Source organism: Ideonella azotifigens (assembly GCF_021043325.1).
Classification (GTDB): domain Bacteria; phylum Pseudomonadota; class Gammaproteobacteria; order Burkholderiales; family Burkholderiaceae_C; genus Ideonella; species Ideonella azotifigens.
Window position 1 is genome coordinate 221,822 of sequence record NZ_JAJNKD010000003.1, and the last position, 54,494, is coordinate 276,315.

Consider the following 54,494-nt stretch of genomic DNA (forward strand, 5'->3'; position numbering starts at 1 on the left):
CGACGCCGCGCCCGCCTCGCCGCGTGCCGCCACGCTGCACGACGTCGCGCGCTCGGCAGGCGTCTCGCTGATCACCGCGTCTCGCGCGCTGGGCAACCCGGACCTGGTGTCCGAGAAGACCATCGCGAAGGTGCGTCAGGCCGTCGAGGCGACAGGCTACATCCCGAACCTGCTGGCTGGCGGTCTGAAGTCACGCCGCAGCATGACGGTGGCGGCGCTGGTGCCAGCCATCTCGGTCGCGCAGTTCCTGCCCACGGTGCAGACGCTCACCGAAACCCTGGCCGCTGCCGGCTATCAACTGATCCTCGGCCAGAGCGGCTACGACCATGCACGCGAAGAAGCGCTGGTGAACACATTGGCCAGCCGCCGGCCAGACGGCATCGTCTTCGCCGGGCTGGTGCATTCGCCCAAGGCGCGCGAGCAACTGCGCCGGCTCGGCACGCCGGTGGTCGAGATCTGGGACCTGAGCGAGCGGCCGGTGGACATGATGGTCGGCTTCTCACACCTCAAGGTGGGTGCCGCGGTCGCCGGCTATTTCCTGGCCAAGGGCTGGCAGCAGGTCGGCATTGCGACCGGTGACGATCAACGCGCCTCGGTCCGGCGCGAAGGCTTTCTCTCCGTCATCGGGCGCGAGGTGCCCACGGTGGTGGTGCCGGCGCCCAGCAGCCTGGCGCTGGGCCGGCGCGCTTTGGGTGAACTGCTGCAAAAGTCGCCTGGCGTGCGCGCCATCTACTGCAGCTCCGATCAGCTTGCGCAAGGCGTGCTGACCGAAGCCGCGGTGCGCGGCCTGCGCGTGCCGCAGGACCTGGCCGTCTGCGGTTTTGGGGACGCGGACTTCGCCGCGCACATGGCGCCTTCGCTGACCACCGTGCAGGTCGACGGCCCCGCCATCGGCCGCCAGGCCGCCGAGTTGCTGCTGGCCCGCTGCCGCGGCGAAACCCCGGCCCAGCCGGTGATCGACGTCGGCTTTTGCATCGTCGAGCGCGAGTCCACCGGCGGCGCGTGAGCCATGGGTGGCGCAGGTGACGCCGCGCTGTCCCTCAGTCCTGTGACGTGGCACTGCTCGGGGTGGCGCTGTGGGCGGCATTCCGCTGTAATCCGCGCAGCCTGAAGTTCTGGCTGTGGCGTGGCTTCCCGGAGGAGCGTGCATGACCGAATCACAGAGCGAACTGCTGGTGCTCAGCGGACCGAAAGAAGCCATCACGGCCTTTCACCGTGAGGTCGCCGCGCAGCCCGGCAGCGAAAGCGCGTTGACCGAGCGCAAGAACTTCGACGGCAACTCCCAGACCTGGCTGGCGATCGCCAATGTCGCGGTGCTGGCGCTGCCGCACATCCTGGGCTTCATCAAGGACCTGGTGACGCGGCGCCAGGTCAAGAAGATCAAGATCGGCGACGTCGAGATCGAGAACCCGAGCGCAGAGGACATCGAGCGGCTGCGCAAGTCGATCGACAAGTCCCTGGAAGCCCGCAGCAACTCGGCGGCCTGAGCATGGCCAGCGCCGCTCGGCGGGCCCAGGCCGAGGCGGTGCTGGCCATTGAGCTGGGGCCGCGAGCCCGCTTCTTCCTGCACCAGCCGGCGCCCGGTTCGCCGATGGGCCTGGTGCTGGACCTGGTCGAGCGCCGGCTGGGCGCCGGGAGCTTCGACCTGTACTGGCTGGACCTCGGCTCGCCCGAGCTGTTTTCGCTGCCGGGCCTCAGCCCTTGCCCGGTCGTCTACAGCCGGCGCCACCTCTCGCTCTCGGCCTGTGTCAGGCGCGTGTTCTCGGAGCCCTCGCTGCAGCAAGTGGCCGACGAATGCGCCGAGCAACTGGCCCTGAAGCTGATGGCCGAGTTCGCGCTGCGCCGTGGCCATGTCGACTTCGCGGTCCACGCCTTCCTGAAATCCATCGTTGGCAAAGGCATCTGGCTGGACGATGGCGACCAAACCCTGGTGCTGGAACAGGAGCGCAAGGGCGAGGCCTACATGGCCGTGTGGTTCTACGGCCTGCTGCACGAGCTGGGCCATGTGGAGGCGGCGCGCCGCCAGCAAAGCGGCCAGCGCCTGCTGTTCTCCGACACGCGCGCGCTCGGTTTTATCGACGTGGCCCTGGCCCAGGCCGTGCACTACCCGGCCGGCCTGAAAAACGAGATTCGCCAGCTCGCGCTGGCCGAGCGCGGCAGCTCGATGGTCGGCCTGGACCAGCTGCAGTGCGAAGCCTCGGCCGACATGTTTGCCGCCGAGTTGCTGCTGGCGGCCACGCAAGCCGTGATGCAACAGGACCGAGGCGATTCGCCCGACACCGGGCGCTACCTGCAGGAACTGGTGCTGCTGACCCAGGTGGTGGCGCTGATGGACCGTTGCCGAGGCACGGCCACCGTTGCCTGCCACGCCGGCGCGGACCTTCGTACCATGGCCTCTGCGCAGCTCTTGCTGCCACCGGTGGCCAACGCGGCCCGCGCTGCGATGGTGGCAAGCTTCCTCAAGCTGCTGCTGGCCAGGTGGGCCTGGGGCGACGGCTTCAGCGAGGCGCAGCTGGCCACGGCCGGCGTGTTGGTGGACGCGGCCTACGCGCAGTTCGCGCCCAGGGTCGACCGGGTCGAAGCAGGCCTGTCCAACGCCATGCGTTTTGCATTGCGCCTGGTGCCGTGGCCGAGCCTGGCCGAACAGCTGCAGGCGCTGCGGTCGGAGCTGGCCATGCCGCTGTGCCTGGACGAGACACAACGCTTCTGTGACCTGGCCGATCAGCTGGGGGCCGAAGGCGAACCGCTGGCGGCGCTGCGCACCATGGTGGCCAACGCCGCGCGGACGCACCATTGAATCTGCCGGTGCGGCTGCGCGGCATTCGCAGCTAAATTCCAGCCTTCGCTGTTGACCGCTCTCGCTCCACCATGCTTTTGCGTTTCATGCCACAGGCCTTGCTCGCCGCCGCCTGCCTGAGTTGTGTGCTGCCCGTGCCGGCGGCCGAGCTGGTCGACCCGTTGAGTTTGGATCGCATCCATGCGGACCCGCCGCTGCAGGGCCGGCTGCCGCGCGAGGCCACGCTGTCGCCTGGCGGCCGCTGGGCGGCCTGGCTGCAGCCGTCCCAGGCCGACGGCGAGGTCAAGGAGTTGTGGGGCCAGCCGCTGCCGGCCGGTGGACCACGCCGGCTGTTGGCCATGGCCGATCTGCTGGGGGGTGCGAAGGTGCACCTGACCGAAGCCGAGAAGATGGCGCTGCAGCGGCGGCGCATCGGCGGCAGCGGCATCCTCGAATACCGCTGGTGCGGCAACAGCGACCAGCGCCTGCTGGTGCCCTTGTCCGGCGGACTGTACCTGGCCGAACTGCAGGCGGACGGCCTGCCACGCACGCGCTTGCTGGCGCAGGCGAAAACGGACACTCGGGGCGACGAACCGGTGCGGGACCCGCAGTGCGACAAGGCCGGCCGCCAAGTCGCCTTTGTGCAGGCGGGCGATCTGTGGGTGCAGCCGCTGAGCGCTGGCCCGGCGCGCCGGCTTACGCACAGCGCCAGCGCCACCCGCAGCACCGGCCTGGCCGAGTTCATCGCCGAGGAGGAGCTGGACCGGCACGAAGGTTTCTGGTGGGCGCCGGACGGCCGCGCGCTGTTGGCCATCGAGGTCGACGAAAGCCCGGTGCCGATCAAGGTGCGCGCGCAGATCGCCGCCGACCACACCAGCTTCGCCGAGCAGCGCTACCCCGGCGCCGGCCAGCCGAACGCCAAGGTCCGTGCGCTGAGGATTGAAATCTCGAACGGCAAGGCCACACCTTTGCGCCTGCCGCCCGAGGCCGAGTACATCGCCCGCGCCGGCTGGTTCGACGACGGCACGCCGTGGCTGCAGTGGCTCACGCGCGAGCAGACCCGGCTGGACCTGGTCGAGTTCGACCGGCGCAGCGCCGCACCGCACACGCTGGCCTCCGAACGCGACTCGGCCTGGGTCGAGACCCATGATGACCTGGCCGAGCTGAGCGGCCGCCTGCTGGGCGGCAAGCCTGCGCTGGTCTGGTCCAGCGAGCGCAGCGGCCGGCGCCAACTCTGGTTGCTGGACCGCCGCGGCGGCGAGCCGCAAGCGCTGACGCAGCAGCCCGAGGCGGTGAGCCACGTGGTCTGCGCCGCCGGCCAGCGGGTGGTGTTCGCCGGTGCCACCGAGCGGGGCCGGGCGCGGGAGCTGTTCGTGGCCGACGGCGAAGGCCAGGTTCGCATGCTGTCGCCTGGCGAGCCGCGGCGCTGGCGCGACGCCAAGGCCGATGACGACTGCCGCCAGCTTTTGGTGACCGAGTCGCGCTGGGGCCAGCCGCCGAAACTGTCGGCCGTGTCGCTGGACATGGATGCGGCACCGCAGCCCATCGCGGGCACGCCGCCCGAGCCGCTGCTCGCGCAGATCGTGCCCGAGGTGCAGGTGCTGGACATCGTGGCGGCAGACGGCAAGACGCCGCTGAACGCCTTCTACCTGCCGCCGCTGAAGGCCGGTGCCGCGCCGGGCGCGCTGCACCCGGTCATCGTGCGCGCCTACGGTGGCCCCACCGGCGCGGAAGTGCGCTGGGCGTGGGAAGGCCAGCTGCCGCAGCTGGCCTACTGGCAGCGCCTGGGTTTTGGCGTGATGACGGTGGACACGCGCGGCATGGCCAACCGCGACCGCGACTTCACCCATGCGCATTACCGCGCCTTCGGCCAGGTCGAGGTGGCCGACCTGTTCGCCGCAGTGCGCCAGCTGCCGCAGCAGGTGCCTGGCGTCGACCCGGCGCGCATCGGCTTCACCGGCTGGTCCTACGGCGGCTTCCTGTCGGTCCGCGCGATGCTGGACGCAGACACCCCATTTGCGGCCGCCTTCGCTGGCGCACCGCCCGCCGACTGGACGCTCTACGACACCGCCTACACCGAGCGCTACCTGGGCACCGACCCGCTGGGTCGAGACGCAGCCTTCTACGTCCAGGCCAGCCTGGTCGGCCGCGCGAAGCTGCTGGCCAAGCCGCTGATGCTGGCCCATGGCACGGCCGACGACAACGTGCTGTTCGAGAACAGCCTGCGCCTGATCGAGGCGCTGCAGGCCGAAGGCAAGCTGTTCGAGACGGTGATCTACCCCGGCAAGGCGCACGGCATCGACGGCCGCAAATCCAAGCTGCACCTGGCCAGGACCGAGACGGACTTTTTCGTCCGGCAGCTCAGGCCTTAAGCGTCCCGGCGGACCCCGGCCAGCAGCATCGCGTTGAGCGCGCTGGCCGTCGCGCCGATGTCCTGGTCGGCCGAGGTGCCGGCCAGCAGCCCGTCCACGTGCAGCGAGGCCAGGCCGTGGGTGAGGGACCAACCGGCCAGCGCCACCTGCTGCACGTTGGCGCCCTTGCGCAGCAGGCCGGCCGCCTCGCAGTCGGCCACGGCCCTGTGCAAGACACCCAGCGCCGCATGGCCGGCCTGCATCAGCGCCGGGTGCGAGGCCTTGTCGCACTCCGGGCCGAACATCAGCCGGTAGGTGCGCGGGTGCGCTGCGGCGAACTGCACATAGGCCAGGCCGGTTGCCGCCAGCGCGGCCAGCGGTTCAGCAGCGGCCAGCCGCGCCGCGTCGGTGCGCCGTGCCAGCTCGCCAAAACCTTCGGCCAGCACGGCAGCCAGCAAGGCCTCGCGGTCTGCGAAATGCCGGTACGGTGCCGCGACGCTGACGCCCGCGGCCTGCGCCGCCGCACGCAGCGTCAGCCGCCCACCGCCACCGGCCTCGACCAGCCGCGTGGCCGCGACGACCAGCGCGCGCGCCAGGTCGCCGTGGTGGTAACCGGCCTTGGGCTGGTGCGGCAGCTGGACGCCTGCATCGGTCTGGGTGCGGGCTTTGGCGGGCATGTTGACGAGATTAACACTGGACTCTAAGCTGCGCCCCAGTTGAAGTTAACACTGATAACTTCTCTGCGCCGCTCAATTCACCTGGAGGCTGATCATGCCCGCGACTTCCCTGCGATCTGCTGCGGTGCCACCCGCATTGAACGTCCCGGCCGTGGGGGCCGAGGCCGGCGCTGCCACGGTGCTCGGCGCGCGGCTGCTGCTGGTCGGCGCGCTGGGCCTCGTGGCCACTTGCCTGGGCTACGTGCTGGCCGGTCCGCTGGCCGCGCTGCCCGGGGGCGCGCCTGGCATGGCGGCCGGGTTTGCGGCCACGCCGGCGGCTGCGGGCTGGATGCGCGTTGCCGGCCTGGCGGGCATGCCCAGCGATGTGCTGCTGGCCGTCGGCGGGCTGCTGCTGGCGGCGCACGAGTACCGGCGAGGGGCTGCGCTGGCAACTGCCGGCTGGCTGGCGCTGGGCGTGGCCAGCGCGCTGTTCATCGTGGTTGACGCGATGGTGGCACTGGTGCTGCCCGCCGCGGCGCTGCAGGCCGGGGCGGACGGCTACGCGGCGCTGCGGCTGCTGTTCGACGCCTTGTTCACGATTGGCGCCTGGACAGCCGCACTTGGCGCCCTGGCCGCGGCCTGGCAGCGCGGCGGCCCGCTGTGGCGCCATGGCTGGGCCGGCTGGCTGCTGCGCGCGGCCGGCTTGCTCGGGTTGGTGGCCAGCACCGGCCACCTGGCGGGCTTGCCCGGCATCGCGGCCTTGATCGGCCCGGGCATTGCGGTGCTGGCGGTGGCGCTGATCGGCGCGGCGCTGGAGTTTGGGCGAGCAGACGCCTGAAGCTCAGCGTGCGGTCTTCGCGGTGTAGATGTTCGCGCCGGCGGTCTGCCGGAAACGCTGCACCATCGCAGCCTGGGCCTCGTCCTTCCAGTACGGGTGGGCCAGGTCGATCACCATGACCTGCATCGGCAGCTCGACCTGCTCGCGCAGCGTGTGCCACCAGTCGGCTGCGCCGGGCTGGCCCATGACGCTGGAGCGTTCGACCACCAGCACCAGCAGCGCCCATCCAGGGGCCGCGGGGCTGGTCTTGCGCAGCAGCCAGGCGCGCCCGGCTGCGGGTTCGCTGCGCAGCAGTTCCAGCGTCGGGCGCAGCACGCGCGGGCTGAGCTGCGCGGCGGCCAGCAGCGGCTGGTCGTCGAAGTCGTGCAGCGCGGTTTCGGCGGCCTCGGCTTCTTCGCCCAGCTCGCGCAGGCGGGGTCGCAGCTTCTTCAGGCCCTCGAAGTCCTCGCGCTGTGCCAGCACCTGCTCCAGCCGCTGCGCGGCCGGCAGCCGCCAGCGTGGCTCGGCGGTGCCGGCATGCAGGTGAAGGCTGCTGCTTTGCTCGTAGGCCAGGCTGTTCATCAGCTTCAGGGCTTCGGCGAGCGCGGGCGGCGGCTCGGGCTGGCGGGCCTGCGGCTGCACCGGGCCGGCGCCGTCCAGCAGCGCCATGGCCAACAGCAGACGGGCTTCACCGGGCGGTGGCTGGGTGTCGGCGGCCAGCGCGTCGCGCAGGATGGGCTGGGCCCTGGCAGCGTCGTGCACCTGCCAGGCGGTGCGGGCCCACAGCATGTGGTCGGCCAGCGGCAGGCGTTGTTTTGCATGGGCCTCGGACAGCTCGGCCAGCAGGCGCTCGCGCTGGCGGTGGCGGCGGTGGAAGCCTTGCCAGGTCGGCGTGGCCTCGTCGCGCCACTGGGCGTCCAGCGTCTGGATCAGCTTGGGCAACACGCTGCCTAGCAACTGCTCGGCGGCACTCTGGGCCGGTGGCGCGGGCAGCGCCGGCTGGACCTTGGCGAGTTCCAGGCGCTCGCGAAGGCTGGGGTGGGTGTCGCTGGCGTCCGGCAGGGCCTTGAGCGCCTCGCGCAGCCAGCGTGGCGCTTCGTCGTGGCGCAGGCCGTCCTTCAGCAGGATGCGCATGTCGCGCATCGGCGTGGCCTTGGGTTCAGGCTCGCGCTCGGCGGCGGCCCACAGCCGAGGCCAGAAGTGTTCGCTGAGGTAACGCGCCTGCACCGCGATGCTGACCAGGCTCAGCGCTGCCTGTTGCGGGCCGACGGCCTGGTGGGCCAGCCGGTCCGCCTCGACCTCCTGCTGGCGTGAGAGCACAAAGGCGCGTGCATTGAAGCGCGGGAAGAAGTGCTGGAAAAACAGGTTCAGCACCCAGTCCGCCAGCGAGGCGCCCACGCGCGAACGCTCACGCGAGACCGCCAGCAGCCACCAACTGCGGCGGGTTCGGTAGATCCACGCGCCGAGCTTGCCGTGGTCGCCGCGCAGGTGGCCGAACTCGTGCGCCAGCACGGCAGCCAGTTGCTTGAGGTCCAGCGCCATCAGCAGCGGCAGGCCGAGGATCAGCGTGTTGCGGTGCCAGCCCAGCACGCCCAGCCGCGGCTGCTGCACGATGGCGGCGTTGAGCTGGCTGTCGATCAGCACCTGGTCCAGCCGCGGGCCGCCGCAGCGCTTGCGCAGCCTGGCAATCAGCTTGAACAGGGCCGGTGCCTCGGCGGCGGTCAGCACCAGGCCGGGCGGCGCCTGCTGGCGCATCCACAGCGCGCCGGCAATCGACAGCAGCAGCGAGCCGCAGCCGGCGGCCAGCAGCAGGCGCCAGGGTTTGAACCAGCCGTGCGAGCCGTGGGACCCGCCGAACAGGCCGCCCAGCGCCAGCCACAGGCCGCCGATGGCCAGTGCCAGCATGCCCAGGATCATCGCCTGGCCGAGCCCGGCCATGAGTGCGGTGTCGCGCGTGAAGCGGCGCGGGTCGTCGCGGCAGGCGAGTTCGTGCAGCGACACCAGGCGGCGGAAATCGGCTTCGTCCAAGCGGGGCTCCTGAGCAGGGCAGGCCATCTCTCGGTGGCCCGGGCCGCGCCATTTTGACCGCGCTTTTTCCCGGCAGCGCCGTGCCCTGCTGGGCATGGGCACGCCGTCTGCCCGGCAGGCACCAGCACCACTGTTGACGGAGACCCCGATGAGGATGCTCGGCCAGAGAACCTACGCCACCGTGGCGCTTCCGCCCGGCTTGCGGGCGCACGTGCCACCCGAGCCGACGCTGCCGCCGCAGCCGAACCAGCCGCCGGAGCCCGCGCCAACGCCGATCGGCGACCCGCCGCCTTATGGCGTGCCGCCGATCGCGCCGCCGCCACCCATGCCCAGCCCACCCAGCCCGCCGCCGATGGTCGCGAGGGACAGGCGCTCCGCAGTTCGCGCCTGCGACGGCACAAGCTGCGGCACGAATTGCCGTGCCGGAGAGCCGCTGGATCGGGCAGAGCACGCGGCGTTCCATGGCCTGTCGCGGCGCATGGTGCTGATGGCGATTGCACTGTCCGGCTGCGACCCGAAGCAGCCGAAGACCGACCCCAGCGGCACCGCGAGCACCGCTTCACGGTCGCCCCATGGGTGACCTAGTGGTGGCAGCGCCCTGAAATGCCGGGCCCGCGCGTTCAGCTGGCTTTTGGGACGCCGCCTGGCTGTGCATCGGCCTCGGTCAGTCCCGCTTGTTCGGCCGGTGCAGTGGGTGCCGCTTCGACTTGCTGCTGGCGCGGCGGGTTCGCGGCAGGGCTGCCCATGGTCTCGCCGTCTTCCGTCTGGCGGTGCCGCATGCTGTTGTCGAAACCGTAGCCACCGCCGCCGGTCTGCTGCGGTGCACCAGGCGTGGGGGAGTTGCGTTGGGTCATGCGAAGCTTCCTCGTGTGGATGGCAAATGCCGTGAAGGCTTTGTCTTTGGCAAGGCGCATGCCCCGCAGCAGGTCCTACCGGGCGGGTGAGGCCGGTGCCGGCCAGACGCGGTAGGTCCAGTCCGTCAGCCGCTGCAGGCGTGTGGTCTCGGCGCCCATCTGCGTGGCCTTCCACAGCGCGTACTGCAGGAACTGCTCAGGCGACGCGCGGCCGTAGGCATCGGTGGTCTCGGCGTACTGGCCGTTGCCCATCGCGGCCAGCGGCGTGCGGCCCTTGTCCACGCAGAAGGCGAAGCCTGCTGTGGGTTCGGGCTCGCCCAGCTCGGTGTTGGCGGGGTCGCAGCGGCGCCAGGCCGCGGGGTCGGTGCTGGCATACAAGGTGTTGAACTGCGAGATCGCGCCGTTGAGCAGCTTCAGCGAAAGGCCGGGCTGGTAGCGGTCCAGCGGCGCGTAGGGCGAGCCGGCGGTGCCCATGGTGGCGGTGGCGCGGTCCATGAAGTTGCTGGGCGCCAGGTGCTTCATGGCCTGGGCCCGGCTGTAGCGGCCGCGGTTGTTGATCAGGCTGCCGGTGTCGCTGGCCACGTAGAGCGGGATCGCGTTGTTGACGAACTGCGCGCTCTTGATGCGGGCCTGCAGCAGGCGCACGGTGCTGGCGTTGCCGAGTTCCTGCTGCGCTGGTGTGGCGCCGCCCAGCGTGCCGGTCAGCAGCTCGTCGAAGCCGGTCAGGTAGGGCCAGTCCATCGAGAAGTTCACCCAGTCGCTTTGCGCGCCGGGGTTGATGGACATCTGCATCTGGTACCAGGCGTTGGTGCGGTAGTAGGAGCCGATCACGTTATGGGTTTCCCAGGCGTGGATCAGGTCGCGCGTGACCTTGCCGGTGGCGTCGGTGTCGGCCTGGTAGAGCATGTGCGGCGCCAGGAAAAACACGCTCACGGTGTTGAACGGCCAGCCGCGCACCTCGCCGCGGCCCTTCCAGGTGTTGGCGTTGGCGTCGTAGTCGCCAATGAACCACTTCTGCTTGCCTTCCAGCCCGTAGCCGGTGGCCCAGTGCCACTGCTGCACGGCATTCCACTGCAGCAGGCTCATCATGGCGCGTTCGATGAAGGCGTTGGTCGTGGCCGCTTCGGGTTCGCTCGCGGTGGTGGCGCTGGCGGCCAGCGCGGCCAGGCGGCTGGCGCCGACCTGCGCGCCATACTGGCCGCTGCTGGCTACGTGGTTGCCGCGGCCGCCGCCCAGGAAGCCGTAGGCGATCCAGCCCGAGTTCGCGAACAGCTGCTGGATCTCGTTGCGCTGGGCCGGCGTCAGGTGGCTCCAGTCGCCGTACTTGCCGTTGGGGTTCAGGTGGCCCTGCAGCCAGCTTTCGATCTTCGCGGCATTGCCGTTCGGGTCCTGCCAGCTGCTTTGCGAGAACTGCGCGCCCTTGGCGAAGGAGCCGGCGGGGCTGAAGCCCTCGGGCCACACGTCCAGCGGGTGGGCGGCGGGCAGCCAGGCGTTCCAGTCCGGGTACTGCAGCGGCACGGCCATTTCGCGGGTGTTCATCGTGGCGCTGGCGTCCATCACCTTGTCCACGTCGGCCTGCGTGAGGCTCAGGGGCTGGCCGTCGATGGGTTTGCCGAACACGGCCTGCAAGGCCTGGGTGGTCGTGTCCAGCGCAGCGCCCAGGCCGGCGCCCGCGGCCCATTCGGTGATGGGCCGGCTGTCCAGCCCGGCACCGGGCTGGTAGGGCGGGTTCCACGGTGCCGCCTGGGCCACGTGGGGCACGGCCTGCTGGCTGTAGCGCAGGTAGGCCGCGATCTGCTGGCCCTGCAGCTTGCTCAGGCCGTGGAAGCGGCTGCGCTGCACGATGGCGTTGTCCGAGTAGTTGAAATACTGCAGGTCGCGGCCGGTGGGCGCGTGGCAGGAGGCGCAGGCTGCCTGTAGCTTGCGCGGCACGATGGAGGACTTGGCCAGCACGCCGGAGGCATGCCAGAGGGTGTCGCCCGCGGCCACGTCTTCGCTCCAGGTCTTGCCGGCGTCCTTCTGCTTCTTGATGTTGGCGAACTGCACCGCATTGGTGGCCAGGTTGCGGCCCTGGGCGTCCTGCAGCTGCAGTGCAATCACGCGGTAGCCGTTGGACTCGCCATCGGTGCCGTTGAAGCGGAACTGGATCAGGTTGCCGCTGGCGGCGGCCACCAGCCTGGCCTTGGTGCTGGCGTCCAGCACCAGGCCGATGCGCGCGGTGTAGAGGCCGCCGCGGGCCAGTCCGCCTTGCAGTCGTTCGGCATCGGCCAGTTGCACGTTGGCATCGGTGATGTCCACCCAGGGAATATCGGCGCCGGCATCGGCGCTGGTGCCGCCCAGCACCCGCAGGCTGGCCTTGACGCGGGCGGGGGCCTGCGTGGTGGCCTCGAACTCCGGCGGGCCGAAGAAGCCGCAGCGGTGGCAGCTGAACCACAGCCGGTCGACCTGGGCCAACTGGCTGGCGTCCACGTTCAAGACGGCTTGCACGATGGTGGGCTTGCTGGGCAGGCCGGCGCCCAGCACCTCCAGCGGCAATTGCAGCGTGGCGCCTGTGGCCGTCGCGTGCGTTGCCGCGTCTGCGCCGGTGGCCGATGTGACCAAGCTTGCGGCCAGGCCGAGGGCCAGCCAGACGCTGGCGATGGCGGCGCGAATGTGGCCGCTTGGTTGATTTGTCACGAGGTGCTTCCAGGCTGCGACGCCGGGGCCGGCTATGCGGGAACGCCTCGCCAGCCGGCGTCGATACCGGCGGCACCATACGTGTCTTCAGGCCCTCTGCGGAAGCCCCGATGAGGTGGTTCTATGCTCCACCTTCTGGCCTGAGAAAGTCCACCTGCACGGGTGTCGACCAGCGGCGCATGTTCTGCTACAGCCAGCCATCAACCAGCCACCTGCCTAACCTTGCGCGCCTTCGTGGCGCGTGTCGTGGCCGGTAGCGTCATCGACGCGGCGCACGCCGTAGGCGTTGTCATCTTCGGGCACCACGTGGCGGCTGTCCCAGGGCTCGGTGCCACGGGACATGCAGAGCCGGCCCTCGGTGTGGGCCTGCTCGTTGCACGCTGTGCAGGGCTCCTGCCGCATCAGGGTGGCCTGTGCTGCCTCCGGCAGCTCGTCCGGCTGGACGAGCAAGGTGGCATCGAACGGGGTCGGGGCAATGGGTGGCGAAATGGCCTGGGTGGCGGGGCGCTGGCTCATGAGATGGCTCCTGTCGAATCGGGAGGCGCGGCACGCATCGGGCAGCCGAGGGCGGCGACGCCGACTCCCGGGGCAAGTCGCATGCCCCGGCGGCCCCACTGCGCCGCCAAGGCATGCTGACTCTACGCCGGTCGCTGCCGCCTGGGCAGGTGGCGCATGCCCGGTGGCGGGTTGTTCAGTACGCGCCGCGTTTGGACTCCAGGGCCTCGCCTTTTTCGGCGTCCCGGCGCTGTTCCTTGCCCAGCGGCGGGGTCAGCCGGTCCGGATCCTGGCTGGACAGCGGCACGCCCTGCGGCTGGCCCTTGTCGCTGGCCGGCTTCCGGGTGCGTTCATCCAGCCATTCGCGCGGGCTTTCGCTGTCGGGCAGCGTGGTGGTGGCCGGGTCCGGGCCGACCGAGGTGCTGGTGCCGGGGCCGCCGGCACCGGCGTGGTCCGAGCCGCCAGAGGCCTGGCAGCGGAAGTGCAAGCGGTTCATGCCGGTGCCTCCTTCAATGCGAGGCCATCAGCTCGGCCTTGCGCGCGGCCAACTGTGCGCCGACGGCCTTGGTGTCCATGCCAGCCTTCTTGACCTTGGGGAACAGTTCGTCTTGCTCTTCCTTGACGTGGTGGTCGATCAACTCGCCCAGCACCTTGACCTTGGCGTCGTACAGATCGTCGTCCGGCTTGCCGGCCTCGATCTGGGCGATCAGGTCCTTGGCGCTGGCGTGTTCGACGGTGGCTTCGTCGACCAGATCGCCTTCGGGCAGCACTTCCCGGGCGGCAGGATAGAAGATCTCTTCTTCGATCTGGGCGTGCACCGTCAGCATCTCGCAGATGGTCAGCGCGACGCTGCTGCGATCCCCGGCTGGAGCTTCGGCCTTGGCCAGCTTCTCGTAGTCCTTGAACAGCTTCTTGACCTCGGCGTGGTCAGCGCGCAGCAGCGTGATCGCGTCAGGCGCGCGGCCAGTGGTCTTGCTGGTGTCGGGCGTACGCGACTTGGCGGGGCTGGCAGTGTGGCTGGCGGTGGTGCGCATGGGAAGAGCTCCAGTTGGCGGAACTCGCATCGCGGTTCCTGGGTTGATGAGAGTGCCCTCAGACCTGCCGCTGAGCGTCAGGCCCCCCAGGGGGTGGGGAAACTTGGGACGGGCCCGGCGTTTCCTCATGAGGCAATGAGGCCACTCTAGGGCGCATTGCCATGCCATGGCGCCATTGGGGCCACGGTTGCGACACCGGCTGACGCGCGCGCTTCGCCTGGGCCTACAGGGCGCCGCCTGCGGGGCCGGAAGATGGCGCTGCACACGAACGGAGCGATCGATGAACCAGGCAAGCTTGATGGCGATGTTCAGCTTCTCGATGTCGCCGCTGGAGCTGGTGATCCGCGGCAGCGCGATGTACGTTTTCCTGTTCCTGATCTTCCGCTTCGTGCTGCGGCGCGACGTGGGCTCGATCGCGATTTCCGATGTGCTGCTGCTGGTGCTGATCGCCGACGCCTCGCAGAACGCGATGGCCGGCGACTACAAGACAGTGGCCGACGGCATGGTGCTGGTGGGCACCATCGTCGGTTGGAACTGGGTGCTGGACTGGGCGGCCTGGCACTTCGAGCCGGTGCACCGCTTGTTGCAGGCACCGCCGCTGCCGCTGGTGCGCCACGGCCGGGTGCTGCATCGCAACCTGCGCAAGGAGTTCCTGACGCTGGACGACCTGATGATGGAACTGCGCAAGCAGGCGGTGTCGGACCTGGCCGAGGTGAAGCACGCCCAGATGGAGGGCGATGGCCAGATCACGGTGATCAAGCGCGAGGGCGGCGCGCCGGCCGAGGCTCGGTAGCGGGCGATTGGCGGCGCTGCTGCCCGTCGCCAGCGCCGTCCAGCAGTGCGGCTGCACTGCGCTGCAGCAGCTCGCGCAGCCAGCGCAGCGCAGGGTCGCCATCGTGGCGGGCGTGCCAGACGCAGGACAGCGTGTAGTCGGGCAGCTTCAGCGGCGGCGCTGCCGCCTGCAGCCCGAAGCGCTGGCGCCAGCCCGGCACCAGCAGCTCCGGCACCGTGGCCACCGCCGGCAGGCGGGCCAGCAGCCCTGGCAGCGAGCCGAAGTGCGGGGTGGCATACAGCACCCTGCGCTGCGCGCCGAGGGCCGCCAGTGCGGTGTCGACCTGGCCCTCGAAATCCCCCTGGTAGGAGATGAACAGGTGCGGCAGCCGCAGGAAGTGCGCCCGTGTCAGCCGGCCCGAGGGTGGCAACTTCACCTGATCGGGGTGGTAGACGCAGCGGTAGTTGCGCGTGCCCAGTGCTGCCATGCGCTGCCAGGCCGGGCCAGGGTCGAACACCGACAGGCCCAGGTCCATCTCGCCGGCTTCCAGCATGCGGCTGGCGCGGGAGCGGTCCGACGCGCGCACCGCCAGCCGCACGCCCGGCGCCTGCTGCGCCACCTCGGCCAGCACGCCGGGCATCAGCCAGGCCTCCATCCAGTCGGGCATGCCCAGGCGGAAACTGCGCTCGCCGCGCGAAGGGTCGAAGCCGCCGGACTCGGTCAAGGCGCCACGCACGCTTTCCAGCGCCGGCGCCAGCTGGTCGGCCAGCGCCAGCGCGCGGGGCGTGGGCACCATGCCTTGCGCTGTGCGCACCAGCAGCTCGTCACCGGTCAGCTCGCGCAGCCTGGCCAGCGCGCCGCTGACCGCCGGCTGGCCGAGGAACAGCTTGGCCGCGGCGCGCGACACGCTGCGCTCGCGCACCAGCACCAGGAAGCTGACCAGCAGGTTCAGGTCCACGCCCCTGAAATCGCGCTCGATGATGTGGCTCATGATTCCAATCGATTTGCCTGATGCGTCGGTGCCGGGAATTATGACGACCAGGCCAGCACCTTTGCGGGCACTTCAGGAGCGAAACATCATGGGCAAGAAAAAAGTGTTGATCGTCGGGGCCAACGGCACCGTGGGCCAGGCCGTGGCGCAGGCGGGCGAGGGTCTCTGGGAACTGGTCACGGCCGGCCGCAGCAGCGGAGCGCATCGCGTGGACCTGACGCAGGGCCGCAGCATCCATGCGCTGTTCGAAGCGGTGGGGCGGGTCGACGCGATCATCGCCACCGCGGGCAAGGTGCACTTCGGCCCGTTGGCCGAAATGAGCGCCGAGCAGTTCAGCATCGGCCTGCAGGACAAGCTGCTGGGCCAGGTCAACCTGGCGCTGATCGGCCAGCACCATCTGAACGACGGCGGCTCCATCACCTTGACCAGCGGCATCCTGTCGGAAGCGCCGATCCGCCTGGGCGCCAACGCCACCACAGTCAATACTGCTGTCGAAGGCTTTGTGCGCGCGGCAGCCTGCGAGCTGCAGCGCGGCCTGCGCGTCAACGTGGTCAGCCCCACGGTGCTGACCGAATCGCTGGGCGCCTATGGGGCGTTTTTCCAGGGCTTCGAGCCGGTGTCCGCGGCGCGTGCGGCCCAGGCTTACCTGCGCAGCGTCGAGGGCGTGCAGACCGGGCAGGTGTTCAAGGTCTGGTAACTCAGCGCTTGCGCACGGCGGCCTCGATGGCCGCGCCGACCTCGGCGGTGCTGGCCTTGCCGCCCAGGTCGGGTGTGCGAGGGCCGTCGCGCAGCGTGGCCTCGATGGCACGCAGGATCGCGTCGTGTGCCTCTTGATGGCCGAGGAACTGCAGCATCATGGCGCCGGACCAGATCATGGCCACCGGGTTGGCAATGCCCTTGCCGAAGATGTCCGGCGCCGAGCCGTGCACCGGCTCGAACAGCGACGGGAACTTGCGCTCCGGGTTCAGGTTGCCCGAAGGCGCCAGGCCGATGGTGCCGGTGCAGGCCGGGCCCAGGTCCGAGAGGATGTCGCCGAACAGGTTGCTGGCCACCACCACATCGAAACGGTCCGGCTGCAGCACGAAGCGGGCGCAGAGGATGTCGATGTGCTGCTTGTCCATGGCCAGCTCGGGGTAGCCGGCGTGCATCGCATCGGCCCTGCCATCCCACCACGGCATGCTGATGGCAATGCCATTGCTTTTGGTGGCCACGGTGATCTTCTTGCGCGGGCGCGATTGCGCCAGCTCGAAGGCGTACTTCATCACCCTGTCGGTGCCGTGGCGCGAGAAGACCGATTCCTGGATCACGATCTCGCGCTCGGTGCCCTCGTAGAGCTTGCCGCCGAGGTTGGTGTACTCGCCCTCGGTGTTCTCGCGTACCACGAAGAAGTCGATGTCGCCTGGCTTGCGGCCCGCGAGCGGGCAGGGCACGCCCTCGAACAGGCGCACCGGCCGCAGGTTGATGTACTGGTCGAACTCGCGGCGGAACTTCAACAGCGAGCCCCACAGCGAAATGTGGTCCGGCACCGTGGCCGGCCAGCCCACGGCGCCAAAGTACACCGCGTCCATGCCCTGCAACTGTTGCTTCCAGTCGTCCGGCATCATCTGGCCGGTCTTCAGGTAATGGTCGCAGCTGGCCCATTCGATGGGCGTGATGTCCAGCGCAATGCCGAAGCGTTCGGCCGCGGCGTGCAGCACGCGCAGGCCTTCGGGCATGACTTCCTGGCCGATGCCGTCACCGGGAATGGATGCGATCTTGAGCGGTTTCATGGCGGACTCCTGGTTGGGCGCTGGGTGTGCGTTGGCGCATGTCAGGGTTGGCATCCTAGGGGACCTGGGGCTTTCTACAATCGGAGCCCTTGTGAATCCGCCATGCACACATCGTGAACAATGATCCGCTCGCCGAAGACCTGCGCGTTTTCAACGCGGTGGTGCGCAAGGCCAGCTTCTCCGGCGCTGCCGAGGAGCTGGGCGTTTCGCCGTCCTACGTCACCAAGCGCATCCAGATCCTGGAGGCCACGCTGGGCACCCCGCTGTTCCACCGCACCACGCGCCGGGTGGTGGTGACCGAGGCCGGCGAGCGCATCTGCCACTGGTCGCAGAAGATCCTGGACGACCTGGATCATCTGGTCGAGGAGATTGGCGTGACGCGGCAGGCGCCTCGTGGCACCTTGCGCGTGTGCAGCAGCTTCGGTTTCGGCCGGCGGGTGGTGGCGCCTGCGCTGTCGGCCCTGGTCGAGCAGCATCCGGCGCTGAAGGTGCGCTTCGAGGTGTTCGACCGGCTGGTCGACGTGGCCAGCGAAGGCTTTGACCTGGACGTGCGCGTGGGTGACGAGATCGCCCCGCACCTCATTGCCAAGCGGCTGGCAGCCAACCATCGCGTGCTGTGCGCCTCGCCAGCCTACCTGGCGCGCTGCGGCACGCCGCGCACGCTGGACGAGCTGGCCACGCACGACTGCCTGATCATCAAGGAACGCGACCACCCGTTTGGCGTCTGGCGCCTGCGCCACGGCCGCAAGGAAAGCACCATCAAGGTTCGCGGCCCGCTCTCGTCCAACAACGGCGAGATGGTGGTGCAGTGGGCCGTGGACGGCCGCGGCATTGCGCTGCGCTCGCTGTGGGATGTCGGCCCGCTGATCACCGAAGGCAAGCTGGTGCAGGTCCTGCCGGACCACAGTCAGGCGGCCGATGTGTGGGCCGTCTACCCTTCGCGGCTGGACACCTCGGCCAAGGTGCGCGTGTGCGTGGAATTCCTCCAGGCGCACCTTGCCTGCCGGCTTCAGCCGCCCCCGTTGGCGCGCTGAAACAGCGCGGCCGTTCAACGCTCACCAGCCGCCGCGCATGTGGGCCACCACCGGACGTGGCAGCGAGGCCACCCAGTGCCTGTAGATGTGCCGGGCCGAGGCGTGCAACTGCGGCAGGCAGGTTTTCAGCTGGCGCAAGATCTCTTCGCGCGATTGCGCGGCAGGCCCGGCCGCGTGGGCCAGCTCCAGGGCCGACTCGTGGCACCACTCGCGCACGATGGCCTCGGTGACCTCGAAGTGGCACTGGAAGGCCAGGTGCTTGCCCATGCCGAAGGCCTTGTTCAGGCAGTGTCGGCCAAACAGCAGGCGCTGCGCACCGGCGGGAATCTCGAAGGTGTCGTAGTGCCAGTTGAAGGCGACGACCGGCTGCTCGCCAAACAGCCGGCGGCCGGCGGGCGTGACCTGCAGGTGGTTCCAGCCGATGTTGGCCCAGGCGTTGGTGCTGACGCGCGCGCCCATGGCCTTGGCGATCATCTGCCCGCCGAAGCAGTGGCCCAGCAGCGGAATGTCGGCGCGCAGCGCGGCCTGGGCCAGCGCGAGTTCGTCGTGGATCCAGGGCAGCGGCTCGTTGACGCTGCGATTGCTGCCCAGCATCACGATGCCGCTGAAGTCCCGCGGGTCGCGCGGCAGGCTGTCGCCTTGCTCGGGGCAGATCAGGCGGTGTTCGATGCCGACCTCTTCGAGGTAGTCCAGCAGGAAGCCGGGGCGTTGGGTCTTGTCGTGTTGCAGCAGGGCGACCGGTTTCATACAAGGGCGCGGCTTGGCGCGCAGTGGTGACGATGAAGCCACTCTAGACAGCGCGACCTCAGCCCGGCATCAAGAGACGGGCTCTCGTCATCAAGCCCGCATCAAACCCGCATCAAGCGCCCGCGTTTGATTTCGGCTTGATGCCGGCCGCCGCTTTCTTGATCCCGGCTTGAAGTGCTGCTTGCTGCAATGCCGGCATGAGCGTTCTCTCGCCCTGTGTTCCGTCCCTGCCGCGCAGTGCGCGCCAGGACTCGCCCGCTGCCGAGCCCTGGCTGGCCTGCGAGGACATCCTGCTGGACGTGGCGGCGCCGGACGGCGCTGCGGCGCTGCAGGTGCTGGCACGGCTGCTGTCGCGCCGGCTGGTCTGTCCGCAGGAAGCCGTGCTGCGCCGCCTGGTGCAACGCGAGGCGCTGGCTTCCACCGCACTGGGGCATGGCCTGGCGCTGCCGCATGCCCAGCTGGCCGGCCTGGCTGCGCCGGTGGGCGCCTGCGTGGGGCTGCGCTCGCCGGTGAGCTTTGGCGAGCCGGATGGTCAGCCGGTGCGCTGGTTGATCGCGTTGCTGCTGCCGGTGCGCGAGCCGCAGGCGCAGCTGATCCGCCTGGCCGGGCTTGCGAGCCGCTGTGGCGAGGGCGTGTTCCGCCTGGCGCTGGCGCGCAGTCGCACGCCAGCCGAGGTGTGGAAGCTGTTGACGCTGCCGGCCTGACCGGGCGCCGCAAAGGGCGTCTTGATACTTTCTTGATACCCGGCTGCCGAGTCTTGGCACCGTCTTGATGCCCCGATTTTTACGATGAGCGCATGTTTCAAGGAGGGCGTCCCATGGATGTCGTTTACATCGCGCTGAGCGTCGTGTGCTGGCTGTTGCTGGTGGGCATGGCGCAGGGTTGCGCAAAGCTGGGAGGGACCGAGAAATGAGCGGTCTGGTCATCTTGAGTGGCATCGTCGCGGCAGGCCTGCTGGTCTACCTGGTGGCGGTCTTGCTGCAGCCGGAGAAGTTTTCATGAATGCACATGGCTGGACTTTGCTGGCCGTCTACAGCGTTGTGCTGTGGCTGCTGGCCATGCCGATGGGGCGCTACATCGCCGCGGTGATGGAAGGGCGGCTGCGCTGGGCGGGCCGCATCGAGGCCGGGCTGTGCCGGCTCTGCGGCGTCAAGCCCGAGGCGGAGATGGGCTGGCTGCAGTACGCGCTGGCGCTGTTGCTGTTCAACGGCCTGGGCGTGCTGGCGGTGTATGCGCTGCAGCGGCTGCAGCTGTGGCTGCCGCTGAACCCGCAGGGCATGGCCAACGTGTCGCCCGACTCGTCTTTCAACACCGCGATCAGCTTCGCCACCAACACCAACTGGCAGGGCTACGTGGGCGAAACCACGATGAGCTACCTGACCCAGATGCTGGGCCTGGCGGTGCAGAACTTCTTCTCCGCGGCCACCGGCATCGTGGTGGTGATCGCCTTGATCCGCGGCTTCGCACGGCACTCGGCCAAGGCCATCGGCAACCTGTGGGTGGACCTGACGCGGGCCACGCTGTGGCTGCTGCTGCCGCTGTGCATGGTCTATGCGGTGTTCCTGGCGCAGCAAGGCGTGGTGCAGAACTTCGATGCCTACCCGGTGGTGCACACCCTCGAGACGCAGCACTACGAAACGCCGAAGCTGGATGCCGAAGGCCAGCCCATCAAGGGCGCTGACGGCCAGCCGGTGACGGAGCCGCAGCAGACCCGCGAGCAGACGCTGGCGATGGGCCCGATCGCCTCGCAGGAGGCAATCAAGATGCTGGGCACCAATGGTGGCGGCTTCCTGAACGCCAACTCGGCGCACCCGTACGAGAACCCGACGCCGCTGACCAACTTCGTGCAGATGCTGTCGATCTTCCTGATCCCGGCCGGGCTGTGCTTTGCGTTCGGCCGCATGGTGCAGGACAGGCGCCAGGGCTGGACGGTGGCGGCTGCAATGGGCGTGCTGTTCCTGGTCGGCGCGGTGGCCGCGATGAGCTTCGAGCAGCAGGGCAACCCGCTGCTGGCGCCGCTGGGCGTGGACCAGGGCATGAGCCTGGCCCAGGCCGGCGGCAACATGGAAGGCAAGGAGACGCGCTTCGGCATTGCCGACACCGCCTTGTTCGCCACCATCACCACCGACGCCTCCTGTGGCGCGATCAACGGCTGGCACGACTCGTTCACGCCGCTGGGCGGGCTGGTGCCGCTGGTCAACATGCAGCTGGGCGAGGTGGTGTTCGGCGGCGTGGGCACGGGGCTGTACGGCATGCTGATCTTCGCGATCCTGGCGGTCTTCATCGCCGGGCTGATGATCGGCCGCACGCCGGAGTACCTGGGCAAGAAGATCGAGGCGCACGAGATGAAGATGAGCTCGATTGCCATCCTCGTCACGCCGCTGCTGGTGCTGCTGGGCACCGCCATTGCAGTGCTGAGCCCTGCCGGGCAGGCGGGCGTGGCCAACCCCGGCGCGCATGGCTTCTCCGAGATCCTCTACGCCTTCACCTCGGCGGCCAACAACAACGGCAGCGCGTTCGGCGGGCTGTCGGCCAACACGCCGTTCTACAACGTGCTGCTGGGCATTGCGATGTGGTTCGGCCGCTTCGGCGTGATCGTGCCGGTGCTGGCGATTGCCGGCTCGCTGGCAGCGAAGAAGCGCATCGCCACGACATCCGGCACCCTGCCCACGCATGGCCTGCTGTTCGGCGGCCTGCTGATCGGCATCGTGCTGCTGGTGGGCCTGCTGAACTATGTGCCAGCACTGGCACTCGGCCCGGTCGTTGAGCACCTGGTGCTCTGGAAGTGAGTGAGTTCCCATGACACGCAAGAGCTTTTCATTGTTCGACCCCGCGCTGGCCAGGCCGGCCGTGGTCGACGCCTTTCGCAAGCTGAGCCCACGGGTGCAGTGGCGCAATCCGGTGATGTTCGTCGTCTACGTCGGCAGCATCCTGACCACCGGCCTGTGGCTGCAAGCCGCTTTTGGCCAGGGCGCCACGCAAGGCTCGCCCGGCTTCACGCTGGCGGTGGCGCTGTGGCTGTGGTTCACGGTGCTGTTCGCCAACTTCGCCGAGGCCCTGGCCGAGGGCCGCAGCAAGGCCCAGGCGGCCTCGCTGCGCGGGCTGAAGAAGCAGACCTGGGCCAAGAAGCTGGAAGAGCCGCGCCACGGCTCGTCCTGGCATCCGCTGGAATCGACCGAGCTGCGCAAGGGCGCGGTGGTGCTGGTCGAGGCGGGTGACGTGGTGCCGGCCGACGGTGAGGTCATCGAAGGCGTGGCCTCGGTGGACGAGAGCGCCATCACCGGCGAATCGGCCCCGGTGATTCGCGAGTCGGGTGGCGACTTCAGCGCCGTGACCGGTGGCACCCGCGTGCTGTCGGACTGGATCGTGGTGCGCGTGAGTGCCAACCCCGGCGAAACCTTCATCGACCGCATGATCGCGATGGTCGAAGGTGCCAAGCGCCAGAAGACGCCCAACGAGATTGCGCTGACCATCCTGCTGGTCGCGCTGACCATCGTCTTCCTGGCGGTGACCGTCACGCTGCTGCCGTTCTCGGTCTTCAGCGTGCAGGTGGCCGGCGCCGGCACGCCCATCAGCGTGACCGTGCTGATCGCGCTGCTGGTCTGCCTGATCCCGACCACCATCGCTGGCCTGCTCTCGGCCATCGGTGTGGCCGGCATGAGCCGCATGATGCAGGCCAACGTGATTGCCACCTCCGGCCGCGCGGTCGAAGCCGCGGGCGACGTGGACGTGCTGTTGCTGGACAAGACCGGCACCATCACGCTGGGCAACCGCCAGGCCTCTGCCTTCATCCCGGCGCCCGGCGTGAGCGACGTGGAACTGGCCGATGCGGCCCAGCTCGCCTCGCTGGCCGACGAGACGCCCGAGGGCCGCAGCATCGTGGTGCTGGCGAAGCAACTGCACCCGCTGCGCGACCCCGGCTTCCAGGCCGAAGGCGCTAGCTTCGTGCCCTTCACCGCGCAGACCCGCATGAGCGGCGTGGACCTGCCGGCTGGTGGCAACACGCGGCAGATCCGCAAAGGCGCGGCCGATGCGCTGCGCCGCCACGTCGAGGCGCTCGGCGGCAGCTTCCCGGCGAACCTGTCGGCCACGGTGGAAGACGTGGCCCGCCGCGGCAGCACACCGCTGGCGGTGTCGGACGGTGCCCGTGTGCTGGGCATCATCGAGCTGAAGGACGTGGTCAAGAGCGGCATCAAGGAACGCTTTGCCGAGCTGCGCCGCATGGGCATCAAGACCATCATGGTGACCGGCGACAACCGGCTCACTGCCGCGGCGATCGCCGCCGAAGCCGGCGTGGACGACTTCCTCGCCGAGGCCACGCCGGAGCAGAAGCTCGCGCTGATCCGCCAGCACCAGGCCGAGGGCCGGCTGGTGGCGATGACGGGCGACGGCACCAACGACGCGCCCGCGCTGGCCCAGGCCGACGTGGCGGTGGCGATGAACTCCGGCACCCAGGCGGCCAAGGAGGCCGGCAACATGGTGGACCTGGACAGCAATCCGACCAAGCTGATCGAGGTGGTGGAAACCGGCAAGCAGATGCTGATGACGCGCGGCTCGCTGACCACCTTCAGCATTGCCAATGACCTGGCCAAGTACTTCGCCATCATCCCGGCCGCCTTCGTCAGCACCTATCCGCAGCTGGGCGCGCTGAACGTGATGCAGCTGGCCAGCCCGAACTCTGCCGTGATGTCGGCCGTGATCTTCAACGCGCTGATCATCGTCTTCCTGATCCCGCTGGCGCTCAAGGGCGTGCGCTACCGGCCGCTGGGCGCCGCGGTGCTGCTGCGCCGCAACCTCGCGGTCTACGGCCTGGGCGGCGTCATCGTGCCCTTCATCGGCATCAAGGCCATCGACCTGCTGCTCAGCGCCGCCGGTTGGGTCTGAACTCGAAAGCCATCATCATGAAAAACCTCATCCGCCCTGCCGTCAGCCTGTTCGTGGTGCTCACCGCGATCACTGGCCTGGCGTATCCGCTGGTCGTCACCGCCGTCGCGCAGACAGCCTTTCCCGAGCAGTCCCACGGCAGCCTGCTGCGCAATGCCGCAGGCCAGCCTGTCGGCTCCAAGCTGATTGGCCAGGCCTTCAGCGAGCCGAAATACTTCTGGGGCCGGCCCTCGGCCACCAGCCCGATGGCCAACAACGCCGCCAACTCCGCCGGCACCAACGTCGGCCCGCTGAACCCGGCGCTGGTGGATGCGGTGAAGGCCCGCGTGGCCGCGCTGCAGGCCGCCGACCCGGGCAACACGCAACCCGTGCCGGTGGACCTGGTGACCACCTCGGCCAGCGGCGTGGACCCGCACATCAGCCCAGCCGCGGCCGCGTACCAGGCCGCCCGCGTGGCCCGTGAGCGCAAGCTGCCGCTGGCCAGCGTGCAGGCCCTGATCGCCGCGCACACCGAGGACCGCACACTGGGCCTGCTGGGCGAGCCGCGGGTCAATGTGCTGCAGCTGAACCTGGCGCTGGACCAGCAGCCCGCGTCTTGAACCAAGTCCCCGCTGATGCGATCCTGATGCGCGGCCCCCTATGCTCTGGCAGTGACTGACACCCGACCCGACCCCGACCAACTGCTGGCCCGGCTGCAGGCCGACGAAGCCCAGGCCGCGCGCGGCAAGCTGAAGATCTTCTTCGGCGCCAGCGCCGGCGTGGGCAAGACCTTCGCGATGCTGCAGCGCGCGCAGGACCTGCGCCGCCAGGGCGTGGCTGTGCTGCTGGGCCTGGTCGAGACCCACGGCCGCGCCGACACCGAAGCGCTGGTGCAGGGGCTGGACCGGCTGCCGCTGCGCAGCGTCGAGCACAAGGGCCGCGTGCTGCAGGAGTTCGACCTGGACGCCGCGCTGCAACGCCGGCCGGCCCTGCTGCTGCTGGACGAGCTGGCGCATTCCAACGTGCCCGGCTCGCGCCACCCCAAGCGCTGGCATGACGTGGAGGAGCTGCTGGACGCCGGCATCGACGTCTGGACGACGATGAACGTCCAGCACCTCGAAAGCCTCAACGACGTGGTCACCGGCATCACCGGCATCCGCGTCTGGGAGACGGTGCCGGACCGCATCTTCGACGAGGCCGACGAGGTCGTCATCGTCGACCTGCCACCGGACGAGCTGCTGCTGCGCCTGAAGCAGGGCAAGGTCTACCTGCCGCAGCAGGCCGCCACGGCGGTGCGCAACTTCTTCCGCAAAGGCAACCTGATCGCGCTGCGCGAGCTGGCGCTGCGGCGCACGGCGGACCGGGTCGACGACGAGATGCTGCAGTACCGCCGCAACCGCTCGGTCGCGCCGGTCTGGCAGACCCGCGAGGCGCTGTTGCTGTGCATCGGCCCCGGCGATGGGGCCGACAAGCTGGTGCGTGCCGCCTCGCGCATGGCCGCGCAGCTGGGCGTGCCCTGGCACTGCCTGTACGTCGAGACGCCGCGCCTGCAGCGCCTGCCGGACGCCGTGCGCCAGCGCACGCTGCGGCTGCTGACATTGGCCGAGGAAGCCGGCGCGACGACCGCCACGCTGTCCGGCCGCTCGCTGCCGGAAGAGGTGGTGCGCTACGCCCAGGCGCACAACCTCTCTCGCGTGCTGCTGGGCCGTGACACACGCCGCTGGCCTCGCCCCTGGCGGCTGACGCTGGCTGAAGCGGTGGGCGCGATGGGGCCGGACCTGGACGTGATCCAGATCGCGTTGCCTGCGCGCCAGGACGAACGCGGGGCGCGCCCCTGGTGGGCCTGGGGCACGCCGGCACCCGAGATGCAGGGCTGGCGGCCGTATGCAATGGCGGCGCTGTGCTGCGCGGTGGCCGCGGTGCTGGCGGCGCCGCTGCAGTCGGTCTTCGAGCTGGCCAACATCGTGATGCTGTTCCTGCTGGCCGTGGTGGTGGCGGCCGTGCGCTACGGCCGTGGCCCGGCCGTGATGGCGGCCTTCCTCAGCGTGGCGGCTTTCGATTTTCTCTACGTCGCGCCACGCTTCTCGTTCAGCGTGAGCGACGCGCAGTACCTGCTGACCTTCGCGGTGATGCTGGTGGTCGCGCTGGTCATTGGCCAGATGACGGCCGGCCTGAAGTTCCAGGCCCTGGTGGCCACGCGGCGCGAGGCGCGGGTGGGCGCGTTGTACGCGATGTCGCGGGACCTTTCCGGTGCGTTGATGGCCGAGCAGGTCGCCGAGATCGCCGCGCGTTTCCTGGCCTCGCAGTTCGACGCGCGCAGCACGCTGCTGGTGGCGGACGCGAATGACCGGCTGGTCGCCTCGCAAGGCGTGGAAGCAGAAAAGGCTGTCGACCTCGGCGTGGCGCAATGGGCCTACGACCATGCTGAGGCGGCCGGGCAGGGCACCAACACCTTGCCGGCCGCGGCCATGCTGTACCTGCCGCTGAAGGCGCCGATGCGCATGCGCGGCGTGCTGGCGGTCGCGCCGCAGCAGCCTGCCCGGCTGGTGGGCCCGGAGCAGCAGCGGCTGCTGGCGACCTGCGCTTCGCTGCTCGCGCTGTCGCTGGAGCGCATCCATTACGTGGAGGTGGCGCAGCAGACGACGGTGCAGGTCGAGTCCGAGCGCCTGCGCAACTCGCTGCTGGCGGCCATCTCGCACGACCTGCGCACGCCGTTGGCAGCCATGGTCGGCATGGCCGAGTCCTTGACGCTGCAGCCGCTGCCCGAGCCCGCGCGGCAGGCCGAGCTGGCGCATGCGATGCGCGAGTCTGCGCTGCGCATGCGCTCGCAGGTGCACAACCTGCTGGACATGGCACGGCTGCAGTCCGGCCAGGTGCATCTGCACCGCCAGTGGCTGCCACTGGAAGAAGCGCTGGGCAGTGCCTTGCGGGCGATGGACGGCACGCTGGACGCGCGCCGCGTGAAGGCGCAGCTTCCGGCCGACCTGCCGCTGCTGCAGGTGGACCCGGCGCTGTTCGAGCGCGTGCTGTGCAACCTGCTGGAAAACGCCGCCAAGTACACGCCGCCGGGCAGCCCGCTGGGCTTCGGCGCCGAGGTGGCAGGCGACTGGGTGCGCATCACGCTGGACGATGAAGGCCCTGGCTTGCCGCCCGGCCGCGAGCAGGCCATCTTCGAGATGTTCGAGCGTGGCCGGCGCGAGAGCGCCACACCCGGCGTGGGCCTGGGGCTGGCGATCTGCCGGGCCATCGTCGAGGCGCATGGCGGGCGCATCCGCGCCGAGAATCGGCCGGCGGGCGGTGCGCGCTTCATCGTCGAGCTGCCGCGCGGTGAGCCGCCGCCGATGGTGGCCGACGAGGCCTGGCCCGACCAAGACATCACAGAAGGACCCAGCGCATGAGTGAACCCGTGCCCCGCGTGCTGATCGTCGAGGACGAGGCCGAGATCCGCCGCTTTGTCAGCCTGTCGCTGGAGCGCGAAGGCTTCGAGGTGCACCAGGCCGAGACGCTGGAGCGTGGCCTGATCGAAGCCGGCACGCGCCGGCCCGACATGGTGGTGCTGGACCTGGGCCTGCCGGACGGCGACGGCGTGGCCCTGATCCGCGAGCTGCGCGGCTGGTCCGACGTGCCGGTGCTGGTGCTGTCGGCCCGCACCGGCGAGGCCGACAAGATCGAGGCGCTGGACGCCGGCGCCGACGACTACCTCGTCAAGCCCTTCAGCACCGGCGAGCTGCTGGCGCGGGTGCGCGCCCACCTGCGCCGCCGCGCCACGCCGGCCGCGGCAGGCGCGAACGCGGTTGGCAGCGCGATCGAGTTCGGCGAGGTGCGCATCGACCTGGGCCGCCGCACGGTCGAGCGCGGCGGCGAGGCCTTGCACATCACGCCCATCGAGTACCGGCTGCTGACGCATCTGGCCGCGCACCCGCACTGCGTGCTGACCCACCGCCAGCTGCTGCGCTCGGTCTGGGGCCCCAGCCATGCGGACGACACGCATTACCTGCGCGTCTACATGGCGCAGCTGCGCAAGAAGCTGGAGGACGACCCGGCGCAGCCGCGGCACCTGTTGACCGAAACGGGGATTGGCTACCGCTTCGTGCCTTGAGGCGGCGCGAGTGGGTTGATCAGTCCGCCGGTGTGACCAGCACCTGCACGCCCAGCGCAGCCAGCGCTGGCCACGGGCGGTCGCTCACGAGGGTGTGCACCTGGTGCCACTGCGCCACGCCGAAAGGCGAGACCTTGTCCAGCTTGGTGTGGTCGGCCAGGATCAGCGTGCGCGCGGCCGCGGCGATCATCGCCTGCTTGGTGGCAGCGTCCGCCTCGTCGGTCACGGTGGTGCCCATGCGCAGGTCCACCGAGCAGGCGCCGGGCACCGCCCAGTCGGCCCGGCAGCGGGCCAGCATTTCGCAGGCCGCCGGGCCCCACAGCGCGCGTGACTGCGGCTGCCAGGTGCCGCCGGTCAGCACCAGCTGCACCTGCGGTTCGCGGTCGAACAGCGTGGCCACGTCCAGTGCGTTGGTGATCACCGTCAGCGGACGGGCGGTGAGGGCGCGGGCCAGGCTCAGCGAGGTGGAACCGGCGTCGATGATGACCGTCTGGCCCGGCTGGATCAGCGTGGCGGCGAGCTGGCCAATGGCCTGCTTGGCGCTGACCTGCACGCTGCTGCGTGCTGCGAAGTCAAGCCGCGCGGTGTCCAGGTTGACGGCGCCGCCATGGGTCTTGTGCAGCTTGCCCTGGGCCTGCAGGTCCAGCAGATCGCGGCGGATGGTGTGCTCGGAAACTTCCAGCAGGCGTGCCAGCCCCGGCACTTCGACGCGGCCTTTGGCCTGCAGCTCTTCCAGGATGCGGGCGCGGCGTTCCTCGCTGAACTGCGGCGGGGCAGAAGTCTTGCGGTCCATGCGGCAATTCTAGGCAGCTTGCGGTGGCTTGATTGCTCAAGTATGCTCGTTTAATTGTGAATTTGCTCGATTGAGCGCAAATCTGGAGCTTTGACCGAATGGCCGCCACCCTTGATGCAGGCGCTGCAGCGCCCCGTGCCGAACACCTGGCGATGGCCGCGGTCTTCTTCGCCAATGGCGCCGGCTTTGCCAGCTGGGTTTCGCGCATTCCTGCCGTGCGCGACAGCCTGCACCTCAGCGAAGGCCAGCTCAGCCTGGCGCTGCTGGCGATGGGCGCTGGCGCGCTGCTGGCCTTCCAGCTGGCCGGCCGTGGCATTGCGCACCTGGGTGCGCGGGCGCTGACGCTGGCCACCGGCTTCATGTTTTTCTACGCGCTGCCGCATCCGGTCATCGTCGGCTCGTTGCCGGCGCTGGCGTTTTCGCTGTTCCTGCTGGGCGCGGCCAACGGGGCGATGGACGTGGCGATGAACGCGCTGGCGGTGGAGGTCGAGACCCGCCAGCGCAAGCCCATCATGTCCGGCCTGCACGGGCTGTGGAGTGCCGGTGGCCTGTGTGGGGCGGCGCTGGGCGGTGCGATGGCGCATGCGGACATTTCGCCGTTCTGGCACCTCAGCGGCGTGGCGGTGCTGCTCGCGCTGGTCACGCTGCTGGCGCGCCGCTGGCTGCCGGCCACGCTGCCTGCGCCCATGCCCGAAGGCCCGCGTTTCGCGCGCCCTGAACCAGGCATGCTGGGCCTGGGCGCCATCGTCTTTTGTGCCTTCCTGATCGAAGGTGCCATGGCCGACTGGAGCGCCGTCTACCTGACCGGCACGCTGGGCACCACCGCAGCGGTGGGCGCGCTGGGCTACGCGGCGTTTGCCTTCGCGATGATGGCCATGCGCCTGGCGGGCGACAAGCTGCTGCTGCGCTGGCCGGCGCCCGCCTTGCTGCGCCTGGCCAATGCGCTGGGCGCCGCGGTACTCACCATCGCACTGGCTGCCCAGCAGCTGGGCTTGACGATGGTGGCCTTTGTTGCGGTGGCGCTGGGGGTGGCCACGGTGGCGCCGCTGGCCTTTGGCGCGGCGGCCCGGCGCTCGCACCGCGGCCCGGGTCATGGCATTGCCGCGATGGCGACCATGGGCTATGGCGGCTTCCTGCTCGGTCCGCCGATGATCGGCTGGCTCGCCCACCTTGGCGGCCTGCGTCTGGCGCTGCTGGTGCTGGCGGCGTTGGCAGCCGTCATCTCGGTGCTGGCGCCTCAGCTGGCCGAACCTGCGCCGCAGGCGCAGCCGGCATGAGTCCAGGAGGAAGATGAGGTGCCTGAATTCCGTCCCTTCGCGTTGGCTGCCGGCTTGCCGGAGCAGCAGGCCTCCACCTTTGCGTTCACCGGGGACCGGAAGCCGCGTCTTGCGAGAGCTGGAAAACCGCCACGGCTTGCACCAGTTGCCGGGCCTGGGTTTTCAGGCTCTCGGCGGCAGCGGCGCTTTGCTCCACCAGCGCGGCGTTCTGTTGCGTGGCGCGGTCCATCTGCATGACGGCTTCGCCCACCTGCGTGACGCCGGCACTCTGCTCGTTGCTCGCGGTGCTGATCTCGCTCATCAGGTCGGTCACCCGCCGGATGGAAGAGACCACTTCGGACATCGTGGCCCCCGCCTTGTCGACCAGCGTGGTGCCCTCTTCGACGCGCTCGACGCTGGCTGTGATCAGGCTCTTGATTTCCTTGGCAGCCTCGGCGGATCTGCCGGCCAGGTTGCGCACTTCGGTGGCCACCACCGCGAAGCCGCGGCCCTGTTCTCCGGCACGGGCGGCCTCCACGGCGGCGTTCAGCGCCAGGATATTGGTCTGAAAGGCAATGCCGTCGATCACACCGATGATGTCGGAGATCTTCTTGCCGCTGTCGTTGATGCCCTTCATCGTCTGGATGACTTCTGCCACGACATCGCCCCCCTTGCGGGCGACTTCGCTGGCCAGTTTTGCCAGTTGCTCTGCCTGGCGAGCATTGTCGGCATTCTGTTTGACAGTCGAGCTCAGTTCTTCCATTGACGCGGCGGTCTCCTCCAGTGCCGAAGCCTGTTGTTCGGTGCGTTGCGACAGGTCGTTGTTGCCACTGGCAATCTCCGAACTGGCGGTGGCAACGCCCTGTGCATTGCGCCGGACCGAACCCACCACATCGATCAAAGACGACTGCATGGCGGAAAGGCTGCCCAGCAAGGGGCTGAACTCATCCCTGGCGTGATCGGTGACCGCAACGGTGAAGTCGCCTTGGCGGGCTCGCTCTGCCACTTGCTGCGCCTGGGTGACACGCCGGCGCAGCAGGCGTGCGATGTACCAGGAGAAGCCCATCAGGCCCACGCCGATGGCAGCGACCAAGCCCGCGAGCTGGATGCGAATCGCGTCGGCGGCTTTCGAGATGTCGCCCACCTCGGCAGCCAGCATCTTGCCTTGGCGGGCGCGCTCGGCGCTCAGCCAGTCTTGCATGCGCGCAAACGCCGGAATGGTGCGTAGCATCAAGGTGTCAAAGGCCTGCTCGCGTTTGCCCTCGCGCACCAAAGCGACCGTGGCTTCGGCGGTCGGCCAGGTGATTTTCTGCAGTTGCAGCCAGTCGCGCTCAAACGCGTCCCGTCCCTCCTGCGTCGTGACTTCGCGCAGGTAGGTGTCGTCGTTGTGGGTGATCTGCTTGCGCACGGCGTCGATGTCCCCCAGCGCGGCCTCGGCCTCTTGCGGCGTCTTGACCAGCATGGCCTGGCGAAGGTCCAGCAACGCGCGCGTGACCCCCAGCTCGGTGCTGGCAATGAGTTCGAGCTGCAGTGCGCGCACGATGCCCACGCGATTGGCCAATTGCCCGACCTGCACCAACTGAAACCAGGAACTGACAGCCAGCGCAGACAGCGCGACGATCAACAAGATGGAAACCGCGTAAAGGCGTTTTCCGATGCCTATATTGCTGAGGATGGTCATGGTGGTGGGTGAGTTGAATGCGGTGTCGGGTCTTTGGTCAAACAATGCGCGGTGCAACCGTCGTCTGGTTCAGGAGTTGACGGCCAATCTCGCCGAAGGTGGCCGGGCCATGCAGACATCGACCACTTGCTTATCGGTTCGGGCCTGCGGGCAGACAGGGCCCGCTCGGCCATTCCATGGACCCGTTCGGCCAATCGACAGGTGAGCGAGCCACGGCGTGCCGGACTGGCTCGGCATTGCCTTGCGTGACCGAATGCTTGAGCCCGGGGCTGGGCGGCTGATCAGTCAGGCTCAGCTTCTGCCTCGGCCTCGGTCGCGGGCGTCGTCAGGGCAGCGGGCCGGTCGCGAAGAGCTGTGGGCGAGTGGCCGGTCCAACGCTTGAAGGCCCGGGTGAAGGCGCGGGTGTCGGAGAAGCCGGCCTCGGCCGCGATCTGGGCCAGGCCCCAGCGTTTGCTGGTCATCAGCTCCAGTGCCCGGGATTTCCGGCTGTCGTCGAGCAGGCTGCGATAGCTCAGGCCTTGCTGGGCCAATTGGCGGCGAAGGGTGCGTTCGCTGCGGTGGAGTGTTGCCGCGACCTCCGCGAGGTTCGCGATGCGTGGCAGGCTGCGGTGCAGTGCACGGGTCACCAGGGGGGCCAAGCCTGTCATTGCGCGCCATTGCGCACAGGCTTGCTCCAGCGATTGCGAGGACACCCGATAGGCCTGGCGATTGGCCCAGGGCAAGGGAAAGTTGTGCCAGTCGGCCCCTGTCGTCAGCGTGTTTCTCGGGCAACCGAAACGCACGGGGCAGCCGAAGAACTGCTCATGGGCGTGGCCCGCCGCGGGGGCTTTGCGGACCAGTTCCACGCCGGCAGGCGTGTAGTTCGCCGCCGTGACCTGCCGGCACACAGCCACCGTGGACGAGAAGGTCAGGTCGACCAGAAAGTCCTGCAGGTCCAGGTCGTCGGGAAACGGTTCCGCGTGCAGTTGCGGGCCTTGGGCAGAGGGCGTTTCCCAGAGGCTCAGCAGGTAGCCTGCACTTTCGGGGAACCGCAGCGCCAGCTTGATCGCATCGCCGAGCGTGGCAGCGGCCAACATGCCCAGCGCCAGGATGCCGCGCTCCGTGACGCAGGCTCGCATGCCCAGGGCCAGTCCGGCATCGTCGATGCGCAGGTCCTGCACGGCGCGGCGCACCACGGTGAGCGCTTCGCTGTGCGATATCGCCGTGCCAGGCGAGTTGAGGTCCTCTGCGGTGATCTGCAGGCCGCGGGTCAGCGTGTGGACGCTGACCCGCTGGCGCGCAGCTTCTGCCAGCACAGGCGCCAGGAAGACCGGGGCCAACATGGCTTGCCTGTCTTGTCCGGGTAGGTCGTGGCGCATAAATGCCGCATTGGGGTGCTGGTGACGGTTGGCCCAATTGTTGGACTGCGGCTGCCTCGGTTGCTTGCGCAGGCGCAAGTGCGGGGCTCGGGGCGCCGGGCTTGCGCCGGGCTTGTTCAGCCTGGCCGTAAAATCCGCCCCCTTCGCGTGCGCCGCCGGCCTGCGCGCAGGCCGCGCCAGCATTGTTGAAGCGCCCGTGCATTCCGCCGGGCGCCAGTCGTCGCGGCAACCGCAACTCGCAGAAAGAGCCGCAGCCATGGGCGCGCAGTGGAAAGCAAAGCACAAGGACCTGGCGGCCAATGCCAAGGGGCGCCTGTTCGGCAAGTTGGCGAAGGACATCATGATTGCCGCCCGCCACGGCGCGGACCCGGCCGCCAATTCGCGGCTGCGCCTCGTGGTGGAGCAGGCCCGCAAGGTGTCCATGCCCAAGGACACGCTGGAGCGCGCGATCAAGAAGGGCGCCGGCCTCACCGGTGAGGCGGTGCACTTCGAGTACGCGCTGTATGAAGGCTTTGCGCCGCACCGCGTGCCGGTGATGGTCGAATGCCTGACCGACAACGTGAACCGCGCCGCCTCCGACATGCGGGTGCTGTTCCGCAAGGGCCAGCTCGGCACCTCCGGCTCGGTCGCCTGGGACTTCGACCACGTCGGCATGATCGAGGCCGAACCGGTGGCCCCGGGCGCCGACCCCGAGATGGCCGCCATCGAGGCCGGCGCGCAGGACCTGGAGCCCGGCGAAGACGGCGCGACGGTGTTCCTCACCGACCCCACCGACCTGGACCTGGTCAGCCGCGCGCTGCAGGGCCAGGGCTTCAATGTGCTGTCGGCCAAGCTGGGCTACAAGCCCAAGAACCCGGTCGACCCGGCGACGCTCAATGCCGAGCAGCTCGAAGAAGTCGAAACCTTTCTCGCCGCGCTGGACGCCAACGAAGACGTGCAGAACGTTTTCGCGGGTCTTGCCGGCTGAGCCTCACCCCCGAATCACCAAGCTCCCATGACCGACGACACCACGACCGCTTCCGCCCCTACGCCTGCCGAGCGCCCCGCGCTGCCCGACCACCTCTCGACGGACGCGCGCAGCCCGCATTACAACGCCAAGGTCTTCGAGCACGACATCGGCATCCGCTTCAATGACAAGGAGCGTTTCGACGTCGAGGAATACTGCATCAGCGAAGGCTGGATCGCGGTGGCCGCCGGCAAGGCCAAGGACCGCAGGGGCCAGCCGCTGAAGATCAAGCTGAAGGGCAGGGTCGAGGCGTTCTACCGCTGAGACCCTCAACCGCGCTGAACTGCCCCGATTCGCGTCAGGGCAGTTCGACAATCTCCACCCAGTTCGGGTTCTTGCCCAGCGCGTAGCGCTGGACCTGACTCAGCGTGCCGTTGGCCGGGTCGATGGCGTGCACCGCCACGCCGTGCGAGTCCTGGCCGGTGGCGAGCAGCCAGCGGCCCGAAGGATCGATCGCGAAACCGCGCGGGGTCTTTTCGGTTGGCACGTGGTTGACCAGTTGCACCAAGCCGGTCGCAGGGTTGACCTGGAAGGTGGCCAGCGTGCTGGTGGTGCGCTCCGAGGCGTACAGGAAGCGCCCGTCGTTGCCCAGGTGCAGGTCCGCCGCCCAGGGCTTGCCGGTGAAGCCGGGCGGCAGCACGCTGGTGCGCTGCAGCTGGCGCAGCGTGCCGGCCGCGGCGTCGTAGGCATAGGTGTAGAGCGAAGCGTCCACCTCGCAGAGCACGTACATGAACTTCTGCGCCTTGTCCCACACGAAGTGGCGCGGGCCGGTCTTGGCGTCGGCCATGGTCAGCGGCTGACTGTTCGCCGTGAGCTGGCCGGTGGCTTCGTCGAAGCGCCACGCGGAAAGCTGGTCGCCGCCCAGGCTGGTGGCGAACACGGTGCGGTTCGTGGCGTCCGCGTGGATCGCGTGCGCGTTCGGCGCGGTCGGGATCAGCTGCTGGATCGCGCCGACGGCGCCGTCCTTGCCAATGCTGTTGACGGTGATCTTGTGGCCCGGGTACGAGGCTGCGAACAGCCACTTGCCGCTGCGGTCGGTGTCGATGTTGGCCATGCTGTCGGCCAGCGGCGCTTCGCCGAGCTTGCGCAGCTTGCCGCTGGCGGGGTCGATGGCAAAGCTCAGCACGCGAAACGGCTGTGAGCGCAGCGCGGCGTAGAGCACCTTCTTGTCCGGGCTGACGGCCAGCGGCATCACGGTGCCGCCCACCGGCACGGTCTCGATGGTGCTCAGCGTGCCCTTGGCCGGGTCCAGCGCCAGCACCGAGATTTCCTGGCTGTCGGCATTGGCGATGTAGGCGTATTCGGCGCTGTGCGCGGCGCTGGCGCACAGCGCTGCCAGGCTGGCGCTGGTGGCAAGCAGCCCGCGGCGCATCCGGCTGTGGCGAGCGAGGGTATGTGAGTTGGTGTTCATGGTTGGTGTCATGTCATCAGTCGTCGTACAACTGGCGGACTATCGACGAGCCGGCCCGGCCGCATCAGGGGGCTTTCCCTGAGCGGCGCGGACGCGGATCAGGTTTCGCCGGGCGCTTCGTCCGCCGACGGGGCCACTCGCAGCGCGTTGACGATCCACGAGCGGCACAGCATCACCTGCGGGCTGCGCGCGTCGTCGGCGGTGGCCAGCAGCGCAATGCCGCGTTTGACATGCGGCGCCCGCAGGGCCCGCACCACCAGCCCGGGGTCGTGCAGTTGCTCGGTGTAGAGCCGCGGCATGATGGCCATGGCCAGCCGGTTGCGCACCAGCGCGTAGATCGGTTCGGTGTATTCCATGCGGAAGGCCACGTTCAGCTCCAGGCCCATTTCCTCGGCTGTTCGCAGCAGGCTGTCGGCCACATTGCCGCGCACGAAGACGGCCAGCGGCCGGTCGACCAGATCGGCCCAGGCCAGCTGCGCGTGCGAGGCCAGGGCATCGTCGGCCCGCATCACGATGATGATGTCGTCGCGGAACAGATCCTCGCAGACCAGGCCGGCATCGGCCGCCCGGCGCTCGCGCGCGCCAATGCCGAAGTCCACCCTGCGGGCCTGAACGGCTTCGATCAGGTCGGAATTGGCCATGTCCTGCAGCGTGAAGCGCACGCTGGGCTCCTGCGCCTGCAGCGCGATCAGGTGGGCGGTGACCTTTTCGGCCACCGAGGGGATCAGGCCGATGCGCACCGTCTGCACACCCTGCGTCACGGCCAGGCTCATGTCGTTGAAGCTGAGCCTGGCGACATTCAGCAGGCGCTCGGCCAGCGGCAGCACCAGGGCGCCCGCGCCGGTGAGCGTGAGCCGATGGGAGGAGCGGTCGAACAACTGCCCGCCCAGCAGGAACTCGGCCTGCCGGATGGAGGCCGTGAGCGCAGGCTGGCTGATGGACAGGGCCTGCGCCGCGCGCGTGAAGCTGCGCAGTTCGGCCAGCGTCACGAGGTGGCGCAGCTGTCGCAGCGTGAGGCCGGGCAGGCGGTCGGCAGAAGGGTTGTCAGCGTCATCGTCCACGCCAAAATATAACTTGAGACTATGGAACCATACAGATAATCATCTGCACTTATTGTTACCTCGTCCTACATTGCAACCTTCCTTCCATGCACCGGCCGGCCGCACCACGAAGTGCCTGGTCGCCGCCGCGGTGCAACAACAACGCCTGGATGAGGTTGCGATGAGAAAAGTGCTGACGCTGTGCTTCGGTTGCGCGGTGATGTCGACCGGAACGGCCCATGCCGAGTCCACGGTCTCGATCTACGGCCTGATTTCGGCCGGCGTGGGCTATGTCTCGGACGAAGGCGGCAAAAGCAACCGCCATGCGGTGAGCGGCACCAACCAGAACCCGCGCTGGGGCCTGAAGGGCAAGGAAGACCTGGGCGGCGGCACCAGCGCGGTGTTCACGCTGGAGCAGGGCTTCAACGTGATGACGGGCACGCTGTCCCAGAACGGCCGCGCCTTTGGCCGGCAGGCCTATGTGGGCCTGAGCGACAACCGGTTCGGCACCCTCACGCTGGGCCGCCAGTACGACACGGTGCACGACTACCTGGGCCCGGTGCTGATCGCCAGCAATGGCGTGGCGATTGGCGACAACGACAACGCCTACAACGACATCCGCATCCAGAATTCGATCAAGTACATCAGCCCGCGCTGGAACGGCCTGAACCTGACGGCTGTCTACGGCCTGAGCGAGAGCACCACCCGCTCGAACAACGAGGCCTACAGCGTGGGTGTTGGCTACAAGCAGGGGCCCTGGGACCTGGGCGCCGTGTATGCGCGCATGAACAATCCCAACAGTGCCAGCAACACGGCCGGTGCCGTGGGCAACGACTACGCCAGCAGCCTGTTGCTGTTCACCAAGAGCGCCGTCAATGCCAGCTTCGGCACGGCCCGGCAATCGATTGCCGGCGCCGGTGGCCTGTACACCCTGGGCCCGGCCTTGATCGGCGCCTACTTCAGCGATGTGAAGTACGAGTACCTGGATGGCAGCGACCTGCACATGCAGAACTACGATGTGAACATCAACTACACCGTGCTGCCCAAGGTCATCCTCGGCCTGGCCTACACGCGCACCAACGGCAAGTACAACGTGATCGACACCGCGCCGCACTGGGATCAGGTGAACCTGCAGGCCAACTATGTGCTGTCCAAGCGCAGCGACCTGTTCGTGAACCTGATCGAGCAGCGCGCCGGCGGCGACGCCACCCAGGCGCACATCTTCGGCTATGGTGCCTCGAGCGACAGCCGGCAGACGATGCTGACGGTGGGCATGCGCCACCGGTTCTGATGGCATTGGCCCCTGGGGCTTGCACGGCTCTTGCGGCCTCACCGAACTCTCCTACAGCAGCATCATGAAGAAGACCTCACGCCTGGGCCTGCTGGCGCTGGCCTTGTCCGGCCTGGCGGCCACCGGCCACGCCGAAGACAGGCGCACGCTGACGCTTTCGACCTACGCCGTCTCGCAGCCCGGCTTCGAGAGGTACGTCTACACCCCGTTCCGCGCCAAGTGCGGCTGCAACCTGGTGGTGGAAACCGGCAACAACGCCGACCGCATCGCCAAGCTGGATGCGCGCCGCCAGAACCAGGTCGTGGACATGGTGCTGTTCTCCGACTTCGGCATGCTGGAGGCCGCGCGCAAGGGCCTGGTCCAGCCGCTGGACTACGGCCGCCTGAAGAACTACGACGACCTGGAACCCTTTGCCAAGGACCCCGTTGGCGGCAAGTTCGCCGTCGGCTACACCGCCTACTCCGTCGGGCTGGTGTACCGCAGCGACAAGCTGCCCGCGGTGACCTCCTGGAAGGACTTGTGGAGCCCGGCGCTGAAGGGCCGCGTGGCGATGCCAGACATCACCACCACCCAGGGGCCGCTGACGCTGCACATGGCCGAGGTCTCGTGGGGCGGCACCAGCCCGAGCTATGCGACCGGCATGGACAAGGTGCTGGCCAATCGCGGCAACGTGGTCACCTTCGTCAAGAACAGCGCGCAGCTGGCGGCGCTGTTTGCCCAGGACGAGATCTGGCTGGCGCCGGTGCCGCGTTTTGTGTGGGCCCAGATGACCAAGTCCGGAATGCCGCTGAAGTGGGCTTCGCCCAAGGAAGGACAGGCCGCCGGGCTGAATGTGATGGGCATCGTGGCCGGCTCGAAGAACGCCGACCTGGCCTACCAGCTGATGGACTTCTGGCTGTCAAAGGAAGTGCAGACGGCGCTGGCGCTCAACATGATCGACTCGCCTGTCAACAAGTCCGTGACGCTGCCCAAGGAGATTGCCGAGGTCAGCACCTATGGCGAGGAGCAGATGGCGTCCTTGAAGTTCGTCAAGCCCGACACCATCCTGGCCAACCGCGCCGGCTGGGTGGACGCCTGGAACAAGGGCATGGCGCGCTGAGCCGCCGTGCCTGCCCTTGCCGTGACGCCGCCCTCGCCAATGCCCGCGCCCGCTTCCGCCGCCAAGCCTGGGCAAGCGCCATGGCGCTGGCTGCTCATTGCGCCGGCGCTGGCCTTTGTGGTGCTGGCCTTCCTGCTGCCGGTGCTGCTGTTGCTGCTGGCGTCTTTCCGCGTTGAAGGCGCGGGCAGTGGTGCCGGCAGCTGGGGACTGGCCCACTTCACCGAGTTCTTCGCCTCCGCGCTGAACTGGCAGATCCTCTGGCGCACGCTGCGCATTGCGGGGCTGGTGACGCTGCTGTCTGCGCTGATCTGCTACCCACCGGCGCAGGCCATCGTGCGGGTGTCCGGCCGCTACCGCAGCCTGTTGATGGCGCTGACCATCCTGCCGCTGATGATCGCGCCGGTGCCCCGCACCTATGCCTGGATCGTGCTGCTGGGCCGCAACGGCTTCGTCAATGACGTGATCGTGTGGCTGGGCCTTTCCGCCGAGCCGCTGCGCCTGCTCTTCACGGAAGGCGCGGTGTTCATCGGCCTGCTGCAGTTGTTCGCGCCGCTGATGCTGATCTCGCAGGTCAGCGCGATGGAAAACATGCCGCGGGACGTGGAGGCCGCCGCGCGCAGCCTGGGCGCCACGCCTTTGCAGGCCTTCTGGCGGGTCACCCTGCCGCTGACGCAAGAGGGCCTGGTGGTGGGCGGCACGCTGGTGTTCACCGGCTGCGTCACCGCCTATGTCACGCCAGCGCTGCTGGGCGGCCCGCAGGTGCTGATGCTCGAAACCCTGCTCTACCAGAAGGTCAATGTGGAGGGCGACCTGGGCGCGGCCAATGTGATTGCCGTGATCCTGATCGTGCTGACCCTGGCCATGAGCGTGCTGCTCAAGCGCCTGGCCCACCGACGGAGCCCCCGCAGACCATGACCCGCGACTCGCTCTTCTCTCGTGCAGCGCTGTTGCTGCTGCTGCTGTTCCTGCTGGGGCCTTTTGTCATCACCTGCATGGCCGGCTTCAGCGATGCCGAAACCCTGGCCTTTCCGCCCAGGAGCTATTCGTGGCGCTGGACGCTGGCGGTGCTCCAGGACGGCGAGTTCCTGCGCGCCTTTCTCACCAGCCTGGAGATCGCCTTGCTGGCCACCGTGGCGGCGCTGCTGCTGGGCGTGCCGGTGGCCTATGTCTTCTCGCGCATGCCGCCGCCGGGCATGGGGGTGATCCGGCTGGTCATCACCTCGCCGCTGATCGTGCCTGGCATGGTGGCGGGCCTGGCGCTGCTGCGCCACCTGGTGCTGCGCATCGACGCGCCGGTCTTCCTGGGCCTGTTCATCGGCCACCTGGCGCTGTCCATCCCGTATGCCATCCGGGTGACCTATGCCAGCTTGTCCAACCTGCGGGTGGACATCGAGGACGCTGCCGTCACGCTGGGGGCGACGCGGCTGCGGGCCTTCTTCATGATCGTGCTGCCCAACATCCGGGGCGCGCTGATCGCCGCCTTCTTCCTGGCCTTCATCACCTCGTTCAACCAGGTGCCGGTCTCGCTGTTCCTGACAGGACCTGGCATCAGCACGCTGCCCATTGAAATGCTGGGGCGCGTGGAGAGCACCTTCGACCCGTCCATCGCCGCCCTGTCCACCGTGCTGGTGGTGTTCTCGATGCTGCTGGTGTTCGCGGCCGAGCGGGTGCTGGGTTTTTCCAAGTACATGTAGTGCCAAGGGTCAGGTCATGAGTTTTCTGGAGCTTCACGGTCTGGCGACCGGCTATGTGCGCGGCGCGGCGGCGGTGAAGGATCTGCACCTTGCAGTCGAGAAGGGTGAGCTGGTCTCGCTGCTGGGGCCCAGCGGCTGCGGCAAGACCACCACCATGCGCACCGTGGCCGGCCTGCAGCCGCTGCATGCCGGGCGCATCGTGCTCGACGGCGAGGACATCAGCCGCAGGCCTGCGCACCAGCGCAACATGGGGCTGGTGTTCCAGTCCTACGCGCTGTTCCCGCACCTGAACGTGTTCGACAACATTGCCTTCGGCCTGCGCTTGCGCAAGGTGCCCGAAGCGGCGCTGCGCCAGCGGGTGGAGAAGGTGATGGCGGCCACCGGTCTCTCCGGCTTCGAGCAGCGGCTGCCGGCGCAGATGTCCGGCGGGCAGCAGCAGCGCGTGGCGCTGGCGCGCGCCATCGTCATCGAGCCCAAGCTGCTGCTGCTGGACGAGCCGCTGTCCAACCTGGACGCCAAGCTGCGGGTGCAGATGCGCGCCGAGTTGCGCCGCATCCAGCGCGAGCTGGGCGTCACCCTGCTGTATGTGACGCACGACCAGGAAGAGGCGCTGGCGCTGTCGGACCGCATCGTCATCATGAACGCCGGCAAGATCGAGCAGTTCGACCGGCCGGAGCTGCTGTTCAACCGGCCCGCCAATCGCTTCGTGGCCGACTTCATGGGCTTCGAGAATCTCTTCTCCTACCGCGACGGCTGCCTCTGCGGCGAGGCCGGCCAACGGGTGGTCTTGCCCGGTGAGTTGCCGCCCGGCACCGCAAGCGTGGGCTGGCGCGTGGGCCAGGTGCGCGTGGGGCAGGGCGAGCTCGCCGGCACGGTGCGGGCGCGCGGCTACCTGGGTGACCAGGTCGAATACCTGCTGGACTCGCCGCTGGGGCCGGTCAAGGGCTTGTGCGATGCCGCCGAGGCTCGCTGGCGCGAAGGCGAGACCGTGCACTTCGCGCTGCCGCTCGCAGCGGCCGTCTGCCTGCGCGACTGACGCACCATGAGCAACCGCAAGATCTGGCTGGACACCGACCCCGGCTTCGACGACTGGTTCACCATGCTGCTGCTGGCCGCCAATCCGGCGTTGGACTGGGTGGGCACCAGCGTGGTCGCGGGCAACGCGCCCCTGGCCGCCACCTTCGACAACGCGCAGCGCATCCAGTCCCACTACGGCCTGAGCGCGCCGCTCTACAGCGGCTGCGACCAGGCCCTGGCGGGTGGCAACGAGACCGCGCAGCATGTGCTGGGCGCCAGTGGCATGAAGACCACCGGCGAGCCGTTGCCACCGGTGGCTGCCACGGCCGCAGGCAGCGGCCCGCATGCCGTGCAAGCCTTGATCGATGCTGTGCGCCGCCACCCGGGCGAGCTCAGCATCCTGGCCATCGCACCGCTGACCAACCTGGCCACTGCGCTGCGCCAGGCGCCAGACATCGCCGCGTCCATCCCCGAGATCCTGCTGATGGGCGGCTCCACCGACGGCGGCAACCAGACCGCCGCCGCCGAGTTCAACATCCATGCCGACCCCGAGGCCGCCAGCGAAGTCTTCAATGCCGGCATTCCGTTGCGCATGTTCGGCCTCAACCTGTGCCGCCAGATCACGCTCACCCAGGCCGAGGTTCGCCAGGTGCGGGCGCTGGCCAGCCCAAGGGCGCAATGGTTCGCGGGCTACCTGGACGCCTACCAGCGCATCCGCAGTGCGGACGGCGCGGTCCCCATGCCACTGTACGACCCGGTCGTGGCCGCCTACCTCAGCCACCCCGAGCACTTCGAGTTCCGGCCGGCGCAGGTGGACATCGAACTGCAAGGCCGCTTCACCCGCGGCATGACGGTCTGCGAATTCCGGCCGGCCCACCAGCGCAAGCCACCGGTGCAGGTGGCCATGCGCATTGATGCTGGCCAGGCCCTGCCGGCCCTCATGGATCGCTTGATCTATTGCCTGGGCTGAGCGCCCTAGGGCGCATCACTCCGCCATTTCCTCACGAACAAGAAGACAGACATGTTCCAGAGCGCCTCGTGCGAGGCGGCTGACCCCCGGTCGCCACTCGAAAGATTCCTGCACGCCATGCCCAAGGTGGAACTGCATTGCCACCTGTTCGGCACCGTGCGACAGCAGACCTTCCAGGCCCTGGCCAGGAAGGCGCAGGCACCCATCAGCGAGGACACCATCGAGGCCTTCTACACCCGCGGCGAGAAGCCCGTGGGCGTGTTGCGCGTGCTGCGAGCGCTGGACCGTGAGCTCATCGTCGCCGCGGACGATCTGTACCGCCTCACCCGCGAGTACCTCGAAGACGCGCGCCAGCATGGCGTGCTCTACGCCGAGTTTTTCTGGAACCCCACCGGCACGATGCAGGTCTCCCGCATTCCCTATGTGGCGGCGCAGAGCGCCATCGTGCAGGCCATTCGAGATGCCGAGCGCGACCTGGGCATCATCGGCCGTCTGGTGCCCAGCATCGACCGTGAAGCCACCACGGACGACGCCGTGGAGATGGTGCGCCTGGTTGCGGCCCATCGGGCGCCCGAGGTCCTCGGCATTGGCATCGACTACAACGAAGTCGGCCACCCACCGGAGCTGTTCTGGGAGGCTTATCGGGACGCGCGCCGCGCCGGCCTCAAGACCACCGCGCATGCCGGTGAATTCGGCACGCCCTGGACCCATGTCGAGACCGCCATCGACCAGTTGCAGGTCGACCGCGTGGACCATGGCTACACCGTGATCGACAACCCGGCGCTGGTGCGCCGCTGCATCGAGCGCAACCTCGTCTTCACCGTCGTGCCCACCAACTCCTATTACCTGCGCACCCTGGCGCCGGAGCGCTGGGCGCTGGACCACCCGATCCGCGAGATGGTGCGCCTGGGCCTGCGCGTGCACCCCAACACCGACGACCCGACGCTGCACCACGTCACGCCCACCCGCGCCTGGCTGATGATGGCCCAGGACTTCGGCTTCGACCTGCCGGCCTTGAAGGGCTTCATGCTCAATGGCCTGGACGCCGCCTGGATGGACGACGATCTGCGGCAGGCCTGGCGCCAGGCCTGGAGTCTGCAGTTCGACAGCCTGAGTGCTCAGCTGCTGCCTCCCGCCGCAGCTCAGGGCCCGGGCGGCTGGCCTCTCAGGCCTCGCTGATCCGTTCCCAGCCCAGGCCGAACTTCTGCAGGTACTTGCGCAGCCGGTCGGCATCGTTGACCACGCTGCGCTGCGTGCGGCTGACGTGGAACAGCTGCCGGCCGGCGTCCGACAGGCTCTTGGCGCTGCGGCACACGCGCAGCACCGATTGCAGTTGCAGGCGGTCGAACAAGTCCAGCGCGTCCGCCGTTTCGTCGCCCAGCAGGGCGTGCAGGTCGATGTCGGTTTCGGCGCCACTGCTCGGCTCGTCCTGCCGCTTCCACAGCCAGCGCAACCGAGCGATCTCTGCGTCCACCAGGTCCACGCCGATGCGCCCGCCCTCGGCCAGCGTGGCCAGCCGCGTGACGGACGCGCTGAGGTCGCGGAAGTTGCCGTTCCAGGTGGCTTCGGCTGACTGCGCGAAGCGCAGGTAGCGGGCCTTGGCTTCGGCGTTGAAGCGCACGGCGCGGCCGGTGTCCTGCGCGCTCAAGGCCAGCAGGTGCTCGGTGTTGGGCTCGATGTCTTCGGTGCGCTGTGCGAGGCTCGGCAGGTCGTAGGTCCAGAGGTTGATGCGGGCGAACAGGTCGTCGCGGAAGCGGCCGGCCGCCACCTCGGCGCGCAGGTCGCGGTTGGTGCCGGCCAGCAGCTGGAAGTCGCTCGCCACCTCGCGGTCGCTGCCCATCGGGAAAAAGCGTTTTTCCTCGATGGCCTTCAGCAGCATGGCCTGCTCGTCCAGCCCCAGCTCGCCAATCTCGTCCAGGAACAGCAGCCCGCCGTCCGCCGTGCGCAGCAGGCCTGCGCGCTCGGTTGCTGCGCCGGTGAACGCGCCCTTCTTGTGGCCGAACAGCGCGGAGGCCGCACCGTCGCCCCGCAGCGTGGCGCAGTTCACTTCGACGAAGCTGCCTTCGAGCTGGTGCCGCGCCTTCTTCAGCTCGTACATGCGCCGCGCCAGGAAGGACTTGCCTGCGCCCGTGGGGCCCACCAGCAGGATGGGTGCCTTCGAGCGCACTGCCACCCGCTCGATCTCGGCAATCAGCGCATTGAAGCGCGGGTTGCGCGTGGCAATGCCGCTCTTCAGGAAGGCCACCGCGTCGCTCTGATCCTGGTGGAAGCGCTTGGCAATGCCGTCGTAGCGAGACAGGTCCAGGTCGATCAGCGCGATGTTGCCCGGCTCGCCCGCGCGCTGCCGCCGCGGCGGCGAGCTTTGCAGCAACACCCCCGGCAGTTGACGCGACTCGACCAGCAGGAACATGCAGATCTGCGCGACGTGCGTGCCGGTGGTGATGTGGGCCCAGTAGCGCTCGCGCTCGGCATCGAAGCGGTAGCCCTTGGCCCAGTCGTACAGCGCGGTGTAGACCTCGCCAAAGTCCCACGGGTCGGCCAGCTCGATGGGCACCAGGTTCACCGTGGTCTCGGGCGAAACATTGGCAATGTCGGCCTTCATCAGCTGCGCCAGCGCCAGGTGCGGCTTGGTGTACAGCAACTCCAGCCGGTGGATCACCGTGTCCTCGTGCTGGACCAGCGAAATCGTCGGCCGCCACTTCTCCCACCGGCCCGCGCCCTGGCCCGAGTCCAGCTGCGTGCCGAGGAATCCGATGACGACGGTCTTCTGGGAGGTTTTCATTTCTGGCTAGTTGGCTAGCTTTAATTCTAGCAATCCGATACTTCTGCCAGCAATTCGTCAGTCGACGAGTTGCTCCGAATTCAATATTTCCTTTTGGATTCAACGGCTTGCAATGTCTTCTGGCTGAGCCGAACCAGGGTTGGCACACCCCGTGCGAATAGAACGGTGTCGACCACGGAAAGTGAACGCTTCACAGGTCAGCGGTTTTGGCGAAAGCCGGCCGCGCCGGTGCGCAAGGCCTGGGTGTTGAGCCCATGGGCGGTGCGCATGCCGCGCCACTGGAAAGGGTTGATCAGGACTGGCAGGTGCCTTCGCAAGAAGCCAGGGTTCGAGTCCCGGTTGTCCACCACTTCAGCTGGACCACAAATCCAGCTTATTGAGAGCAAATAGAACAGTCGAAAGACTCCGCCGAATGCGGTGCCGCGTGGAAGGAAAGCGAAAGTGCTCCTGAAGCTCGCCATCGTCAGCGGCAGCAGCTTGTGCGGAGAGACCGCGCGACGCGCGAACGCAGTCAGCCATGGGAGGGGCGCGCTGCGATTCCCTTGCCGAGGCCCTCACCGTCCGCCGCGGCCCCTGTAACGGCACCCCAACATTGCCAAACGACGACAAGAAAAGAAAGAACGAAATGAACAAGCTGAACCAGAAATTCCGCCGCGTGGTGGTGAAGAAGAACGAACGTGGCCTGTTGTTTCGCAACGGCGATTTCGAGCGCGTGCTCCAGCCCGGCCGCCACCGCGTGTTCTCGTGGTTCGATGAACTTCGCGTGGAGACCTTCGCGATCGACCAGCCGGCGTTTTCGCACCAGTTGGCGGACTACCTGATGGCCAAGGAGCCGGCGGTGGTGGAACAAGAGTTCGTCCGCGTCGAACTCACGGACACCCAGGTTGGCCTGCGCCATGAAAACGGCGTGTTGGTCGAACTGCTGCCGCCGGCCTCGCGCAAGTTGTACTGGAAGGGCCTGACGGACGTGAAGGTCGAGGTGTTGGACCTCGCCGCAGAGCAGATCGAATTGCCGCAGGACCTGGTGTCGCGCATCACGCAGACGCAGTTGCGCCAGCGTGCCGTGGCAGGCCTGCACGGTGTGTTGCAAGGTCAGGTGTCGGAGTTCTCTCAGGGCGTGCTGTCGGTGGACGGCAAGTTCGTGAAGCTGTTGCAGCCCGGCGCGTTCGCGTTCTGGCGCTTCAACCGCACGGTGGCCGTTGAAACCGTGGACCTGCGCGTGCAGGTCTGCGAGGTGAGCGGCCAGGAGATCCTGACCAAGGACAAGGTGGCCTTGCGCTTGAACCTGACCGCCACCTGGCGCTACGCCGACGTGATGCAGGCCTTCGGCCAGCATGCCAAGCCGGCCGAGGCGCTATATCGGGAACTGCAGTTTGCGCTGCGGTCCATCGTTGGCACTCGCACGCTGGATGAACTGCTGGAAAACAAGTCGCTGATCGACGAAGGCGTGCGCGTCCAGGTCCGCGAGCGGCTGATGGAGAGCGGCCTGATGTTGGAATCGGTGGGCGTGAAAGACATCATCCTGCCGGGCGAGATGAAGACCATCCTGGCGCAGGTGGTCGAGGCCGAGAAATCGGCCCAGGCGAACGTGATCCGCCGCCGCGAAGAAACCGCGGCGACCCGATCGCTGTTGAACACCGCGAAAGTGATGGAAGACAGCCCGATCGCACTGCGCTTGAAGGAAATGGAAACGCTGGAGCGCGTGGCCGAACGCATCGACAAGATCTCGGTTTACGGCGGCCTGGAAGGCGTGCTGAACAATCTGGTGAAGCTGCGCTGAACCTGTTGAAAGAAGAATGAAATGAACACCATGAACTACAACGAAGAACAAGTCGAAGGCGGCGTGCCCATCAAGATGTGGACCCGCGGCGTGCCGGTCGAGCCCGAGGCGCATGCGCAGTTGAGCAATGCAGCGCGCCTGCCCATCGTCTTCAAGCACGTGGCGGCAATGCCGGACGTGCACCTGGGGATCGGTGCCACGGTCGGCTCGGTCATCCCGACGCTGAAGGCCATCATTCCCGCTGCGGTGGGAGTGGACATCGGCTGCGGGATGATGGCTTGCAAGACCACGCTGCGTGCCGAGGACCTGCCGGACAACCTGGGGCCGCTGCGTTCGGCCATCGAGAAGGCCGTGCCGCATGGCCGTTCGCCCAAGGGCTGGCGCCGTGACGAAGGCGCCTGGGAGAACCCGCCCAACCTGGTGGACCAGGCCTGGGCGGGGCTGGTGGACGAGTTCGAAGCGCTGTGCGAAGACCACCCGCGCCTGAAGAACACCAACAACCGCAAGCACCTGGGAACGCTGGGCACCGGGAACCACTTCATCGAGGTCTGCCTGGATGAAGCGGGGGCAGTGTGGTTCATGCTGCACTCCGGTTCGCGCGGGGTGGGGAACGCCATCGGCACCCACTTCATCGAGCTGGCGAAGAAGGACGCGGAAGTCCACCAGCGCAACCTGCCGGACCAGGACCTGGCGTACTTCGAGGAAGGCGCGCAGTACTTCGGCGACTACGTGCGTGCGGTCGGCTGGGCGCAGAAGTTCGCGGCGAAGAACCGTGAAGTGATGATGGCCAACCTGATCGCCACCGTGCGCCACGTGATCACCAAGCCGTTCGAGGCGCACGTTGAAGCGGTGAACTGTCACCACAACTACGTGCAGCAGGAACGTCACTTCGGTGAAGACGTGTTCGTGACCCGCAAGGGCGCGGTGAGCGCCAGGAAGGGGCAGCTGGGCATCATTCCCGGCTCCATGGGCGCGCGCAGCTACATCGTGCGCGGTCTGGGGAACCCGGAAAGCTTCGAGAGCTGCAGCCATGGGGCAGGCCGCGTGATGAGCCGCACCAAGGCCAAGAAACTGTTCACCGTGGCCGACCAGATCAAGGCCACCGAAGGCGTGGAGTGCCGCAAGGACGAAGCCGTCATCGACGAGATCCCGATGGCCTACAAGGACATCGACGCGGTGATGGCCGCGCAGAAGGACCTGGTCGAAGTCGTCTACACGCTGAAGCAGGTTGTGTGCGTGAAGGGATAGAGAACGGCGAGCGTTTGCATCGCCGCGGGAGAGTTGAGATGAAGAGCAACAAACAGCGGCGGACGGAGATCATGGCCAGGCGTCATGCGCGGGCTGCGGCGAAGCAAGCCGCCACGGCTCGCCGTTCCTCTGCTCGGCAGCTTTCGGAGATGACGTTCGTCGAGCCTTGGATGGTGGCCCTGAACAACAGCTTTGCTGTGCCACGGCGCCAATACTCAGACTACGCGTTCACTTGCCGCGATTGCGCAAAGCCACAAGTCTGGACTGCTGCGCGGCAGCATTGGTGGTACGAAGTGGCGGGCGGCCACGTCTGGAGCCGCGCGGTCCGCTGCGCACCTTGCCGCGAGGCGGAACGCCTGCGGGTGAAAGTTGCGCGGCAGATCGCCGAAGCGGGGCTTGCGCGCAAGCGAGAGCGTTTGGCGGTTGTCGTGGCCAGCGAGGAGCGCGCGAATGAAGCGTAATTTCCTGAAGCCAGCTACCAGCATCGAAGGTGTTCTGCGTTGCTGCACACCTGATGAAACTCTGGTTTGGGGCGAGCGCTGGCTCGATGTGTTTGGACGGAACCGGCATGGCGTCAATGCTGACGACTATCTCTGGCACGTCTTCAGCGGCGGCCGATATCCAAGCCTAGACGCCGCAGAAGCGCGTGCGGTCTACGCCGCGCATTCCGCCGAACGTTACATCCTGCTGTCGAATGATCAGCGCTCGGCCTTCGTGTTGGACCGAAAGCCTGTGAATTGGCCCGAGCGCGACTACAACGTATTTCCGGAGAACCTGGCCTGGAACATGGCCTTCACCCACGAAGAAGGGTGGCTGGGGCCGTACTTTGCAAAGCATGCCGACTACGTGCAGTTGGAGGCCGCAAACCAACAAAGGCTGGAGAAGCGCCGGCAGGCCGAGGTGGCTCGCGCCAGAGGATGGTGTTGAGCGGCGAGGCAGTGGAAGAGAGAACAACAATGCAAGACGTGATGAACAAGATGATCGAACTCGATGGCGCCGCGGGTGAGGGCGGCGGCCAGATTTTGCGCAGCGCGCTGGCGCTGGCCATGTGCACCGGGCAGGGGTTTGCGCTGCACGACATTCGCGGGCGCCGGCCCAAGCCGGGCTTGATGCGGCAGCACCTGGCTTGCGTGAATGCGGCGCAGGCGGTGAGTGGCGCGACCGTGCAGGGTGCGGAGCTGGGTTCGCGGGAGCTGGTGTTCGAGCCGGGGGCGGTGAAGGCGGGCGAGTACCGCTTTGCGGTCGGCTCGGCGGGCAGCTGCATGCTGGTGCTGCAGACCGTGCTGCCGGCGCTGATGCTGGCAGACGGGCCCAGCCGCCTGACGCTGCAAGGTGGCACGCACAACCCGATGGCGCCGAACTTCCATTTCATCGAGCGCTCGTTTGCACCGCTGCTGCGCCGCATGGGCGTGGGGCTGGACGTGACACTGCGCCGCCATGGCTTCTACCCGGCCGGCGGCGGGGAGCTGACGGCCGAGGTGACGCCTGCGGCGGCGGGTGCGCTGCAGCCGTTCGAGCTGCTGCAGCGCGGGCCCTCGCAGGAGGCCTATGCCGAATGCCTGGCGCCTGGCCTGGCGCGCAGCGTGGCCACGCGCGAGCTGGAGCTGCTGGGCGCGGCGCTGGGCTGGGAAGGCGAACAGTTGCGCACGCCGACTGCGCGGCAGAACGAGGGCCCGGGCAATGCGCTGATGGCGACGCTGGTGCACGCGCATGTCACCGAGGTCTTCACCAGCTTCGGCGAGCGCAGCCTGGCGGCCGAGCAGGTCGTGAAGAAGCTGGTGCAGCAGGTGCGCAGCTACCAGGCCAGCCGGCAGGGCGACGACGCGGCCGCTGCCGGCCCGTACCTGGCCGACCAGCTGACCTTGCCGCTGGCGCTGGCGGTGCAGGCCAGCGGCCGTGCGGGTCGCTACACGGCGACCGAACTGACGCTGCACACGCAGACCAATTTCGAGGTGATCCAGCGTTTCCTGCCAGTGCGCTGCAGCAGCGAACGGGCGGGCCTTGGCTGGCGCGTGACTGTCGAGTCGGCCCCGGAAACCGAGCCGGTCGTTTGACCCGGCCAGGATGTGGCATCGTGTCGGCCTGTTCTCCGGGTTACACGCATGCACATCCTCCTGGTCGAAGACGACAGCCCTCTCGCCGCATCCATCGCGGCGGCCATGCGCGCGCAAGGCTGGCGCGCCGACGTGAGCGACCGTGGCGAGCCGGTGCCGGCTTCGCTGCTGCAGGACGCCTACGACGTGCTGGTGCTGGACATCGAGCTGCCCGGCATCGACGGGCTGGAGACGCTGCGCCGCGTGCGCGAGCAAGGCTCCAGCCTGCCGGTGCTGATGCTCACCGCGCGGGACGGCGTGGACGACCGCGTGCGCGGGCTGGAAGGCGGCGCGGACGATTACCTCGTCAAGCCCTTTGCGCTGAGCGAGCTGCTGGCTCGGCTGCGCGCGCTGGTGCGCCGCCACGAGCTGCGCCGCAGCGAGATGCTGGTGCTGTCCATGCTGAGCTTCGACGCTGCCGCCCGGCGCGCCCATGTGGACGGGCAGCCGGTGCACCTGTCGGCGCGCGAATGCATCGTGCTGCAGTACCTGATGCTCAAGACCGGCCAGATCGTGCCGCGCGACCAGCTGGCCGCGCTGGTGCCGGGCTGGGACGCCGCCACCTCGGCCAACGCGCTGGAGCTGTTGATCTCGCGGCTGCGGACCAAGATCGAGCCCGGCGGCGTGCGGCTGCGCACGGTGCGCGGCCTGGGCTACCTGCTGGACGCTGCGCCGTCGCCATGACCCAGGGCAACGGCACGGCGCCGCCCAGCCTGCGCCGCACCCTGTTGATCTGGTTGCTGGCGCCGCTGGTGGGGCTGGTGCCGCTGACGGCGGCGCTGATCTACCTGCTGGCCCGCAGCCCGGCGCTGGACGCGCTGGACCGTGCGCTGACCGGCACCACGGTGGCGCTGGCCGAGATCATCGAGTTCAAGGACGGGCAGGTGACGCTGCCGCTGAGCCCGCAGACGGCGCGCGCACTGTCGGCCGACGTGGTCGACGAAACCGTTTTCGCGGTGAAGTCGCCGGAAGGCCGCCTGCTGGGCGGCAGCTTCGACCTGGCCGCCCTGGCGCCGCCCGTGCGGGTCGACGAGTGGCACTTCCAGCAGGCCTGGCTGACCGGCAAGCCGGTGCGCCTGGCGGTGCATGGTGCGGCCTGCGGCGCGCAGAAGGCCCAGGTCTGCATCATCGTGGTGGCCGAGACGCTGGGCAAGCGCAACGCCGCGCAGCGTGCCGCCTTGCTCGCCGCTGGCGTGGGGGCCGCCGTGCTGGCGCTGCCGCTGGTGCTGTTCTCGATGCTGGCGATCCGCCGCACGCTGCGGCCGCTGCGCCGCGCGGTGGCCGACGTGGAGTCGCTGATGCCGCACCGGCTGGCGCCCATCGACGCGCAAGGCATGCCGCAGGAGGTGCTGGGCTTTGTCCATGCGCTGAACCGGCTGCTGGCCCGCCTGCACGAGGCCGCCGCGGCCCAGCGGGCCTTCGTGGCTGACGCGGCGCACCAGCTGCGCACCCCTTTGAGCGTGATGCGGGTGGAGACCGCGCAGGCGCTGGCCACGCCGCATTCGCCGGACCTGCACCCGGTGCTGGAGCGCCTGCATGCCGGTGCCGAGCGCGGCTCGCGGCTGGCGCAGCAACTGCTGGCGCTGGCGCGGGCCGAAGGCGCCGCGCTGGACCCGGGGCTGAAGGCGCAACGCCTGGACCTGGCGGCCCTGGTGGCCGGCATGGCCGAGCGCTGGTTGCGGCCGGCACTGGAAGCCGGGCAGGACCTGGGCTTCGAGCTGCAGCCGGCCTGGGTCGAAGGGCACGCCATGCTGCTCGAAGAAGCCATTGGCAACCTGATCGACAATGCCATCAGCCACGCCGGCGCAGGCACCAGCATCACCGTGCGCACTGAAACCCGCGAAGGCCGCAGCTGGCTCAGCGTGGAGGACGACGGCCGCGGCGTGCCGCAGGACAACCTGGACGCGCTGTGGCAGCGCTTCCGGCGCGGGCGGGACGCCAGCAGCCCTGGCAGCGGCCTGGGCCTGGCCATCGTGGCCGACATTGCGCGGCTGCATGGCGCCGAGGCGAAGATCGAACCCTCGGCGCATGGGCAGCGCGGCATGCGGGTGCTGTTGATGTTCCCGTTCGCAGCCGCCGTGCCGTCCTGAAAAAAGAACTGCCCGCAGGCGCGGGCAGTTTCGGGGGCGCTGGGACCTGGCTCAGGCCGTCTTGATCTCTTCGGCCGGGCCGTGTCCACCGGCTTCCGCCGCGGCCTGCTTGCCGCCTCCTGAGCTGCGGAAGAACACCACCAGCTGCCAGACGATGAAGGCTGCGATCAGCCCGATCAGCGTGCCGCTGATGGGCCGCTCGACGAACACCCCGAAGTGCCCGCGGCTGATCAGCATCGCGCGGCGGAAGTTCTCTTCCAGCATCGGGCCGAGGATGAAGCCCAGCATCAGCGGCGCAGCGTCCATGCCAAGGCGCATGAAGACATAGCCGCCCAGGCCGAAGGCCGAGGTGATGAAGATGTCGTCCAGGTTGTTGTTGACGCTGTAGGTGCCGATGCAGCAGAAGAACAGGATGGCCGGGAACAGCGCGTAGTACGGGATCTTGAACACCGACAGCCAGTAGCGCACCAGCGGCACGTTCAGCACCAGCAGGAAGCAGTTGCCGATCCACATGCTGGCCACCAGGCCCCAGAACAGGTCGGCGTGCTCGGTGATCATGTTCGGGCCCGGCTGGATGCCCTTGATGATGAACGCGGCCATCATCAGCGCCATCACCGGGTTCTCCGGGATGCCGATGCTCATCAGCGGGATGAAGCTGGTGCGGGCTGCCGCTTCGTCTGCCGCGGCCTGGCCGGCCACGCCTTCGATCGCGCCGTCGCCAATCTCGTGGCGGTACTTGCTGACCTTCTTGTCCAGCGCGTAGGCCGCGAACTGGGCGATCACCGGGCCGCCGCCGGGCAGGATGCCCAGCGCCGAGCCCACGATGCTGCCGCGCAGCGCGCTGGGGATGATGCGCTTGAACTCCGGCCAGGTCGGCATCAGCTTGATCGCGCCGTTGAAGGGCGTGCGTTGCTGCTTCTCGTCGAGGTTCTTGGTGATCTCGGCAATGCCGAAGCAGCCCAGCGCCACGCTGACCAGGCCCACGCCGTCTGCTAGCGAAGGCAGGTCGAAGGTGTAGCGCGGCATGCCGCTGGTCACGTCGGTGCCCACCTGGCCGAGCAGCACGCCGATCAGGCACATGGCCAGGCCGTTGAGCAGGCTGCCGGTGGTCACGAAGCTCACGCAAACGAAGCCCACCAGCATCAGCGCGCAGTAGTCGGCCGGGCCGAACAGCAGCGCCACTTCACCCAGCGCCGGCGCCAGGCAGGAGATGACGATGATGGACACGGTGCCGCCGATGAAGCTCGACACGCCGGCGGTGAACAGCGCCAGGCCGGTCTTGCCCTTGAGCGTCATCGCGTAGCCGTCGATGCAGGCCACGATGCTGCTGGCGTGCGGGATCTTCATCGTGATCGCGCTCACGCTGTCCCCGTACTGGGCCCCGTAGTAGATGCCGGCCAGCATGATCAGCGCGCCGCCGGTGGGGATGGAATAGGTCAGCGGCAGCAGCAGGCTGATGGTGGCCAGCGGGCCGAGGCCGGGCAGCAGGCCGACCAGCGTGCCGACCGTGCACCCGATGGCGCAATACATCAGGTTCTGGAAGGTCAGCGCCTGGCCGAAGCCGAAAGCGAGGTTGTGCAGGATGTCCATCAGAACAGCGGAAGGTTGAGGCCGAGCAGGTGCTGGAAGCCGAACGCAACGGCGATCAGGCTGGCGGAAATGATGCAGTTGCGCTTGAAGGAATACGAGGTGGCCGCGAAGCCCGCCACGAAGACCATGAAGGTGATGCCCACCGCCATGTCCAGCAGCTTGGAGAGGGTGGCAAAGCCGCACAGCGCCACCATCAGCAGGCCGATGTTCTTCACGCTGAAGTGCATGGCGATCGGCGCGACGAAACGCGAGCGCACGATCATCGCCAGCGCGATGACCAGCAGCAGGCTGCTGACCATCAGCGGGAACAAACCGGGGCCTGCGCGGTTGAAG

51 protein-coding genes (2 of these 51 running past the window's edge) are annotated in these 54,494 nt (G+C 68.5%); 33 read left to right on the forward strand and 18 right to left on the reverse strand.

What is annotated here, in order from left to right:
• From LRH25_RS09130 to LRH25_RS09145, 4 genes are all read left to right on the forward strand, one after another.
• A protein-coding gene (locus tag LRH25_RS09130; RefSeq protein WP_231011018.1) for a LacI family DNA-binding transcriptional regulator crosses the window boundary here: on the forward strand, positions 1-1,006 show its 3' portion. The gene continues 23 nt to the left of window position 1, outside the view; the window shows 1,006 of its 1,029 coding nt (coding positions 24-1,029); its start codon lies beyond the left edge, outside the window; it ends in the stop codon at positions 1,004-1,006.
• Positions 1,007-1,148: 142 nt separating this feature from the next.
• Positions 1,149-1,487, forward strand: coding sequence for a hypothetical protein (locus LRH25_RS09135; protein WP_141290640.1), 339 nt, complete (start codon positions 1,149-1,151; stop codon positions 1,485-1,487).
• Between the two features lie 2 nt (positions 1,488-1,489).
• A complete protein-coding gene (locus tag LRH25_RS09140; RefSeq protein ID WP_141290642.1) occupies positions 1,490-2,797 on the forward strand; it encodes a hypothetical protein in 1,308 nt (435 codons plus the stop codon).
• Positions 2,798-2,868: 71 nt separating this feature from the next.
• Positions 2,869-5,148: a S9 family peptidase gene (locus LRH25_RS09145; protein ID WP_231011019.1), complete on the forward strand. Its 2,280-nt coding sequence runs from the start codon at positions 2,869-2,871 to the stop codon at positions 5,146-5,148.
• On the opposite strand, the gene LRH25_RS09150 is transcribed toward LRH25_RS09145, so the two are convergent.
• Complete coding sequence (locus LRH25_RS09150) at positions 5,145-5,804, reverse strand: TetR/AcrR family transcriptional regulator (protein WP_231011020.1); 660 nt, start codon at positions 5,802-5,804, stop codon at positions 5,145-5,147. The genes LRH25_RS09145 and LRH25_RS09150 overlap by 4 nt on opposite strands.
• A 94-nt stretch (positions 5,805-5,898) precedes the next feature.
• Here LRH25_RS09150 and LRH25_RS09155 point away from each other — a divergent pair, with 94 nt between their 5' ends.
• Positions 5,899-6,621 carry a hypothetical protein gene (locus LRH25_RS09155; protein ID WP_231011021.1) on the forward strand — a complete coding sequence of 241 codons (723 nt, stop codon included), beginning with the start codon at positions 5,899-5,901 and terminating at the stop codon, positions 6,619-6,621.
• A 3-nt stretch (positions 6,622-6,624) separates the two neighbouring features.
• On the opposite strand, the gene LRH25_RS09160 is transcribed toward LRH25_RS09155, so the two are convergent.
• Positions 6,625-8,628 carry a M48 family metalloprotease gene (locus tag LRH25_RS09160; protein ID WP_231011022.1) on the reverse strand — a complete coding sequence of 668 codons (2,004 nt, stop codon included), beginning with the start codon at positions 8,626-8,628 and terminating at the stop codon, positions 6,625-6,627.
• Positions 8,629-8,776: 148 nt separating this feature from the next.
• On the opposite strand from LRH25_RS09160, the gene LRH25_RS09165 reads away from it, so the two are divergent.
• Positions 8,777-9,208 (forward strand): hypothetical protein, encoded by a 432-nt coding sequence (locus LRH25_RS09165; RefSeq protein WP_231011023.1) that lies wholly within the window; start codon positions 8,777-8,779, stop codon positions 9,206-9,208.
• A 40-nt stretch (positions 9,209-9,248) separates the two neighbouring features.
• Here the strand turns inward: LRH25_RS09165 and LRH25_RS09170 are convergent, their stop codons facing one another.
• The 5 genes from LRH25_RS09170 to LRH25_RS09190 form a co-directional block, all read right to left on the reverse strand.
• Entirely contained in the window at positions 9,249-9,482 is a 234-nt protein-coding gene (locus LRH25_RS09170) for a hypothetical protein (RefSeq protein ID WP_141291792.1), read from the reverse strand.
• 75 nt (positions 9,483-9,557) lie between these two features.
• Positions 9,558-12,158, reverse strand: coding sequence for a hypothetical protein (locus LRH25_RS09175; RefSeq protein ID WP_231011024.1), 2,601 nt, complete (start codon positions 12,156-12,158; stop codon positions 9,558-9,560).
• Positions 12,159-12,374: 216 nt separating this feature from the next.
• The gene (locus LRH25_RS09180; protein ID WP_141290153.1) at positions 12,375-12,674 is read right to left on the reverse strand and encodes a hypothetical protein; all 300 of its coding nucleotides are present in this window, start codon (positions 12,672-12,674) and stop codon (positions 12,375-12,377) included.
• A gap of 175 nt (positions 12,675-12,849) precedes the next feature.
• A complete protein-coding gene (locus LRH25_RS09185; RefSeq protein ID WP_141290154.1) occupies positions 12,850-13,149 on the reverse strand; it encodes a hypothetical protein in 300 nt (99 codons plus the stop codon).
• A gap of 13 nt (positions 13,150-13,162) precedes the next feature.
• On the reverse strand, positions 13,163-13,687 hold the full coding sequence (locus LRH25_RS09190) for a hemerythrin domain-containing protein (RefSeq protein WP_141290155.1): 525 nt from the start codon (positions 13,685-13,687) through the stop codon (positions 13,163-13,165).
• Between the two features lie 280 nt (positions 13,688-13,967).
• Here LRH25_RS09190 and LRH25_RS09195 point away from each other — a divergent pair, with 280 nt between their 5' ends.
• A complete protein-coding gene (locus LRH25_RS09195; RefSeq protein WP_231011025.1) occupies positions 13,968-14,480 on the forward strand; it encodes a DUF421 domain-containing protein in 513 nt (170 codons plus the stop codon).
• Here LRH25_RS09195 and LRH25_RS09200 read toward each other — a convergent pair.
• On the reverse strand, positions 14,443-15,450 hold the full coding sequence (locus tag LRH25_RS09200) for a LysR family transcriptional regulator (protein WP_231011026.1): 1,008 nt from the start codon (positions 15,448-15,450) through the stop codon (positions 14,443-14,445). The genes LRH25_RS09195 and LRH25_RS09200 overlap by 38 nt on opposite strands.
• 88 nt (positions 15,451-15,538) lie before the next feature.
• Between LRH25_RS09200 and LRH25_RS09205 the strand changes: the two genes are divergently transcribed.
• On the forward strand, positions 15,539-16,147 hold the full coding sequence (locus LRH25_RS09205) for a short chain dehydrogenase (protein WP_141290075.1): 609 nt from the start codon (positions 15,539-15,541) through the stop codon (positions 16,145-16,147).
• A gap of 1 nt (position 16,148) precedes the next feature.
• On the opposite strand, the gene LRH25_RS09210 is transcribed toward LRH25_RS09205, so the two are convergent.
• Positions 16,149-17,219: a tartrate dehydrogenase gene (locus tag LRH25_RS09210; protein WP_141290076.1), complete on the reverse strand. Its 1,071-nt coding sequence runs from the start codon at positions 17,217-17,219 to the stop codon at positions 16,149-16,151.
• Positions 17,220-17,332: 113 nt separating this feature from the next.
• Between LRH25_RS09210 and LRH25_RS09215 the strand changes: the two genes are divergently transcribed.
• A complete protein-coding gene (locus tag LRH25_RS09215) occupies positions 17,333-18,253 on the forward strand; it encodes a LysR substrate-binding domain-containing protein (protein ID WP_141290077.1) in 921 nt (306 codons plus the stop codon).
• 21 nt (positions 18,254-18,274) lie between these two features.
• Here the strand turns inward: LRH25_RS09215 and LRH25_RS09220 are convergent, their stop codons facing one another.
• On the reverse strand, positions 18,275-19,000 hold the full coding sequence (locus LRH25_RS09220; RefSeq protein ID WP_141290078.1) for a type 1 glutamine amidotransferase: 726 nt from the start codon (positions 18,998-19,000) through the stop codon (positions 18,275-18,277).
• A 197-nt stretch (positions 19,001-19,197) separates the two neighbouring features.
• On the opposite strand from LRH25_RS09220, the gene LRH25_RS09225 reads away from it, so the two are divergent.
• From LRH25_RS09225 to LRH25_RS09255, 7 genes are all read left to right on the forward strand, one after another.
• The gene (locus LRH25_RS09225) at positions 19,198-19,704 is read left to right on the forward strand and encodes a PTS sugar transporter subunit IIA (protein WP_231011027.1); all 507 of its coding nucleotides are present in this window, start codon (positions 19,198-19,200) and stop codon (positions 19,702-19,704) included.
• Between the two features lie 205 nt (positions 19,705-19,909).
• On the forward strand, positions 19,910-20,002 hold the full coding sequence (gene kdpF, locus LRH25_RS09230) for a K(+)-transporting ATPase subunit F (protein ID WP_141289743.1): 93 nt from the start codon (positions 19,910-19,912) through the stop codon (positions 20,000-20,002).
• Positions 19,999-21,789 (forward strand): potassium-transporting ATPase subunit KdpA, encoded by a 1,791-nt coding sequence (gene kdpA, locus LRH25_RS09235; protein ID WP_141289742.1) that lies wholly within the window; start codon positions 19,999-20,001, stop codon positions 21,787-21,789. The genes kdpF and kdpA overlap by 4 nt, the downstream gene beginning before the upstream one ends.
• Before the next feature lie 10 nt (positions 21,790-21,799).
• Positions 21,800-23,884: a potassium-transporting ATPase subunit KdpB gene (gene kdpB, locus LRH25_RS09240; RefSeq protein WP_141289741.1), complete on the forward strand. Its 2,085-nt coding sequence runs from the start codon at positions 21,800-21,802 to the stop codon at positions 23,882-23,884.
• A gap of 17 nt (positions 23,885-23,901) precedes the next feature.
• On the forward strand, positions 23,902-24,483 hold the full coding sequence (kdpC, locus tag LRH25_RS09245; protein WP_231011028.1) for a potassium-transporting ATPase subunit KdpC: 582 nt from the start codon (positions 23,902-23,904) through the stop codon (positions 24,481-24,483).
• A 51-nt stretch (positions 24,484-24,534) separates the two neighbouring features.
• On the forward strand, positions 24,535-27,261 hold the full coding sequence (gene kdpD, locus LRH25_RS09250; protein WP_231011029.1) for a two-component system sensor histidine kinase KdpD: 2,727 nt from the start codon (positions 24,535-24,537) through the stop codon (positions 27,259-27,261).
• Positions 27,258-27,962 carry a response regulator gene (locus LRH25_RS09255; RefSeq protein WP_231011030.1) on the forward strand — a complete coding sequence of 235 codons (705 nt, stop codon included), beginning with the start codon at positions 27,258-27,260 and terminating at the stop codon, positions 27,960-27,962. The genes kdpD and LRH25_RS09255 overlap by 4 nt, the downstream gene beginning before the upstream one ends.
• A 19-nt stretch (positions 27,963-27,981) precedes the next feature.
• On the opposite strand, the gene LRH25_RS09260 is transcribed toward LRH25_RS09255, so the two are convergent.
• On the reverse strand, positions 27,982-28,755 hold the full coding sequence (locus LRH25_RS09260; RefSeq protein ID WP_231011031.1) for a DeoR/GlpR family DNA-binding transcription regulator: 774 nt from the start codon (positions 28,753-28,755) through the stop codon (positions 27,982-27,984).
• 98 nt (positions 28,756-28,853) lie between these two features.
• Between LRH25_RS09260 and LRH25_RS09265 the strand changes: the two genes are divergently transcribed.
• Entirely contained in the window at positions 28,854-30,032 is a 1,179-nt protein-coding gene (locus LRH25_RS09265) for an MFS transporter (protein WP_231011032.1), read from the forward strand.
• An 85-nt stretch (positions 30,033-30,117) separates the two neighbouring features.
• On the opposite strand, the gene LRH25_RS09270 is transcribed toward LRH25_RS09265, so the two are convergent.
• Entirely contained in the window at positions 30,118-31,692 is a 1,575-nt protein-coding gene (locus LRH25_RS09270) for a methyl-accepting chemotaxis protein (RefSeq protein ID WP_141287306.1), read from the reverse strand.
• 281 nt (positions 31,693-31,973) lie between these two features.
• On the reverse strand, positions 31,974-33,014 hold the full coding sequence (locus LRH25_RS09275; RefSeq protein ID WP_170200831.1) for an AraC family transcriptional regulator: 1,041 nt from the start codon (positions 33,012-33,014) through the stop codon (positions 31,974-31,976).
• A 292-nt stretch (positions 33,015-33,306) separates the two neighbouring features.
• Between LRH25_RS09275 and LRH25_RS09280 the strand changes: the two genes are divergently transcribed.
• Positions 33,307-34,017 (forward strand): YebC/PmpR family DNA-binding transcriptional regulator, encoded by a 711-nt coding sequence (locus tag LRH25_RS09280; protein WP_141287308.1) that lies wholly within the window; start codon positions 33,307-33,309, stop codon positions 34,015-34,017.
• 27 nt (positions 34,018-34,044) lie between these two features.
• Positions 34,045-34,320: a DUF3297 family protein gene (locus LRH25_RS09285; protein WP_141287309.1), complete on the forward strand. Its 276-nt coding sequence runs from the start codon at positions 34,045-34,047 to the stop codon at positions 34,318-34,320.
• A 34-nt stretch (positions 34,321-34,354) separates the two neighbouring features.
• Here the strand turns inward: LRH25_RS09285 and LRH25_RS09290 are convergent, their stop codons facing one another.
• Together LRH25_RS09290 and LRH25_RS09295 are read right to left on the reverse strand one after the other, a co-directional pair.
• Positions 34,355-35,467, reverse strand: a complete 1,113-nt coding sequence (locus tag LRH25_RS09290) for a lactonase family protein (RefSeq protein WP_375140570.1) — start codon at positions 35,465-35,467, stop codon at positions 34,355-34,357.
• A gap of 98 nt (positions 35,468-35,565) precedes the next feature.
• Positions 35,566-36,528 carry a LysR family transcriptional regulator gene (locus LRH25_RS09295; protein WP_141287310.1) on the reverse strand — a complete coding sequence of 321 codons (963 nt, stop codon included), beginning with the start codon at positions 36,526-36,528 and terminating at the stop codon, positions 35,566-35,568.
• A 160-nt stretch (positions 36,529-36,688) separates the two neighbouring features.
• Here LRH25_RS09295 and LRH25_RS09300 point away from each other — a divergent pair, with 160 nt between their 5' ends.
• The 7 genes from LRH25_RS09300 to add all read left to right on the forward strand — a co-directional run bounded on the left by LRH25_RS09300 (position 36,689) and on the right by add (position 43,757).
• Positions 36,689-37,798: a porin gene (locus tag LRH25_RS09300; RefSeq protein ID WP_141287311.1), complete on the forward strand. Its 1,110-nt coding sequence runs from the start codon at positions 36,689-36,691 to the stop codon at positions 37,796-37,798.
• 64 nt (positions 37,799-37,862) lie between these two features.
• Positions 37,863-38,897: an ABC transporter substrate-binding protein gene (locus tag LRH25_RS09305; protein WP_141287312.1), complete on the forward strand. Its 1,035-nt coding sequence runs from the start codon at positions 37,863-37,865 to the stop codon at positions 38,895-38,897.
• A gap of 6 nt (positions 38,898-38,903) precedes the next feature.
• The gene (locus tag LRH25_RS09310) at positions 38,904-39,812 is read left to right on the forward strand and encodes an ABC transporter permease (protein ID WP_231011033.1); all 909 of its coding nucleotides are present in this window, start codon (positions 38,904-38,906) and stop codon (positions 39,810-39,812) included.
• Positions 39,809-40,591, forward strand: coding sequence for an ABC transporter permease (locus tag LRH25_RS09315; RefSeq protein ID WP_141287313.1), 783 nt, complete (start codon positions 39,809-39,811; stop codon positions 40,589-40,591). Before LRH25_RS09310 ends, LRH25_RS09315 begins: the two co-directional genes overlap by 4 nt.
• Before the next feature lie 16 nt (positions 40,592-40,607).
• Entirely contained in the window at positions 40,608-41,627 is a 1,020-nt protein-coding gene (locus tag LRH25_RS09320) for an ABC transporter ATP-binding protein (protein ID WP_231011034.1), read from the forward strand.
• 6 nt (positions 41,628-41,633) lie between these two features.
• A complete protein-coding gene (locus LRH25_RS09325; protein WP_141288038.1) occupies positions 41,634-42,578 on the forward strand; it encodes a nucleoside hydrolase in 945 nt (314 codons plus the stop codon).
• Positions 42,579-42,695: 117 nt separating this feature from the next.
• Positions 42,696-43,757 carry an adenosine deaminase gene (gene add / locus LRH25_RS09330; protein WP_231011035.1) on the forward strand — a complete coding sequence of 354 codons (1,062 nt, stop codon included), beginning with the start codon at positions 42,696-42,698 and terminating at the stop codon, positions 43,755-43,757.
• On the opposite strand, the gene rtcR is transcribed toward add, so the two are convergent.
• Positions 43,744-45,360: an RNA repair transcriptional activator RtcR gene (rtcR, locus tag LRH25_RS09335; RefSeq protein WP_141288040.1), complete on the reverse strand. Its 1,617-nt coding sequence runs from the start codon at positions 45,358-45,360 to the stop codon at positions 43,744-43,746. The two genes, add and rtcR, sit on opposite strands and share 14 nt — an antisense overlap.
• 625 nt (positions 45,361-45,985) lie before the next feature.
• Here rtcR and LRH25_RS09340 point away from each other — a divergent pair.
• The 7 genes from LRH25_RS09340 to LRH25_RS09370 are packed head-to-tail and all read left to right on the forward strand — an operon-like array spanning position 45,986 to position 52,571.
• Positions 45,986-47,140, forward strand: a complete 1,155-nt coding sequence (locus LRH25_RS09340; RefSeq protein ID WP_141288041.1) for a slipin family protein — start codon at positions 45,986-45,988, stop codon at positions 47,138-47,140.
• Between the two features lie 21 nt (positions 47,141-47,161).
• Positions 47,162-48,388, forward strand: a complete 1,227-nt coding sequence (locus LRH25_RS09345) for an RtcB family protein (protein WP_141288042.1) — start codon at positions 47,162-47,164, stop codon at positions 48,386-48,388.
• A 38-nt stretch (positions 48,389-48,426) separates the two neighbouring features.
• Positions 48,427-48,849 carry a zinc-ribbon domain containing protein gene (locus tag LRH25_RS09350; protein WP_141288043.1) on the forward strand — a complete coding sequence of 141 codons (423 nt, stop codon included), beginning with the start codon at positions 48,427-48,429 and terminating at the stop codon, positions 48,847-48,849.
• Positions 48,839-49,315, forward strand: coding sequence for a DUF4275 family protein (locus LRH25_RS09355; protein ID WP_141288044.1), 477 nt, complete (start codon positions 48,839-48,841; stop codon positions 49,313-49,315). The genes LRH25_RS09350 and LRH25_RS09355 overlap by 11 nt, the downstream gene beginning before the upstream one ends.
• A gap of 50 nt (positions 49,316-49,365) precedes the next feature.
• Positions 49,366-50,442, forward strand: a complete 1,077-nt coding sequence (rtcA, locus tag LRH25_RS09360) for an RNA 3'-terminal phosphate cyclase (RefSeq protein WP_231011128.1) — start codon at positions 49,366-49,368, stop codon at positions 50,440-50,442.
• A gap of 48 nt (positions 50,443-50,490) precedes the next feature.
• Positions 50,491-51,165, forward strand: coding sequence for a response regulator (locus LRH25_RS09365; protein WP_231011036.1), 675 nt, complete (start codon positions 50,491-50,493; stop codon positions 51,163-51,165).
• Positions 51,162-52,571, forward strand: a complete 1,410-nt coding sequence (locus tag LRH25_RS09370; RefSeq protein ID WP_231011037.1) for a sensor histidine kinase — start codon at positions 51,162-51,164, stop codon at positions 52,569-52,571. The genes LRH25_RS09365 and LRH25_RS09370 overlap by 4 nt, the downstream gene beginning before the upstream one ends.
• A 51-nt stretch (positions 52,572-52,622) precedes the next feature.
• On the opposite strand, the gene LRH25_RS09375 is transcribed toward LRH25_RS09370, so the two are convergent.
• Together LRH25_RS09375 and LRH25_RS09380 are read right to left on the reverse strand one after the other, a co-directional pair.
• A complete protein-coding gene (locus tag LRH25_RS09375; protein WP_141290104.1) occupies positions 52,623-54,161 on the reverse strand; it encodes a tripartite tricarboxylate transporter permease in 1,539 nt (512 codons plus the stop codon).
• Positions 54,161-54,494, reverse strand: partial view of a tripartite tricarboxylate transporter TctB family protein gene (locus tag LRH25_RS09380; RefSeq protein WP_141290105.1) — the 3' portion only. 92 nt of this gene lie beyond the right edge of the window; 334 of the gene's 426 nt are visible here — the last part of the coding sequence; its start codon lies beyond the right edge, outside the window; it ends in the stop codon at positions 54,161-54,163. Before LRH25_RS09380 ends, LRH25_RS09375 begins: the two co-directional genes overlap by 1 nt.

What these genes read in the sequence shown, in the direction of transcription:
- LRH25_RS09290 (WP_375140570.1), bottom strand. Translation starts at nt 35,467, where the DNA reads ATGAACACCAACTCACATACCCTCGCTCGCCACAGCCGGATGCGCCGC.
- LRH25_RS09170 (WP_141291792.1), bottom strand. Translation starts at nt 9,482, where the DNA reads ATGACCCAACGCAACTCCCCCACGCCTGGTGCACCGCAGCAGACCGGC.
- LRH25_RS09375 (WP_141290104.1), bottom strand. Translation starts at nt 54,161, where the DNA reads ATGGACATCCTGCACAACCTCGCTTTCGGCTTCGGCCAGGCGCTGACC.
- LRH25_RS09180 (WP_141290153.1), bottom strand. Translation starts at nt 12,674, where the DNA reads ATGAGCCAGCGCCCCGCCACCCAGGCCATTTCGCCACCCATTGCCCCG.
- LRH25_RS09270 (WP_141287306.1), bottom strand. Translation starts at nt 31,692, where the DNA reads ATGACCATCCTCAGCAATATAGGCATCGGAAAACGCCTTTACGCGGTT.
- LRH25_RS09155 (WP_231011021.1), top strand. Translation starts at nt 5,899, where the DNA reads ATGCCCGCGACTTCCCTGCGATCTGCTGCGGTGCCACCCGCATTGAAC.
- LRH25_RS09255 (WP_231011030.1), top strand. Translation starts at nt 27,258, where the DNA reads ATGAGTGAACCCGTGCCCCGCGTGCTGATCGTCGAGGACGAGGCCGAG.
- LRH25_RS09145 (WP_231011019.1), top strand. Translation starts at nt 2,869, where the DNA reads ATGCTTTTGCGTTTCATGCCACAGGCCTTGCTCGCCGCCGCCTGCCTG.
- LRH25_RS09210 (WP_141290076.1), bottom strand. Translation starts at nt 17,219, where the DNA reads ATGAAACCGCTCAAGATCGCATCCATTCCCGGTGACGGCATCGGCCAG.
- kdpA (WP_141289742.1), top strand. Translation starts at nt 19,999, where the DNA reads ATGAATGCACATGGCTGGACTTTGCTGGCCGTCTACAGCGTTGTGCTG.
- LRH25_RS09280 (WP_141287308.1), top strand. Translation starts at nt 33,307, where the DNA reads ATGGGCGCGCAGTGGAAAGCAAAGCACAAGGACCTGGCGGCCAATGCC.
- LRH25_RS09265 (WP_231011032.1), top strand. Translation starts at nt 28,854, where the DNA reads ATGGCCGCCACCCTTGATGCAGGCGCTGCAGCGCCCCGTGCCGAACAC.
- LRH25_RS09305 (WP_141287312.1), top strand. Translation starts at nt 37,863, where the DNA reads ATGAAGAAGACCTCACGCCTGGGCCTGCTGGCGCTGGCCTTGTCCGGC.
- LRH25_RS09355 (WP_141288044.1), top strand. Translation starts at nt 48,839, where the DNA reads ATGAAGCGTAATTTCCTGAAGCCAGCTACCAGCATCGAAGGTGTTCTG.
- LRH25_RS09165 (WP_231011023.1), top strand. Translation starts at nt 8,777, where the DNA reads ATGAGGATGCTCGGCCAGAGAACCTACGCCACCGTGGCGCTTCCGCCC.
- LRH25_RS09135 (WP_141290640.1), top strand. Translation starts at nt 1,149, where the DNA reads ATGACCGAATCACAGAGCGAACTGCTGGTGCTCAGCGGACCGAAAGAA.
- LRH25_RS09325 (WP_141288038.1), top strand. Translation starts at nt 41,634, where the DNA reads ATGAGCAACCGCAAGATCTGGCTGGACACCGACCCCGGCTTCGACGAC.
- LRH25_RS09365 (WP_231011036.1), top strand. Translation starts at nt 50,491, where the DNA reads ATGCACATCCTCCTGGTCGAAGACGACAGCCCTCTCGCCGCATCCATC.
- LRH25_RS09340 (WP_141288041.1), top strand. Translation starts at nt 45,986, where the DNA reads ATGAACAAGCTGAACCAGAAATTCCGCCGCGTGGTGGTGAAGAAGAAC.
- LRH25_RS09195 (WP_231011025.1), top strand. Translation starts at nt 13,968, where the DNA reads ATGAACCAGGCAAGCTTGATGGCGATGTTCAGCTTCTCGATGTCGCCG.
- LRH25_RS09315 (WP_141287313.1), top strand. Translation starts at nt 39,809, where the DNA reads ATGACCCGCGACTCGCTCTTCTCTCGTGCAGCGCTGTTGCTGCTGCTG.
- LRH25_RS09220 (WP_141290078.1), bottom strand. Translation starts at nt 19,000, where the DNA reads ATGAAACCGGTCGCCCTGCTGCAACACGACAAGACCCAACGCCCCGGC.
- LRH25_RS09140 (WP_141290642.1), top strand. Translation starts at nt 1,490, where the DNA reads ATGGCCAGCGCCGCTCGGCGGGCCCAGGCCGAGGCGGTGCTGGCCATT.
- LRH25_RS09225 (WP_231011027.1), top strand. Translation starts at nt 19,198, where the DNA reads ATGAGCGTTCTCTCGCCCTGTGTTCCGTCCCTGCCGCGCAGTGCGCGC.
- LRH25_RS09370 (WP_231011037.1), top strand. Translation starts at nt 51,162, where the DNA reads ATGACCCAGGGCAACGGCACGGCGCCGCCCAGCCTGCGCCGCACCCTG.
- LRH25_RS09350 (WP_141288043.1), top strand. Translation starts at nt 48,427, where the DNA reads ATGAAGAGCAACAAACAGCGGCGGACGGAGATCATGGCCAGGCGTCAT.
- LRH25_RS09285 (WP_141287309.1), top strand. Translation starts at nt 34,045, where the DNA reads ATGACCGACGACACCACGACCGCTTCCGCCCCTACGCCTGCCGAGCGC.
- rtcA (WP_231011128.1), top strand. Translation starts at nt 49,366, where the DNA reads ATGATCGAACTCGATGGCGCCGCGGGTGAGGGCGGCGGCCAGATTTTG.
- kdpC (WP_231011028.1), top strand. Translation starts at nt 23,902, where the DNA reads ATGAAAAACCTCATCCGCCCTGCCGTCAGCCTGTTCGTGGTGCTCACC.
- LRH25_RS09205 (WP_141290075.1), top strand. Translation starts at nt 15,539, where the DNA reads ATGGGCAAGAAAAAAGTGTTGATCGTCGGGGCCAACGGCACCGTGGGC.
- kdpF (WP_141289743.1), top strand. Translation starts at nt 19,910, where the DNA reads ATGAGCGGTCTGGTCATCTTGAGTGGCATCGTCGCGGCAGGCCTGCTG.
- add (WP_231011035.1), top strand. Translation starts at nt 42,696, where the DNA reads ATGCCCAAGGTGGAACTGCATTGCCACCTGTTCGGCACCGTGCGACAG.
- LRH25_RS09190 (WP_141290155.1), bottom strand. Translation starts at nt 13,687, where the DNA reads ATGCGCACCACCGCCAGCCACACTGCCAGCCCCGCCAAGTCGCGTACG.
- LRH25_RS09300 (WP_141287311.1), top strand. Translation starts at nt 36,689, where the DNA reads ATGAGAAAAGTGCTGACGCTGTGCTTCGGTTGCGCGGTGATGTCGACC.
- LRH25_RS09275 (WP_170200831.1), bottom strand. Translation starts at nt 33,014, where the DNA reads ATGTTGGCCCCGGTCTTCCTGGCGCCTGTGCTGGCAGAAGCTGCGCGC.
- LRH25_RS09260 (WP_231011031.1), bottom strand. Translation starts at nt 28,755, where the DNA reads ATGGACCGCAAGACTTCTGCCCCGCCGCAGTTCAGCGAGGAACGCCGC.
- LRH25_RS09150 (WP_231011020.1), bottom strand. Translation starts at nt 5,804, where the DNA reads ATGCCCGCCAAAGCCCGCACCCAGACCGATGCAGGCGTCCAGCTGCCG.
- LRH25_RS09185 (WP_141290154.1), bottom strand. Translation starts at nt 13,149, where the DNA reads ATGAACCGCTTGCACTTCCGCTGCCAGGCCTCTGGCGGCTCGGACCAC.
- rtcR (WP_141288040.1), bottom strand. Translation starts at nt 45,360, where the DNA reads ATGAAAACCTCCCAGAAGACCGTCGTCATCGGATTCCTCGGCACGCAG.
- LRH25_RS09200 (WP_231011026.1), bottom strand. Translation starts at nt 15,450, where the DNA reads ATGAGCCACATCATCGAGCGCGATTTCAGGGGCGTGGACCTGAACCTG.
- kdpB (WP_141289741.1), top strand. Translation starts at nt 21,800, where the DNA reads ATGACACGCAAGAGCTTTTCATTGTTCGACCCCGCGCTGGCCAGGCCG.
- LRH25_RS09345 (WP_141288042.1), top strand. Translation starts at nt 47,162, where the DNA reads ATGAACACCATGAACTACAACGAAGAACAAGTCGAAGGCGGCGTGCCC.
- LRH25_RS09320 (WP_231011034.1), top strand. Translation starts at nt 40,608, where the DNA reads ATGAGTTTTCTGGAGCTTCACGGTCTGGCGACCGGCTATGTGCGCGGC.